Annotated in this window: 53 protein-coding genes and 5 pseudogenes; 24 read left to right on the plus strand and 34 right to left on the minus strand. The window is 64.4% G+C overall.

The window, feature by feature from the left end; translation table 11 throughout:
- Together ACMGEZ_RS26410 and ACMGEZ_RS26415 are read right to left on the minus strand one after the other, a co-directional pair.
- The coding region (locus ACMGEZ_RS26410; protein ID WP_436825245.1) for a beta strand repeat-containing protein at positions 1-2637 on the minus strand (2637 nt) is incomplete at its 3' end.
- A gap of 248 nt (positions 2638-2885) precedes the next feature.
- Positions 2886-3317 (minus strand): hypothetical protein, encoded by a 432-nt coding sequence (locus ACMGEZ_RS26415; RefSeq protein WP_436825246.1) that lies wholly within the window; start codon positions 3315-3317, stop codon positions 2886-2888.
- 509 nt (positions 3318-3826) lie between these two features.
- Here ACMGEZ_RS26415 and ACMGEZ_RS26420 point away from each other — a divergent pair.
- From ACMGEZ_RS26420 to ACMGEZ_RS26435, 4 genes are all read left to right on the plus strand, one after another.
- Positions 3827-3991, plus strand: a complete 165-nt coding sequence (locus ACMGEZ_RS26420; RefSeq protein ID WP_436825247.1) for a hypothetical protein — start codon at positions 3827-3829, stop codon at positions 3989-3991.
- 773 nt (positions 3992-4764) lie between these two features.
- The gene (locus ACMGEZ_RS26425; protein ID WP_436825248.1) at positions 4765-5046 is read left to right on the plus strand and encodes a hypothetical protein; all 282 of its coding nucleotides are present in this window, start codon (positions 4765-4767) and stop codon (positions 5044-5046) included.
- A 57-nt stretch (positions 5047-5103) separates the two neighbouring features.
- Entirely contained in the window at positions 5104-5409 is a 306-nt protein-coding gene (locus tag ACMGEZ_RS26430; protein ID WP_436825249.1) for a hypothetical protein, read from the plus strand.
- A 34-nt stretch (positions 5410-5443) separates the two neighbouring features.
- Positions 5444-5626, plus strand: coding sequence for a hypothetical protein (locus tag ACMGEZ_RS26435; protein ID WP_436825250.1), 183 nt, complete (start codon positions 5444-5446; stop codon positions 5624-5626).
- 169 nt (positions 5627-5795) lie between these two features.
- Here ACMGEZ_RS26435 and ACMGEZ_RS26440 read toward each other — a convergent pair whose 3' ends face one another.
- From ACMGEZ_RS26440 to ACMGEZ_RS26455, 4 genes are all read right to left on the minus strand, one after another.
- Positions 5796-7112 carry a M16 family metallopeptidase gene (locus ACMGEZ_RS26440; protein WP_436825251.1) on the minus strand — a complete coding sequence of 439 codons (1317 nt, stop codon included), beginning with the start codon at positions 7110-7112 and terminating at the stop codon, positions 5796-5798.
- Between the two features lie 3 nt (positions 7113-7115).
- Positions 7116-7373, minus strand: coding sequence for a helix-turn-helix domain-containing protein (locus ACMGEZ_RS26445; RefSeq protein WP_436825252.1), 258 nt, complete (start codon positions 7371-7373; stop codon positions 7116-7118).
- A gap of 461 nt (positions 7374-7834) precedes the next feature.
- Positions 7835-8002 carry an endonuclease/exonuclease/phosphatase family protein gene (locus ACMGEZ_RS26450; protein ID WP_436825253.1) on the minus strand — a complete coding sequence of 56 codons (168 nt, stop codon included), beginning with the start codon at positions 8000-8002 and terminating at the stop codon, positions 7835-7837.
- Positions 8003-8224: 222 nt separating this feature from the next.
- Positions 8225-8713, minus strand: a complete 489-nt coding sequence (locus ACMGEZ_RS26455) for a hypothetical protein (protein WP_436825254.1) — start codon at positions 8711-8713, stop codon at positions 8225-8227.
- A 775-nt stretch (positions 8714-9488) separates the two neighbouring features.
- Between ACMGEZ_RS26455 and ACMGEZ_RS26460 the strand changes: the two are divergent.
- From ACMGEZ_RS26460 to ACMGEZ_RS26475, 4 genes and pseudogenes are all read left to right on the plus strand, one after another.
- Positions 9489-9630: pseudogene (locus ACMGEZ_RS26460) on the plus strand (IS5/IS1182 family transposase); the annotation flags it as partial.
- A gap of 160 nt (positions 9631-9790) precedes the next feature.
- On the plus strand, positions 9791-10036 hold the full coding sequence (locus tag ACMGEZ_RS26465) for an AbrB/MazE/SpoVT family DNA-binding domain-containing protein (RefSeq protein WP_436825255.1): 246 nt from the start codon (positions 9791-9793) through the stop codon (positions 10034-10036).
- Position 10037: 1 nt separating this feature from the next.
- Positions 10038-10472 (plus strand): type II toxin-antitoxin system VapC family toxin, encoded by a 435-nt coding sequence (locus ACMGEZ_RS26470; protein WP_436825256.1) that lies wholly within the window; start codon positions 10038-10040, stop codon positions 10470-10472.
- A 236-nt stretch (positions 10473-10708) separates the two neighbouring features.
- Positions 10709-10921, plus strand: coding sequence for a hypothetical protein (locus tag ACMGEZ_RS26475; protein WP_436825257.1), 213 nt, complete (start codon positions 10709-10711; stop codon positions 10919-10921).
- A gap of 538 nt (positions 10922-11459) precedes the next feature.
- Here the strand turns inward: ACMGEZ_RS26475 and ACMGEZ_RS26480 are convergent.
- The 10 genes from ACMGEZ_RS26480 to ACMGEZ_RS26525 form a co-directional block, all read right to left on the minus strand.
- Positions 11460-12896 (minus strand): patatin-like phospholipase family protein, encoded by a 1437-nt coding sequence (locus ACMGEZ_RS26480; RefSeq protein WP_436825258.1) that lies wholly within the window; start codon positions 12894-12896, stop codon positions 11460-11462.
- A gap of 39 nt (positions 12897-12935) precedes the next feature.
- Entirely contained in the window at positions 12936-13496 is a 561-nt protein-coding gene (locus ACMGEZ_RS26485; protein WP_436825259.1) for a lipid-binding SYLF domain-containing protein, read from the minus strand.
- A 47-nt stretch (positions 13497-13543) separates the two neighbouring features.
- Entirely contained in the window at positions 13544-14356 is an 813-nt protein-coding gene (locus ACMGEZ_RS26490) for a transporter (protein WP_436825260.1), read from the minus strand.
- A 42-nt stretch (positions 14357-14398) separates the two neighbouring features.
- Positions 14399-15577, minus strand: a complete 1179-nt coding sequence (locus ACMGEZ_RS26495; RefSeq protein ID WP_436825261.1) for a hypothetical protein — start codon at positions 15575-15577, stop codon at positions 14399-14401.
- Positions 15578-15633: 56 nt separating this feature from the next.
- A complete protein-coding gene (locus ACMGEZ_RS26500) occupies positions 15634-17958 on the minus strand; it encodes an arylsulfatase (RefSeq protein ID WP_436825262.1) in 2325 nt (774 codons plus the stop codon).
- Between the two features lie 93 nt (positions 17959-18051).
- Complete coding sequence (locus ACMGEZ_RS26505; protein WP_436825263.1) at positions 18052-18420, minus strand: response regulator transcription factor; 369 nt, start codon at positions 18418-18420, stop codon at positions 18052-18054.
- 42 nt (positions 18421-18462) lie between these two features.
- Positions 18463-19113, minus strand: a complete 651-nt coding sequence (locus ACMGEZ_RS26510; protein WP_436825264.1) for a response regulator transcription factor — start codon at positions 19111-19113, stop codon at positions 18463-18465.
- Entirely contained in the window at positions 19110-20909 is a 1800-nt protein-coding gene (locus tag ACMGEZ_RS26515) for a sensor histidine kinase (RefSeq protein ID WP_436825265.1), read from the minus strand. The genes ACMGEZ_RS26510 and ACMGEZ_RS26515 overlap by 4 nt, the downstream gene beginning before the upstream one ends.
- Positions 20910-21253: 344 nt before the next feature.
- Complete coding sequence (locus tag ACMGEZ_RS26520; RefSeq protein ID WP_436825266.1) at positions 21254-22132, minus strand: hypothetical protein; 879 nt, start codon at positions 22130-22132, stop codon at positions 21254-21256.
- A 126-nt stretch (positions 22133-22258) separates the two neighbouring features.
- Positions 22259-22864 (minus strand): hypothetical protein, encoded by a 606-nt coding sequence (locus ACMGEZ_RS26525; RefSeq protein WP_436825267.1) that lies wholly within the window; start codon positions 22862-22864, stop codon positions 22259-22261.
- Between the two features lie 154 nt (positions 22865-23018).
- Here ACMGEZ_RS26525 and ACMGEZ_RS26530 point away from each other — a divergent pair, with 154 nt between their 5' ends.
- The 11 genes from ACMGEZ_RS26530 to ACMGEZ_RS26580 all read left to right on the plus strand — a co-directional run bounded on the left by ACMGEZ_RS26530 (position 23019) and on the right by ACMGEZ_RS26580 (position 34158).
- Positions 23019-23483 (plus strand): glycine zipper family protein, encoded by a 465-nt coding sequence (locus ACMGEZ_RS26530; protein ID WP_436825268.1) that lies wholly within the window; start codon positions 23019-23021, stop codon positions 23481-23483.
- Positions 23480-24397, plus strand: a complete 918-nt coding sequence (locus tag ACMGEZ_RS26535; protein WP_436825269.1) for a hypothetical protein — start codon at positions 23480-23482, stop codon at positions 24395-24397. The genes ACMGEZ_RS26530 and ACMGEZ_RS26535 overlap by 4 nt, the downstream gene beginning before the upstream one ends.
- A gap of 59 nt (positions 24398-24456) precedes the next feature.
- Entirely contained in the window at positions 24457-25641 is a 1185-nt protein-coding gene (locus tag ACMGEZ_RS26540) for a DUF3300 domain-containing protein (protein ID WP_436825270.1), read from the plus strand.
- A gap of 21 nt (positions 25642-25662) precedes the next feature.
- Entirely contained in the window at positions 25663-26598 is a 936-nt protein-coding gene (locus ACMGEZ_RS26545) for a DUF2950 domain-containing protein (protein ID WP_436825271.1), read from the plus strand.
- Between the two features lie 62 nt (positions 26599-26660).
- On the plus strand, positions 26661-27263 hold the full coding sequence (locus tag ACMGEZ_RS26550; RefSeq protein WP_436825272.1) for a hypothetical protein: 603 nt from the start codon (positions 26661-26663) through the stop codon (positions 27261-27263).
- A 12-nt stretch (positions 27264-27275) separates the two neighbouring features.
- A complete protein-coding gene (locus tag ACMGEZ_RS26555; RefSeq protein ID WP_436825273.1) occupies positions 27276-27779 on the plus strand; it encodes a YidH family protein in 504 nt (167 codons plus the stop codon).
- Between the two features lie 7 nt (positions 27780-27786).
- Positions 27787-28524, plus strand: coding sequence for a hypothetical protein (locus tag ACMGEZ_RS26560; protein ID WP_436825274.1), 738 nt, complete (start codon positions 27787-27789; stop codon positions 28522-28524).
- Positions 28525-28548: 24 nt separating this feature from the next.
- Positions 28549-28926 carry a hypothetical protein gene (locus tag ACMGEZ_RS26565; protein ID WP_436825275.1) on the plus strand — a complete coding sequence of 126 codons (378 nt, stop codon included), beginning with the start codon at positions 28549-28551 and terminating at the stop codon, positions 28924-28926.
- A 13-nt stretch (positions 28927-28939) separates the two neighbouring features.
- Positions 28940-30187 (plus strand): anaerobic sulfatase maturase, encoded by a 1248-nt coding sequence (locus ACMGEZ_RS26570; RefSeq protein WP_436825276.1) that lies wholly within the window; start codon positions 28940-28942, stop codon positions 30185-30187.
- A gap of 106 nt (positions 30188-30293) precedes the next feature.
- Entirely contained in the window at positions 30294-32600 is a 2307-nt protein-coding gene (locus tag ACMGEZ_RS26575; RefSeq protein WP_436825277.1) for a sulfatase-like hydrolase/transferase, read from the plus strand.
- A 220-nt stretch (positions 32601-32820) separates the two neighbouring features.
- On the plus strand, positions 32821-34158 hold the full coding sequence (locus ACMGEZ_RS26580; RefSeq protein ID WP_436825278.1) for a DUF1254 domain-containing protein: 1338 nt from the start codon (positions 32821-32823) through the stop codon (positions 34156-34158).
- A gap of 465 nt (positions 34159-34623) precedes the next feature.
- On the opposite strand, the gene dmpG is transcribed toward ACMGEZ_RS26580, so the two are convergent.
- The 7 genes from dmpG to ACMGEZ_RS26615 form a co-directional block, all read right to left on the minus strand.
- The gene (gene dmpG, locus ACMGEZ_RS26585; protein WP_436825279.1) at positions 34624-35676 is read right to left on the minus strand and encodes a 4-hydroxy-2-oxovalerate aldolase; all 1053 of its coding nucleotides are present in this window, start codon (positions 35674-35676) and stop codon (positions 34624-34626) included.
- A complete protein-coding gene (locus ACMGEZ_RS26590; protein WP_436825280.1) occupies positions 35673-36632 on the minus strand; it encodes an acetaldehyde dehydrogenase (acetylating) in 960 nt (319 codons plus the stop codon). Before ACMGEZ_RS26590 ends, dmpG begins: the two co-directional genes overlap by 4 nt.
- On the minus strand, positions 36629-36832 hold the full coding sequence (locus tag ACMGEZ_RS26595; protein ID WP_436825281.1) for a tautomerase family protein: 204 nt from the start codon (positions 36830-36832) through the stop codon (positions 36629-36631). The genes ACMGEZ_RS26590 and ACMGEZ_RS26595 overlap by 4 nt, the downstream gene beginning before the upstream one ends.
- 3 nt (positions 36833-36835) lie before the next feature.
- Positions 36836-37603, minus strand: a complete 768-nt coding sequence (locus ACMGEZ_RS26600; RefSeq protein ID WP_436825282.1) for a 2-keto-4-pentenoate hydratase — start codon at positions 37601-37603, stop codon at positions 36836-36838.
- Entirely contained in the window at positions 37600-38415 is an 816-nt protein-coding gene (mhpD, locus tag ACMGEZ_RS26605) for a 2-keto-4-pentenoate hydratase (RefSeq protein ID WP_436825283.1), read from the minus strand. Before mhpD ends, ACMGEZ_RS26600 begins: the two co-directional genes overlap by 4 nt.
- Before the next feature lie 82 nt (positions 38416-38497).
- Positions 38498-39022: a GlcG/HbpS family heme-binding protein gene (locus ACMGEZ_RS26610; RefSeq protein ID WP_436825284.1), complete on the minus strand. Its 525-nt coding sequence runs from the start codon at positions 39020-39022 to the stop codon at positions 38498-38500.
- Positions 39023-39052: 30 nt separating this feature from the next.
- Positions 39053-40027: a tripartite tricarboxylate transporter substrate binding protein gene (locus tag ACMGEZ_RS26615; RefSeq protein ID WP_436825285.1), complete on the minus strand. Its 975-nt coding sequence runs from the start codon at positions 40025-40027 to the stop codon at positions 39053-39055.
- Positions 40028-40146: 119 nt separating this feature from the next.
- Between ACMGEZ_RS26615 and ACMGEZ_RS26620 the strand changes: the two genes are divergently transcribed.
- A complete protein-coding gene (locus ACMGEZ_RS26620) occupies positions 40147-41079 on the plus strand; it encodes a LysR family transcriptional regulator (RefSeq protein ID WP_436825286.1) in 933 nt (310 codons plus the stop codon).
- Positions 41080-41209: 130 nt separating this feature from the next.
- Here ACMGEZ_RS26620 and ACMGEZ_RS26625 read toward each other — a convergent pair.
- Positions 41210-41947, minus strand: a pseudogene (locus ACMGEZ_RS26625) (porin); the annotation flags it as partial.
- 33 nt (positions 41948-41980) lie between these two features.
- Between ACMGEZ_RS26625 and ACMGEZ_RS26630 the strand changes: the two are divergent.
- Positions 41981-42727, plus strand: a complete 747-nt coding sequence (locus ACMGEZ_RS26630) for a fumarylacetoacetate hydrolase family protein (RefSeq protein ID WP_436825308.1) — start codon at positions 41981-41983, stop codon at positions 42725-42727.
- Positions 42728-42805: 78 nt separating this feature from the next.
- On the opposite strand, the gene ACMGEZ_RS26635 is transcribed toward ACMGEZ_RS26630, so the two are convergent.
- The 3 genes from ACMGEZ_RS26635 to ACMGEZ_RS26645 all read right to left on the minus strand — a co-directional run bounded on the left by ACMGEZ_RS26635 (position 42806) and on the right by ACMGEZ_RS26645 (position 44863).
- A complete protein-coding gene (locus ACMGEZ_RS26635) occupies positions 42806-43861 on the minus strand; it encodes an alpha/beta hydrolase family protein (protein WP_436825287.1) in 1056 nt (351 codons plus the stop codon).
- A gap of 130 nt (positions 43862-43991) precedes the next feature.
- Positions 43992-44462 carry a LysR substrate-binding domain-containing protein gene (locus ACMGEZ_RS26640; protein WP_436825288.1) on the minus strand — a complete coding sequence of 157 codons (471 nt, stop codon included), beginning with the start codon at positions 44460-44462 and terminating at the stop codon, positions 43992-43994.
- 125 nt (positions 44463-44587) lie between these two features.
- Positions 44588-44863 (minus strand): LysR family transcriptional regulator, encoded by a 276-nt coding sequence (locus ACMGEZ_RS26645; protein ID WP_436825289.1) that lies wholly within the window; start codon positions 44861-44863, stop codon positions 44588-44590.
- Here ACMGEZ_RS26645 and ACMGEZ_RS26650 point away from each other — a divergent pair.
- Together ACMGEZ_RS26650 and ACMGEZ_RS26655 are read left to right on the plus strand one after the other, a co-directional pair.
- Positions 44862-45239: an SDR family oxidoreductase gene (locus tag ACMGEZ_RS26650; RefSeq protein WP_436825290.1), complete on the plus strand. Its 378-nt coding sequence runs from the start codon at positions 44862-44864 to the stop codon at positions 45237-45239. The genes ACMGEZ_RS26645 and ACMGEZ_RS26650 overlap by 2 nt on opposite strands.
- Positions 45240-45338: 99 nt before the next feature.
- Positions 45339-46459, plus strand: a pseudogene (locus tag ACMGEZ_RS26655) (IS5 family transposase); the annotation flags it as partial.
- 577 nt (positions 46460-47036) lie between these two features.
- Here ACMGEZ_RS26655 and ACMGEZ_RS26660 read toward each other — a convergent pair.
- From ACMGEZ_RS26660 to ACMGEZ_RS26680, 5 genes and pseudogenes are all read right to left on the minus strand, one after another.
- Positions 47037-47165, minus strand: a pseudogene (locus tag ACMGEZ_RS26660) (OmpA family protein); the annotation flags it as partial.
- Between the two features lie 150 nt (positions 47166-47315).
- Positions 47316-47813 (minus strand): outer membrane protein assembly factor BamE, encoded by a 498-nt coding sequence (locus ACMGEZ_RS26665; protein ID WP_436825291.1) that lies wholly within the window; start codon positions 47811-47813, stop codon positions 47316-47318.
- A gap of 17 nt (positions 47814-47830) precedes the next feature.
- Positions 47831-51079 (minus strand): beta strand repeat-containing protein, encoded by a 3249-nt coding sequence (locus tag ACMGEZ_RS26670; RefSeq protein WP_436825309.1) that lies wholly within the window; start codon positions 51077-51079, stop codon positions 47831-47833.
- Positions 51053-51691: pseudogene (locus ACMGEZ_RS26675) on the minus strand (YadA-like family protein); the annotation flags it as partial. The gene ACMGEZ_RS26670 and the pseudogene ACMGEZ_RS26675, both read right to left, overlap by 27 nt.
- The gene (locus tag ACMGEZ_RS26680; protein ID WP_436825292.1) at positions 51634-53829 is read right to left on the minus strand and encodes an ESPR-type extended signal peptide-containing protein; all 2196 of its coding nucleotides are present in this window, start codon (positions 53827-53829) and stop codon (positions 51634-51636) included. The gene ACMGEZ_RS26680 and the pseudogene ACMGEZ_RS26675, both read right to left, overlap by 58 nt.
- Positions 53830-54700: 871 nt before the next feature.
- On the opposite strand from ACMGEZ_RS26680, the gene ACMGEZ_RS26685 reads away from it, so the two are divergent.
- A complete protein-coding gene (locus ACMGEZ_RS26685) occupies positions 54701-55009 on the plus strand; it encodes a hypothetical protein (RefSeq protein WP_436825293.1) in 309 nt (102 codons plus the stop codon).
- A 425-nt stretch (positions 55010-55434) separates the two neighbouring features.
- Here ACMGEZ_RS26685 and ACMGEZ_RS26690 read toward each other — a convergent pair whose 3' ends face one another.
- Together ACMGEZ_RS26690 and ACMGEZ_RS26695 are read right to left on the minus strand one after the other, a co-directional pair.
- Positions 55435-56052, minus strand: coding sequence for a hypothetical protein (locus ACMGEZ_RS26690; RefSeq protein WP_436825294.1), 618 nt, complete (start codon positions 56050-56052; stop codon positions 55435-55437).
- A 62-nt stretch (positions 56053-56114) separates the two neighbouring features.
- On the minus strand, positions 56115-56366 hold the full coding sequence (locus tag ACMGEZ_RS26695) for a CoA transferase (protein ID WP_436825295.1): 252 nt from the start codon (positions 56364-56366) through the stop codon (positions 56115-56117).
- Positions 56367-56376 lie beyond the last annotated feature (10 nt).

Here is a 56376-nt window from a genome sequence, read left to right on the forward strand (position 1 = left end):
GCTGCCGACGGTGCCGGAGCCTTGCAGGCGGCCGGCACTGAGCACGTTGAGTGTGCCACCGAGGATGCCGTTGACGGCCAGGGTGCCGGCCTCCACCGTGGTGGTGCCGGTGAAGGCGGCGCTGTTGCCGCCGAGGTTCGTCAGGCCGGCGCCGATCTGTCGAATGCTGCCCGAGCCCGAGATGGCGCCGCCGACGTCCATGCGATTCGAGCGATTGAAGACCAGCGTGCCGTTGTTCGCGACGTCACCCACGATGGAACCCGAAGTGCCGGCGTTGCCGATCTGCAGCGTGCTCGCGCCGTCGATGGACGTGCCGCCGCTGTAGGTGTTGGTGCCCGTCAGGCGCTGCGTGCCGCCGGCGACCCGCAGGCCGCCGGTGCCGGAGATCACGCCGCCGAAGTCGCCGCTGGCCGCCGTCAGCGCCAGCGTCTTCGCGCCGAGCGCGACCGCGCCGCTGCCGCTGATGCCCGTCACGCTCGTACCGGCTGCGCTCAGCCCGGAGATGTCGAAGGTGCCTTCGACCGCGACGCCGCCGGAGGCAGCGATCGACCCCGCGCCGGTCAGCGCCAGCGTGCCGGCCTGGATGTTCGTGCTGCCGGTATAGGTATTGGCGCCGCTCAGAGCCAGGGTGCCACTGCCCGTCTTTGTCAGCGCGCCTGCGCCCGCCACAGCACTGGTGAGGCCCAGATCTGCATCGGTGCGGAAGGATCCGCCGGCGCTGTTGAGCGTGACTGCGCGCGCCGAGCTGAAGGACGTGGTGTTCTGCAACGCGCCGCCGTCGAAGGTGAGCGCGCCGGAAGCCGCGCCCAGATTGCCGTCGCTCGACACCGCCACGGTGCCACCTGCGATGGTCGTGCCGCCGGCATAGGTGTTGGCGCCGCTGAGCACCAGTGTACCCGCGCCGGTCTTGGTCAATGCGCCTGCGCCGTCAACGACGCCCGCCAGGCTCAGGTCGGCATCGGTCTGAAAGGTGCCGCCGCCGCTGTTGAGGGTGACCGCGCGTGCGGAGCCGAAGGCGGCGGTGCTCTGCAATGTGCCGCCATCAAGCGTGAGCGCGCCTGCAGCATTGCCTAAGCTGCCGTCGCTCGAGACCGACAAGGTGCCGCCGAGGATCTGCCATGGGGTGAGTGCCGTGGTCGCGCCCGTGAGGGTCCAGGTGCTGGTGCCGTTCTTCTGGAAGATGTTGAAGTCGCGGTACTGGGCGGTATTGCCGATGGCCGATGCATCGAAGCTGGCGTTGGCGGCGCCGCCGAGCCGCAGGGTGTCGTTGACGCCGATGGCGCTCGCCAGCACATTGCCTTCGATCACGGATCCCGCATGCAGCTCCAGCACGCTGATGGCGCCTGCTGCCGTGAAGAACTCAATGGCATTGGCCTGGCTGGCGCCAGCCCGGATGGTGCCGCTGTTCACAATGGACAGGTTGCCGATGCCGGAAAAGGAAAATGTTCCGACGCCTTTCCCTCCGTTCCCGCCCTCGATCGTGCCGCTGTTGATGATCGTGGTGTTTGGGGCATTTACTTGGACACCGTTGCGGGTGTTATTTCCCCCAGTGGCGGGTGCACCGCCCGAGCCCGCTCGAATCGTGCCAGTGTTGGTCAGTGTGGCCGTGGTGGCACCGCTGATCACGACGCCGCTCCCACCGATCGTGGAGCTGCCGGTGCTCGCACCTCCTTCGATCAGCCCATTGTTGACCAACGAAGCATTGCTAAGCGACAAGCCAGTTCCGCCGGAGGACGCACCGGTGGAGCCGAGACCTCCACTGCCGCCCCGGATCGTGCCATGGTTGACGTGACTACCGCCTGTGACCTGGGCGCCGGCCCCGCCGCTGCCTGCAGTCACATTAGCCAGGTTCGTCCCCCCTCTTCCGCCCGTGATTGTTCCATTGTTCGTCAGGGAGCTGTTGACGAGCGCCAGCCCAAACCCCCCGGCGCCGGTGCTGACGGCCGGTTCTGCATCGCCGCCGGTGAGCGCCCCCGAGTTGGTGAACGTCACGCCGTTGAATCCTCCAACAAGGCCTCCAACCGTGCCGTTGGGAACGCCGGTCGCCGGGCGATCCAAGCCCGAGATCGCGTGCCCGTTGGTATTGATCGTCAGCGCCTTGGTGGCGGTTGGAAAATTGAACACGCTCATCTGCGTGATGTCGCCGATCAGCGTAATCGTCGAGCTCGGGTCGCCATCGGCGTTCGCGGTCGTGATGGCGTTGCGGAGTTCGGTTTCAGTGGAGGCCGTGTAGTTCGCGGCACGCGCTTGCTGCGGCATTGCGGCTACAAGGGCGACCGCCAGTGCGATGGCCGAAAGAGGGAGCGCGTGCCCCTGGTTCGTCGAGCCGGAACTTTGCCGACCCACTTTACGCTGGTGTTGAGCATGCGCTGCATTGCACTGAGTACCGCCAAGGCCTGAATTCATCGTGAGAGTCTCCGACTGACAAGTTGTTACTCCACGATGATGCACCGCAGTCGCAAAGCCATACGACGCATTCAGAGGCCTAAGGTTTTCAGATTGCCATGTCGCAGTGCTCGCATGTTGCGTCGCAACGACGTATACCCGCTCCTTACGCTGCTCAAGTGTGAGCGGGCTGCTCTCGATTCCCGAAGAAGTACTCACGCATCCTGCTTCTGCACGCACCTTCAGGTGCATTTTCGAGCGCCGAAATAACGATCCATTTAACCGGGTCCTGATGAAGAGCCTCGGCCAGCGCTCCAGCGACAACTGGCGAGAGCCGACCTCGGTGGCGGGACGTGTGCAGTGCCTCTGCCGATTCCGCCCTTACAGTTCAAAGCTTCGATTGAACTGCTCAGGTCACACGACCACATGCTCCTGGCTCATTCCCAGTCGCTTGACGACCATTGCGGCATTCAAGGCGCCTCGCAGCTTGAGAGACGCATTCAAGACGCTCCAAGTCTCTTCGGAGAGCACCAGTTGCGCTTTCCGGTGGCTGCGAACGCTCGTGAGGCATGGAAAGCCAGTTCTGCAACGCCTGCGCAGTAAATCGTCGTGAGCTCCAGATCCGAAGGCTGCAGTTGCGCTGCACCTACGCCCTGCCCCGCCATTGCAGTAGCCAGACAGTCGAGCAGCTGTCGATTGGTTCTCATCGCCCGCGAGCCCACATGCGCTCGATGCAACTTGCAGCGCGGCAGCCCATTGTCAATCCCGCCAGCCGAGACGGGCTGGTCGCGGCGAGCAACCACGAGCACTGGGCAGCTTGGGGACAATTGCAGCTCGCCTGCGGACGTCATGATTGCCGGAAAGCGGTCGTTGGCTGCGCGATCAACCGCGAGATCAGGTCGTGCAGCCTGGCAACTAGGAATGGAGTTCATGGTGAAAAGCCTGTCCGAACGTTCAGGGCGTGGTGAACGGCACGTTGCAGGGTTGCGTGGGGCTCTGCGCCCAGCCCCGTGATGTGCAATCTGCCGGCGCAACCACCAGGTGTTCGGAAGTCACAAGAGGAAAAGAATGGAACGCCGGGTCAAGCATCTCCTACTGTCAAACTTCATCCTGGCCTAGGATTTTCGGCAGCTCAAACTCCGCTGGACAGGTGTGCTTCGCTGAGTGCAGGCAGGCGCGCTCGCCCAAGGACAAGGTGCGAGTTGGTCACGTCGGCTTGTCTCCTGCCGGAACAGCCGGCTTCGGCCCCGCCGGCGCGGACACTCAGCCCACCTCAGGGTCCGCGTCCCTGCAATGGCCGTTGAGGAGCGGTGCAGCGCTGCCGCCTTTGTTGGGTGGAAAACCCACTGCTTCGCTTGCGCCGCGGCGCATTCCTACACGGTCCATTAGCCGCCGGAGCCTAGGCTGCTTTCCCGATTGATTTCTCTTCAAGGAATTCGCCATGAATCCATCCACGCCGCCGAAAGCCACCGAAGCCGAGGCAGATGCCCTGCTGGAGCAGGCGCGCCACGAAGCACAGGCCCGTGTGGCCGAGGTGCACGTCGAAGAAGGCACTGTCAAATCCGAGGACGCTCAAAACTCTCCTCATCCGGACGACCACGACTGAAAGGCCTGTCTGTCCGACCTGCGCCGGGGTTGGCGTCAAAGCGTCCGGCCTCGCCCTACGCAGCTTCCGGGCAACAAGCCTGCGCTGTAGATCCGCCTAGTGCCTGTCCCAAACAAGTCACGCAGATCCCTCACAATCGGCCGTTCAGCTACCCATGGGTTCCTCCACCGAGTCGCGGAGGCAACTATCCGAGTTGTGAGGGTCATCTGGGCGCCGCTCGAGTCAACCCAGGGCAGGGTGAAGCTGGTGGCGAAGGTCGGGCTTTCCGCCAACGCCGGCGAGGACGCCGTCTTCACCGAACCCGTCTCCGTGCTTCAACCACGTAGTTGCAAGCTGCAGCCGTGTTCGTTGCAAGGACCAGGGCAACGGGCGCCGCTACATAGGGGGCCACGAGCGGGGGCATTCACCGGCACCGCGTAGTTGTAGACGCCTGTGTCGCCGTCCGCAGCTCGGTTGGCCACGACGATGGTCGGGCCATCGGAAAGCCTGCAGAGCACGCAGCTGGGCAACGCCGCGGGCGCGCCCTCACGACACGGCAGCGAGGCTCAGGTAGGCTCGAACACTTCACGAGCTAAAAGGACTTCCATGAAGAAGCTGTTCGCAGTACTCCTCGCAACGGCCGTACTCGGCGGGTGCGTTGTCTACCCTGACGGGCCAGGGAAGTCTGGCGGTGGGTACGGAAAGCAATGCCCACCCGGACAGGCGAAGAAGGGAAACTGCTAGTCCTCCTCCAGAGCACAGCCACCCATCCGAGGAACTCGGCGCGGACTTACATGGGAAGGCTCGCCAAAGCGATCAGTATTGGCTCGGCCTCACCAGAAATCGTCACCACCCACCCGGCTCCAGCCAAGTCTGGTTCACCCGAAAACGGCAGTTCCCTCCACGCGTCCCGTGCGCACGGCGAGCAAGATCCGCGCGTCGTGGATCTCGAAGCCTTCAGGGGCAAGACGAAGGAGATGGTTTGGATCGTCCACCTCTACGGCCCTCTTGCAGCGCTCGAGCGACGCCGCGGGTTTCGTCAGCCGGGCACCGACAAGAGCGTCGATCGTTTCTGACTTGAAATCTTGCAGGCAGGCACTATTCTTTCGCGCGCCAAGTTCAGAGGAGGTGTCATGTCCGTTGAATTCCTGAGACAGATCGCAAGCTCCCCCCTGCCGAGGTCGTTTACGGCGCCGGACGACATTGACGCGATCAGGGTCCTGCGCCAGGCCGGCCTGGTCCTCGCGCTGATCGACGAGCCGCCCGAGCGCGTCGCCAGGGTCGTTGCGATCACGCAGAAGGGGAACGACGAGCTGCTTCGAATTCACTACCCGGAGGGTCGTCAGAAGCGAGGCTGCGCCAAGGGCAGCTGGTTGCATATCGCTGCGCAGCGCGCACGCGAAGCGATCAAGCCGTCCCGCCGACCCGATGGCACATGAGCTTCTTCAGCCAACTGCCCAAAAGGAGTGGATCATGTCTTTCGGATCTGGCTCTGCCGTGTCGGGCTACGCGCAACGACGTGCCCGGGCGCCGAGGGCCCTTCGGGTGATGAGCGAGAAGGAGATCGAGGCGTACCTCGTCGCACGAGACGCCGTACGCCGGATCAGGCGCGCCGCCCCGCTCTTCGCCGCATTCGAGCGGCCCAGGACGCGCTGAGATTGTTCCAAGCCACCTCGGCATCGCAGCGATAGTTCAACCGGGCTGAAGGGGCCGTCGTGAGTCCCCTCGCGGCCGCGCGACGGACACCATCGCCCCGAGCCCAGGCCCAGCGGGCCGAGCGCGTTGCGGGCCAGCTGAAGCATTCGGCTCGGCCGTGCCCGCGCAGTCAGGCAGAAAGGCGCGCTGCCAGGTGCCGCGCGGTTCGTGCGCTGGCGCTCTTGCCCGTAATCGCCAGCGCCGGGCGGCTGGCCAGCATCCGCTCGAAGACGACCAGCACTTCGTCCGCTTCGATGTCGTCGATCATCGCGACGGCTTCGGCCACCGGCGTCACGGTCCCGCTGGCGAAGAGCTCTTCGACGGCATGTTCCATCGTCGCGTAGCTGCGCTCCCCTGCGCGCACGCGGGACACGATCAGCTGGTTCTTCGCGCGCTCCAGGTGCACCGGATCGATAGTGGCCGCTTGCGCACGCAGCAGGCCGCCCGTCGTCGCCACCAGCGCATCCAGCTTGTCCGGCGTGGTGACTGCACGCACCACGAAGTTGGCCCATACGTCCCCGGTGTCCAGCGTGGAATCGGCCGTGTAGGCCAGGCCGAGCTGCTCCCGGACTGTGTCCACCAGGGGCGCCGACATACCACCTCCGAACAAGTTCGCTGCCAGCGACGCCGCGACGCGCCAGCGCTGCTGCGAAATCTCCTCCAGCTGCGCGGGAGCCAGCGGGTAGGCCAGGTTCAGGAACACCTGCGACACCTGGGTGAAGCGCCGGCCCAGCGCATGGCCGACGTACTTCGCGGGCGCCGGATGTGGCGACACGGGCGGGTCGGCCGATGTTGGCATCGCTGCAAAGAGTTCCCCGGCGAGCGCCATCCAGGCTTCGACGTCGAAGTTTCCAGCTGCAGCGACGACCGTCTTTTGCGCGGCGTAGTGGGCCTGCACGTGGCGGACCAGGTCGTGCCGGGTAAAGCCTTGGATGTTGTCGGCGGTGCCGATCACAGGCATGCCCATCGGGTCGGCGCCCCAGATGGCGCGGTCAAGCAGATCGCTGGAGCTGTCCTGCGGATCCTCCTCGTACTCGATCGCCTCCTGGCGGATCACTTCCAGTTCGCGCTGCAGTTCACTGTCGGGAAATGTGCTGTTCAAGACGATGTCAGCGGTCATGCGCAGCAGCTGCTGCGCGTGCCGGCCGAGTCCTGTCATGAAGTAGCCGGTGGTGTCCTTGCCGGTGAACGCGTTGACGTCTGCTCCCAGCCGCTCCGCATCCAGGTTGATGGCCTGAACGCAGCGGGTGGTGGTCCCCTTGAACGCCATGTGCTCCAGCACATGGCCGATGCCATTGGTGGCCGGCGTCTCGTCGCGGGAGCCCACACGCAGGAACACGCCGACGCTGACGCTCTGCACATGCGGCATGGGAATGGCGAGCAGCCTCACCCCGTTAGAAAGCGTGTGCAGGACCGTGGTGGTGCGCTCCCTCTGCAACCGGACCATGGCTCAGCGGCCCTCCGGCGGCTGCGCCCGCACGCCAATGCCATAAAGCGAGAGCAGGCCAAGCACGTGCCCAATGGCGACACCCGGCTCGCCCGCTTCGATACGGCCGATGGTTTGGACATGGACGCCGAGGCGCACGGCCGCGGCGGTCTGGCCGTCCCCGGCCGCCAATCGTGCCATCCTTGCAGCTGCTCCCAATTCACGGATTGCATGCAAGGCGTCGTCGCTGATGTCTGCCGAGATGCGCTTGCCTTGGGTCATGGGTGCATTGTCGCTGCGCCCGAGGGCCTCGTTGGTACCGTGACCAGGGCGACGACTGCGCATCTGGCCTTTCCTGGCGCTTGCATTCCTGAGGCGCCAGGGCAGTTCAGGCCTCTGTCGGTCCCCTCGATGGTGCCGGCTTGAGGATGCTCCCGGCCGACACGAAGTCCTGCTCACGCCTTGCACCCAGGAGATGTTCGAACTCCTGCGAAAGCACCGGGGGCCACCACCTGTAGCTGGAGGGCGTGCTCAGCCCGGACCTCCAACAAAAGCCCGTTCAAGCCGATCGACGGCGGGAACAGATGTGCCGTTGCATTCATGAGACGCTGAAGTTTCGCGTCTCGAATTGGCCAGGCGAATGGGTCGCAAAGAATCCCGGGCCGCGCGTGCAGCCGAGCTATTGGGCCGGCCTCATGAAGATACTGATGCTCAAAATGTCGTCGGATGGCCCGCGCTGCCGGTCAGACGACGTGGTAGCCCGCGGCTTCCAGCGCTTCGTGCGGAAAAGTCGCGTCGCCCGTCTTGATCTCCTGCAGACAGGCAATGTCCGGTTCGGCCTCCCGGAGCCAGTCGAGAAGACGTGGCATCCGCCCCTTGATGCCATTGACGTTGAATGTCGCGACTTTCATGTCTATCCTGGAAAAGCGCAGGCGCGCTTTCAGCAGCCGCGTCGTTCGCCATTCTCCGGTATTCGATCGAGCGGCTCGTCCCTTCGCGACCAGCTTGCACCATAGCATTCCGGCGCAACTCCCCTCTGGGCCCGACGATCCGGATGCGAAATCCTGCAGGTCAGGTCAGGTCAGGTCAGGTCAGGTCAGGTCAGGTCAGGTCAGGTCAGGTCTGGATGAAGACTACGCGCTCGAATCGTTCACGCCGTTCGCGAGCTCCATGATGCGAAGGTCAACCAGCGAGCGCCAGCCCTTGAGGCCGGATCGCTGGCCGTATCTCGCCTCCACGTCTCTTTCTGCCTGCGCGCCGAATTGAAGCTTCGTCCAGGCCGGCAGGCGAGGAATCCGGGCACGCGCCGCTATCTCGCCGGACTGCGGGCCCGCCAGGGATGTGCGTGAGGGCAACACGTGTTGCGCTTCGATCTCGGCGATCAGCCGGGCCGGATCCTGCGCGAGCAACCGGCACTCCCTCTCGTTAAGCCGACGCACAGGAGGCGTCGCGTACAGCGGCCGTACTGGAGCTTCGCTGCCCTGCATCTTGCGAAAGCAGCCGGCGCCGAGAACGACGATCTCTCCGCTGCGAACCACCAGGTACAGCTGCCGAAACGTGCTTCGACCACAGCCGGGCGCCTGACAGGCAAAGCGCCTGGCCTGTGCGATCTCCACGATCACGAGGAGCTTTCCAGTTTCCATTCGTGGCCGAAACAGTTGAGTTGGAGTGGAAAGTATCTTTGGCACGAGGGCTCTTGTCCGCTGCACTTTCGGTGTAGGTCCGCGGACTACTCAAGCCATGCAGGCGCTGCGATCCACCCATCGAATGTTCCGTTTGGAGAATCGCTGATGAACTGCGATGGTCGGGCGCGGCCAACCTTGAGGCAGCGCGTCCGCCGGGCCGCCGGTACGCACAGCAAAGGATCGGACCTGAGCCGCGCCTGGACCTTGGAGGCGAGTGAACCAAGATCCAGCGCAGTACCCCGTGGCGGTGCATGCACAATGCGGCCCAAGAGCGGAGGTCTTGGTCAACCTTGCAGCGAGGCCTGACGGCTTAGTATTCTTGAACGATGCGTGACCTTGCGACACCAAGCAGCACAGGCTCAGACCTGACCTCGATGCTGTTAGCAGCCGGCTATTCCGACTCGCGAACTCTTGGCCGCGAGGTCTGCGGCATCAGGCAATTCAACTTCACGACAGCCTTGGTTGTTGGCCTCGATGCCTGCGGCTACTAACGCCGATATTGCTACGAGTACGATGCAGACGCCAGCGTTGCCCTGCTCATGTGGAATGGCGAAGGTCACCCAGGTGGCCCCTGGATAAAGTGCAAGGTGCAGGAATCGACCTTTTGAATCCAGCGTGGCGCTAGGGTGGCCAACTGCATCCGGCCGAGCCTGTGTGGAATCTCCATTGATGGTCCCCTATATTGAGCCAACCCGTCTGAGCGAGGTGGCCCATGAAGCGATTCATAAGGCCAGGACCGTCAGCAGGTCACTCTGCTTCCAGAGTGCCTTGACGACTACATCGGCGAGGATAACCCGGTGCGAGTCGTCGGTGCCTTCGTCGAGGAGTTGGATCTCTATGCGTTGGGCCTCGAAGACTCATGCGCCAATGTGCGGCGACCGATCTCACGGCTGCGGCCGGGGCCGTGCTTTTGGCCCACAGTGCGGCGCGAGAACGTTTCGGACGTTCAGGCCCGCCCCGCTTGACATCTTGCGGTCAGAGAGTAGCATGTATATCCATAAAGGGATATACATCATGGACCTGCAAGTGGCAAAATGGGGCAACAGCCTAGCCCTTCGGATTCCGTCCGAAGTCGTGCGCCGGCTCGGCCTGCACGAAGGCGCAACCGTCGACGCGCAGATCACCGTGGATGGCGCCCTGTCGATCCGGCCGGCGCAGTGGGATCGCAAGGCGTTCGCTCTCGAGTTGACCGAGGCGCGCAAAGCCATGCCGATGAGCGCCCCCGTGATGGAGGAAGTACGCCGCGATGCCAGGTACTGACATGGTCTACGTCGACACCAGCGTGCTCGTGCCTCTGTTTGTGAATGAGGCCCACAGCGCGGCCGCCGCCGCTTGGTACTCGAGCGAGAAGGCGGACCTCGTCGCCGCGGCCTGGTGCATTCCGGAGTTCGCCAGCGCGCTTGGCATCAAGCAGCGCACCGGCGCGATCGACGTGCAGCACGCTCAAGGCGCCTGGTCGCGCTTTGAACGCATGGTGGCTGCAGACCTGCGGCTGTTACCGGTTGAGCCGGCGCATTTTCATCGAGCGGCCGAGCTGGTACTGGATGCCGCGAGTGCGCTGCGTGCCGGCGACGCGCTCCACCTAGCGTGTGCCGAAGCCGCAGGCGCGAAGCGCATGGCGACGCTCGATGACGTCCTTGGCCGCAACGCCCAACGGCTGAAGATCAAGCCCATCGCGCTGCGCGGTTTGACCTGATGGATGTCGGCCTTCAGCGTGCAGCGAAATCCTCCGCCGCGGCCCTGCGATCGGGGTGCGCACGTGGCACGCGTTGGGCGGCCGCCCTCGGGCCAGGACCGGTCGTTCGCCGCCATCGCTCAATCTGCTCGATAGCCGACCTTCGCTGTGGGCGCACAACAAGCCGCCGGCAAGACATTCGCTGGTAGCCAGCTGTCACCCGCTGAGCACGGCTGTTGAGCAAGGAATGCCGACGCTTGGGTCGACTGCGCTGGCATGCACAGGCAATTGATGAAGGGAAAGTTGCCCGGGCGACTTTCTTCTTCATAACGAAGCCCGACGAAGCGATGGAGGCTAACTGGCTGCCCGCATCGAAAGGTCCCTTCGTAAAGTACATGCACCTCTACTCACCGAAGGAGGAGGCGCTGGAAGCAACGTGGATCGCACCTCCGCCGAAACTGGAAGCTTGAGCCGCGTATCCGGTCTGCATAATTTCGACCGCCGCTTTCCCGGAGCAGGCGGTCTTTTGGGTTTGGTTCGACTGCTCGATCCAACTCGATAGACACACTCGCACTACTTGCCCGTGCTGGCGCTGCACCGCGCCGCCTTCCGCGGCCGTCTACTTCGGGGAGCGCCGCCCTGACGAGCGCCGACGCCCGGCGCCGGCCTGGGCTGGGCCGTCGCTTCAACTTGAGGGCGGGAAGACGACCTTCCAGTCTTGCTGCCGTGCGCGAAGTCCAGACATTGAGATCTGCTTCGTCGTGCCTCTTGGTGAGAGTACCGTGGGGCCTCGTCATAGCCCATTGACGCCGTTCCCGACCTGGAGCATGACGCCGTCGTCGGAGACGGCGATGCGCTATGGGGCGAAGTTCTGCAAGCCGACCGTGCTGACCGCGAGACGAAGCCCAAGGGTTGCATGATTGCTTCTCCCCTCCCTTCAATGAGGGCAGCGCATCTGTCCCCTCCATGATTGTTGCGCCTTTGTCAATATTTCAAGACCCCGTGCTCTCACGGTTGCTCTGTGACCAGCTTGCCTCCCACATCCTTCAGCAGACGCTTGAACTCCGGCGACTCCGCAATGATCGTTGCGGCCGCGGCACGCAGGCGATCCACAGCCTCGGCAGGAAGTACGAACGAAGTGGGCTGTTGATTCAGATAGTCCAGTTCGGCCCTGTCTTTCAGTGCGGGGAACGACACGTCGATGGCATAGATCTCGGCGTCCGGAACCCGCATCGCGGCCGCAATCTCCGGGTCCTTGTTGTTCTCCATCGCACCCGAGCTTCGGATCCGGCGCATGGTCTGCCACCGCGTCGCCGTATCCTTCAGAAGCTCGACTGCTTCATAGGAATAGTGATCGATGGGAACGCCGCTCGCCTTCAACAGGATCTCCACGCTGCCCGGCGGAGACTCGGACTCGTCCCACTTCGTCGGAGGCAAGGACAACGAGTTCACGATGAAGAGAATGATCCGGCGCACGCGATCGAGCGGTGTCGGCACCCCTGCTTCGCGCAAGGACTCGAGGACTTCCAGCGCATCAAGCACGCCGCGCATGCCCACATTGTCCGATACGCCGCCGTCAACCAAGTGGATGTACGGTCGGCTGACGCCATCTCCGAAGGCCTGCATCGACTTGAGCGTGCGTATGGCTCGCGCAGCCGGCCGCGGCAGCTTGTCAGCGTCGGTGAACATCTTCAACCAGGCAGGGAGGGTGTTATTGCAGGTGCCGCCGTAGTTGTTGAGCGTGATCGGAGAGAGCACCACGGGCACCGCCGAAGAAGCTGCGGCGGCGCGCGAGAGAGGCACAGCATTCAGGTCTGAGCACAGGACATCGAAAACGCCCTGATGGAAGACCAACCGGGATCCGGTGGAGATATCGGTCGCCGACGCCAGGATCAGCGGCCCCTTTCCACGGTTCAGATCACCAAAGGTGGCGCCATTGAACAAGATTTCGTCGTACAGCTCGGCAGCCAGCTCAGAGCGGCCCCAGCCCGTGAACCACAGCTTTCCCCAACTGGCTGGGCTCAGAGTGCGAGCGATGATCTCGCCCTGCACATCGCGCTTGAGGAAGCGCTGTTCGTAGTCGTCGAACAACTTGTCGCCGTAAAGTCCGTAGGCAAGCGCAGTGAAACTGCCGCCGGACACGCCGGTAACGACGTCGACCTCGTCGAGCAGGCGCCCCCTGTTGCCCTTCGGCCCGACGACCTCGGTACGCCGGAGGAACTCGAGGACACCATACGAGAATGCGGCAGCACGTGTCCCACCGCCCGAAAAGGCAAGAATGACCAGGTTTTCCTTGTCCCTGACCTGCGCCTGGCGCGTCTCGAAACGGTAGCCGGCGCTACCGTCGGCATGGGTGATCGGTGGATTGATTGGGCGGATGGCACAGCCGCCGAGCAGCAGCAAACATGCTGCCAGCCACGAGGGTGAGATCTTCCGGCGCGGCATGATTTCTCTCTGTGAATCGGGTCAATTGCCGCACCCTGATCAATCGTTCAGTGGTGCGATCTTGTTGCCGGTCAGGCCCACACCGGCCATGAGGCCTGTCTGGCCGAAGACGAAGGCATAGATGTCGTTGCTCATCGTCGTGGTGCTCATCGATTTGCTCATGCTTTGGTCCACGACCACGATGCTGGGGCCCACGCCAACCTCGAATCCCCTGTCCTCGTTCAAGGCGTTCAGTGCCTTCTCGTTCATCAGGAACATGGCATAGCCATACTGCTGCGCGCCGGCTTGAAGCCCGTACGATGCACCCGTGTTCTTGTAGTAGCCCGCCGGTTTGCCGCTCCTCAGCAGTACTCCTTCGCCGTACTGGCCGCCGACGACGAGACCGGCCTTCGTGATCTTCGGAAACACAAGCACGCCAACTGCTTCCTTGGAAAGGGCCTTCGCGGCCGGGGCTGACGCGATGAGCTTCTGATAGGCGTTGCGTGCGTCTCGTTCGAGCGCCACACGGTCGGCCGCGATGGCAGCAGCCGGCCCCAGCAGCGTCGCGGCCGCGGCAACAGCAAGCAGGCGGGATAGCGGAGCGTGGAAGGTCGTGTGCATGGATGTCTCCTGTGAAAGATTGCAATGGACCAGTGACGCGCAGCGCCTCATCTCGGAAACAAGAAGGTCACCGAGAGGCGCAACCCCATGTCATGCGGGCCACCATCCGAGGTCTCTGCCCAGTAGCGCAGTCCGGCGCCGAGGCTCACCGGCTGATTGCCGAACTTCACGAGCTTGCTCACCGTGAGATTGATTGGAACGGACCATTGCTTGGCTTTCCAGTCGTAGCTCGATTCGGTGTTGATCCCGAAGGTCCAGGCGTCGCGGGTCGTGTAGGAAAGGAATGGCTGTATGAAGGTGCTGCTGACGTTCGGGCGAGCGCTGTCGCCGCCCGCCCCCCATATATGGTTGGCCACTGCGCCATAGGTCCAAGGCCCTTGCTGCTTGAGGACCACCACTGTCGGGCCGAGCCCCCACTTGCGCGTGCTGAGCTGGTCGTCGCTGCCGGTGGGCAGCAGAAATACCGGCCCAGCTCCCCAGATCAGGCCGCCTGCCGTCGGCTCCTTGGGTGAGAAGAAGAGGCTTTGCGTGATGTCGCCGACGCCGGATTGGCTGCTGCCGGGCTGCACGTTGTGCTGGGCGACGATCGGAAGGATGGTGCGGCTGATGACGTTCCACTGCGCATTCAGCGAGAACGGAACCACCGGCTGGACATTGAGGTAGGACCTGTGGCCGTTCTTGTCCGCCCCGTAGTGACGGTCGTAGTTGTATTGCAGCGGCACGCTGACGAGAGCGGCGATGGGGTTGGAGAGCTTCTTGGCCAGGTCTTCGGCCTCCTGAGCATGGGTCACTAGCGGCAGCATCGCGGCGACGTACACACCCCAGCAGCGAGACGTATTCGGAAGCGCGGACGCGGTCATGCGTTGTCCTTCAAGCGTCGAATGCAGCCTTGACCGGCATCATCAGATGACGACCTTCAGCAAACGATCCAGCAGTTCCTGCAGCGAGAACATGGTGAGCGTCAGCGGCAATACGGGCAGCAGCGTGGTCACTGCCAGCTGCAGCACGGTGTGCCAGGTGAACGGCGCCCAGCGCATGCTCTTCACCACTTCGAAGCTGTTGCCCAGGTCGGCGAGCGACTGGATGTCGGCGCTGCCAAGGAGGGGCTCGTCTGCCTGCGCGCCTCCGCGTAGCCACTTCTGATCGAACTCCCGCGCGTAGCGCTGCGCCAGCGTGCCGTACTCCCGCATGCCCGTGCGCTCGGCCGCTTCAAGTTGACGGCTGAATACCAGCAGCGGCCCGAGGATCACGAACACCATCACGCCCACCATGCCAGCGAGCTCGACCTTGAATTCAGGTAACTCGGCGCCGGCAAAGAAGATGCGCTCGGCGATCATCCCGGCCAGCATCGCGCCCTGCGCCAGCAACAAGGGCGCGAAGGCGAGGCGCACCAGGCCGAGAAAGCCCAACCCGCCGCAGCCATCCGGATGCATGGGAAGCAGCCGCAATTCGATACGCGAGACCTGCCACAGGAAGCGCGCCCAGATGAACAGCCTGAAGTACCAGCGCGCCAGCAGGAACTGGAACAACGGCAAGCTCACCAGGCCGAGCCACCAACCTGCCACAGACGGTCGAAAGCTGCCATCCACCGCCACGCCATACCAGCTGTCCACGTCGAGCGCCACCTGGGTGCGCCAGACAAACAGCACGCCGACGCCATAGACCAGGGCGACCAGCAGCGCCTCCGCTGCGACCGAGTTGCGCAGGCGCATCGCAGAGGCGATGGCCGCGTCGAACTGCGATCGTGCCGCATCCGGGATCAGACCGCGCTCGAGGAAGTGCCGCACCACCGATCGCATGCGCCGATGGACCACCACCTCGCCTACGATCAACAGCGGCAGCGCAAGCAACAGGCGCACATGCATCTCCACGTCGAGGACGAAGGGCAACGTGACCTTGTCGCCCCAGGCGCTCCCCTCGGCGATCGACAGCAGCAGCAGGGGCACCCAGGCCAACAACGTCGTCGCAATAACGCGACGGTGCAGTAACCCCAGCGCGTCCGTGGTCAGGCGCGTGCGCCGACAGAGCTCGAACAGAGGCCCACCGACGATCAGAGAGAAGTCGGCAGGTTCCTGCTGCATGCGCAGGGCGCCGCTGGTGGGGCTGAGTGCACTCATCGAAAACCGCCGGTGTTTTCCTACTTCGCCGTCACATACCGTACGTGCACCCGCTGGATGCCGCCGTTGAACTTGAAGGGCGTCTTCTCGCAGTAGTCCAGGGACACCGGCGAGCCGAGCGCGATGCCGATGTCGAGGCAATCGTTGGCGGTGAACAGCAGGGGCGCGCTGATCGGCACCGTGCCCTCGGCGATTGACTTGCCGTTCACCTTCATGGTCACCTTCAGCGGGCCGCCGGGTTTGGGCACGACATACGCTGTCTCTATCTCGATCTTCACCTTGCCGGTGGGCAGCTCGTCCTTTCCGCGGATCTTGGTGCGCTGGATGATGAACAGGTTGTACTCATAGCAGAGGATCCCGTCTTCGACGAAGCAGGTCAGGCCGCCCGAGTTCGCGCCCAGCTTGTAGAGCACCCCGTTGGCGTTGGCCGGAATCTCGGCGTCGATGGTGACGACATTGGGCTTGTTGCCCAACGCAGGTGCGCAGAACTCCGGCATGCGGACGGTATCCCCTGCAAAGGTCCACTCCGTGTAGGGCGGTGCAATGCGCAACTCGGGGTGAAGCGCGAGGACCCAGAGGCCACCGCCGATGGGAAGGACCTTGTTCTTCGTCGCCTCGATGAGAAAGATCTGCTTCATCTGCGCCAGCTTCTCAGGCATCGTGGCGGCGAGATCATTGGCCTGGGCCCAATCCTCCGCTAGGTTGTAGAGCTCCCAGACGTCCTGGTCCGGCGTCCACTCGTGAATACCGGGCGGCGTGCCGGGCACCCACGGCAGGCGCGGACCGAGGGCGCTAGCCATCCAGCCGTCGTGATAGATGGAGCGGCTGCCCATGATCTCGAAGTACTGGGTGAGCAGCCGGCCCTTCGCCTTCGGATCTTCGAAGGAATAGGCGAAGCTCACGCCGTCAATCGGATCCTGCGGGACTCCGTTTACCTCCCGCGGCGGGGTGATGCCGAGGATTTCGTAGATGGTCGGGACAAGATCGTTGCAGTGATGGAACTGCTCACGCGGTGTCGCATCCGGCTTGATCCTTGCCGGCCAGCGCACCGCCATCGGATTGCGCGTGCCGCCGAAGTGCGAGGCCAGCAGCTTGGTGCCCTTGTAGGGTGTGCTGCCGGCCCAGGCCCAGCCGGCGTGGTACTGGTTGTCGGTCTTGGGTGAGCCGAGCGCGTCCAGGCCGCCGAACTCTTCGAGCGCCTGGATGTGCTGCCTGACGGTGGTCGGGATGCCGTTCTGTGCCAGCAGTTCGCTGATGGTGCCGTTCTGTCCCTCCGCCGACGAACCGTTGTCGCCCCAGACGTAGAAGATCACCGTGTTGTCGCCGTAGCCGAGTCGCTCGACCTCGTCGACCAGCCGACCGACCTGCACGTCCACGTGCTCGGCATAGCCGGCAGCGACCTCCATCAAGCGCCGCTGGAAGGGCTTCTCGTCCTCGGGAATGCTGTCCCAGGAAGCCATCGTCGCGTGACGCGGTGTGAGCTGGGCATTGGCCGGGATCCAGCCCTTTTCCTTGGCGCGCTTGAAGACGCGCTCGCGGTACGCGTCCCAGCCGTCGTCGAACCTCCCCGTGTATTTGTCGGCCCACTCTTTCATGACGTGGTGCGGTCCGTGGATCGCGCCGCTCGCCCAGTACATGTAGAACGGCTTGTCGGGCTGGAAGGCCCTGTGATTGCGCAGCCAGCCGATGGCGTCGTCGGCGAGATCCTCGCTCAGGTGATAGCCCTGCTCTGGCGTCTTCGGTGGCAGCACGACCGTGGTGTTGCGCACCAGATTCGGCTCATACTGCGAGGCCTCGCCCGCGAGGAACCCGTAGAAGTACTCGAAGCCCAGGCCGGTGGGCCAGCTCTCGAAAGGACCGGCGGCGGTGGTCTCCTCAGCCGGCGTGTTGTGCCACTTGCCCCAGGCTCCGGTGCTGTAGCCGTAGTCCTTCAGCACCTCCGCCGCAAGCGCGCTGCTCTTGGGAATGTGTCCGGAGTAGCCGTCCCAGTCGTTCGCCAGCTCCGCGATCTGCCCGTTGCCGACGCGGTGATGATTGCGCCCGGTTAGCAGCGACGCCCGCGTGGGCGAGCACATGGCCGTGGTGTGGAAACGGTTGTACGCAATCCCTTCCTTGACGATACGGTCCAGCGTCGGGGTATGTACTTCACCGCCGAATGTGGTGGGCAGGCCCGGGCCGGCGTCGTCGATCAGCACGATGAGGATGTTCGGCGCATCGTCCGGCAGGCGCCTCGGCGACGGCTTGGGGCTGTAGAGCGACTCCTGCATCGTGCGTCCGGCAATACTGCCAGACGGTGCGGGCGGAAACGGAAGGGAATCCTGATGAACCAGCTTGTCGTTGCTCAAGGTTTTCTCCTGGATCGGTGGGTGGACGGCCGGCCGATCCGGGCGACCGGCGGTGAAACGAGAGAGCGCAGTGACGATTTCATGGCATGCGAATCAGATCGCCAGACGGCGAATGGCCTCCAGCACCTCGGCGCCGGAATCCGTCTTGCGGAAGTAAGCCGCGCATCCCGCGCCGATTGCTTCGGCACGGGTTTCGGGGTCGTCATATGCGGTAATGAAGACGATGGGTGGGTGATTGCCTTCGGCGGCGAGACGCTGTCCCAGTTCGATGCCGGACATGCCGCCGAGCTGGACATCGAAAACGAGGCAATCGAAGCGGGGTTGCTTCGTATCCGCAAGGAACGCCTCCGCAGAGGCATAGGTGACCGGCTGCATGCCGGCCGCACGCAGCAGCCGGCCGAACGAACGGCAGAGGCTTTGATCGTCGTCGACAACCGCGACGTAGATGGGAGGAGTGCTCATCGGAAGATCGATAAGCACTGTGTGCGCTCGGAGTTCTGCCGTCTACTGCCCGTAAGGGAAGGTCTGCAAGGGCTCGTCGTTCAATATGCCCGCCTCTTGAGCCAGCCGCGTAAGCGCGGCAACTGAGCGCACGCCCAACTTGATCATCAGCGCCGTCCGGTGCAGCTTGACCGTGCGCTCGTTAATTCCAAGGTCGCCGGCCATCTGCTTGTTCAGCCTTCCCCGCAACACGTGTGCGAGCACTTCATGTTCCCGTGCGGTCAGTGTGTCGAAGGCCGCACGCAACCCGCTCCTGCGGACGCGCGCCTGGCGCTCGTGGGCGCCCCGCTCCAGGGCGCGGCGAACCGCGTCGAGCAGTTCTTCCTTCGGCGCACGCTTCTCCAGGAAGTCTTCGGCGCCCTCGCGCATCGCGCGCACGGTAGAGGCGATGTCGCCATGACCGGTGAGAAAGAGAAGCGGCAGCGGATTGGGTGTGTGTGCGAGCGCCAATTGCAGGTCGAGCCCGGTCAATTCGGGCATTTCCAGGTCGGTCACCACACAGCCAGGCGTGTCGTTGTCGAAATGCACCAGGAAGTCGCTCGCAGAAGCGTGCGTCCTGACCATGAACCCGCTGGCAGACAGCAGGCGAGCCATGGACTTGAGAAAAGACGCATCGTCATCGACGATGTACACGATCGGTGAGGTCGTAGTCATGGCGATCCTTCTCCAGCAGCTGGCACCGTGAAAAGAAACCTGGCCCCACCCCCGATGTGGTTCTCGGCCCAGAGCCAGCCACCGTGCGCCTCGATGATCGTGCGCGAGATCGACAGGCCCATGCCCATCCCTTTCGGCTTTGTCGTGAAGAAGGGATCGAAGACGCGTCCGAGCTTTTCAGCCGGGATGCCGCCGCCGCTGTCGCTGACGGCGATCTCCACGGACTGTGCGCCGTCGCGCTTTGCGCTGAGTACGACGCGCCGACTGTTTCGGTTGGACTCGTCGATCGCATCCATGCCGTTGGACACGAGGTTGAGCAGCACCTGCTGAAGATGCACGCGGTCACCGGCCACGGACGGCACATCCCTCGGGACATCCAGGTCCAGTTTGACGTGCCGTGCGGCGGCGTCCGGCTTGAGCAACGCCGCGACGTCACTGAAGAGCTCGCCGACATCCAGCGGTCGCATCTCGATATCCTGCCGCCGCAGGAATGCGCGCATCCGGTCGATGACCGCGCCTGCACGTTGGTCGTCCTTGTGAATGTCGTCCAGGATCGCGCGAACTTCGTCGAGATCAGGCGATGGATCCTCCAAGTAGAGCGCCGCGGCTTCCGTATTGCGCAGGATCGCGCCGAGCGGCTGATTGATCTCGTGGGCCAGTGCGGTCGCGAGTTGCCCCATGACCGAGACGCGGCCCACGTGCGCGATCTCTTGGTGCAGGAGCCGCATCTCCTGTTCGGCCTTCTTGCGCGCTGTGCAATCCATGGCGGCGCCGCGGGTGCGGATCGCGCGGCCCCGCGAGTCGAATTCCGCCCTGCCCTGTGCCGCGATCCAGCGCGTTGCCCCATCCGGCAGAACCACGCGGAATTCGATGTGGTATCTGCCAGGGCCGGTCACCGCCTGCCCGAGGAGCCGCCTCACCGTATCGCGATCGTCGGAATGAACCCTTTGCAACAGGCCCTCCAGGTTCAGCGGCTCCGATGGCGCAAATCCGAACAGCTCGCGCCACCTGCCGCTCACCCACGTTTCATTGCTCGCCACATCCCGCGTCCAGACTCCCAGATTCGCCGCATCGGCGGCCAGGCTCATGTGCTGTTCGCTTTCACCCAACTTGACGATGAGCTCTTGCGCGCGCCACACGTCGCGGCTCAGCTCGTAAGCCATTACCGCGATGATGCCGAGGTAGAACAGGCTCAGGGTGAGCGGCGCTTCGATGCCTTGCCAGAACACCAGCACGGCCTGGGCCGCACCGGCAAGTACAAGGAACACGATGCTGCCGCCGAACCCCGCCGCCTTTCGGCGGTCGCCGCGTCGCCATGCGGCAACACTTGCGTCCACGACGAAGATCACGAACAACCATAGGCTGAGTTGGCCAAGCAGCATCCAGGGGTTCGGCACGCCCACTGCGACAGATACCTGCTCACCGAGAAACTGAACGCGCTGCACTGCGGTGGTCTCGAGCAGGTTCAGATTCGAGCCAGTGGTGAAGTTGGCCAGCAATGCCATGGTGCGCATGCCGATCGCGCACCATGCCAACCACCAACGTCCGGCTTCCAGGTACGCACGCACGAACCCGATGAGCGAGAGCATGACCAGCCATACCGGCACATGGGTCCACCGCACGGCGGTGGCGTACTTTTCAGGGGTCTGCGCCCGCAACATCCACAACTCGCAGAACACAAGGGCTGTGATCGCGATGGCAGTCAGCGAAAAGTACAGGCTGGCCCGCGCCGCCCGATTCTTGCACCAGATCGGGAAGTGCACCGCGGCGAGTGTGAGGCACGCTGCGGCGATCATCGACCAGATGGCGGTAACCCAACTCACGACCAAACGAGCTTGGACGGCCGGCCCGGTTGGCGGAGATCTGGCGTCAGCCGGCCGGTGCCAGTGCAAAGGGCGGAGACAGGCGGCTGGTCGCCGCCTTGCGTTGCCAGGCACCTGCCTGATCTCATCGGCATCGACGTTCTCCTCGGTGCGCCGTCTTTTGGGTGCACGATGGACGTGAAACCATGAAGCGACGCTCGATCCGCCTCATCTGTGCTTTTTGTTGTGGGCGGAACTGACGGACATTGCACCAATTGGCCCCGCGTTGTCAATATCGCTTAAGTTCCGTGGGTGGCCCCGCAAGGCCGCGCGCCTACCTAGAAGCTCACCGCCAGTCCGACCGAGAAGCCAGAGACGTTCTTGCCGAACATGTAGCGAAGCATCAGGCGCGTGCGGGTGATGAAGATGTCGTGCGCACTCGAGTCGAGTTCAAGCCCGATTCCGACAGAATTCAAGTGAGAGAACCCAAGCACACCGGCTTGATCACCGAGGTAGCGCGTATGCGCGTACTCGAGCACATAGCGCACCGGGCGGTCCAGCGCAGTCAGTCCGGTCGGCGCGCGATAACGGCTCCACAGGCTGACGGTGACGGCATCTGCATGACCTTCTACCGCCGGCGAAGTGGTGCCGTAGCTCTGCAGCCTGATGTTGGTGTAGCGCAGCTCGATGTCTATCTCGCTGTCAGGCCTGTAGCGCTCATAGTCCAGCATGAGCGACCCCCCGAGGCCGTAGGCGTCGAGATGGCCTCTGTCGAGAAACTCGAACTCGCGCCCGGAGATCCCTTGAAGGTAGGTCCTTGCGATCGCCAGATCGCTCGCGACACGGCCGATCGCGACGTTGACCATGGGCCTGAACTTGAGATCGGCTGTCAACGGAAAGTCCCACCCGATTCCTCCGGTCAGCGCGACGTTGTTCCACTTCAGAGGGACCGCGCGCTCCTCCCGGCCGTTCGTTGCATAGAACGTCGGGTCATAGCGGCTGGCGGCAATGCCGCCCTCCAGGTAGAGCGGCATCGACCGGCTGATGGTGAACCCGCCGGCGAGCTGCGACATTGCAATCGCCGGGTTGCCGGTTCGTGGGCTGTCGATCGACAGCGAACTCGAAGCAAGATCGGGCACGACCGAATAGCTCATCAGCGCAAGCACGCCGTTGGCACGCTGCTGAAGCTTGGCGTCGGCCAGGATGAACTCGCTCAACGACTGCGCCTTGGCGCAGGACGCAAGAACCGCAATGCCGAGTGCGATACCCAGCGCGCCCAACCTCGTGCTCGGGTAGCGGCAGATATCCCTTGAGCCCATGATCAGCCGGCCGATCGGGTGATCTCAGGGACTTTCTTGCGATCGGCGTAGACCGGTCAGCAGCAGGGTCAAGCCGAGGGCGAGCGCGTAGGCGCCGACGAGCAAGCGCCGATCCTCGCTGCCGGGAAGTCCGACGATCAGCCCGATGCCGAACAGCAATGCACATGCACTTGCGATGAAGGCAGGCCATGCGCCGCCACGGGAAACATTCGAGCCAGGGTCACGTCCCAGTCGTCCCACCGCAACGAACAGCATTCCCAAGCTGCCGAGCGCAATGAAGGCAATGACGATGGTCACCGAGAACAGCGCGCCGAGCAGGACCGACGCATTCAAGCTCGGATTCGCGAGAATCATCGCTCCCAGCGCAAGGCGCACCAGCGCGTCGACGACGGCCAGCACAAACAACCATTGGCCTCGGGGATCACGAAAGAGCGCAGCTGCAAGGGCGAGAGCGAGTACCCCATCGCCCAAGGCGTAGTAGCCAGCCCGGGTGAGTCCGTGCAGTTCCCTGCTCAGAGGCGCGACCAGAAAGTAGAGCGCGAACAGCACGCTGCATGCGCCCCTGAGCAGTAGCACGTATCGCAAGGTCGTGCCTGGCGGCGCATCGGCTTGAAGAGTTTCTTCGGTCATGGGAAGTAAGCAGCGCATGCGCAACGCAGGGCGCTCGTCCTTGGCGCCAAGGCTATCGCTAAATGCCCCAGCGCAGACCTTCCCCTTCGGGCAGTAGACGCCGAAGACCTTGACGCCCACAGTGCGTATTCATTCATGAGTCGAGGAAAACGCGATGACTCAACGGACCCTGTGTTTGCTGGCGTTGGGCGCCATGCTCTTGTCTGAGGTGGGCGCGCAGCAGTACGTGTACCCGTCCAAGGGGCAGACGCCGCAACAACAAAAGGGCGACGAGGCTGCCTGTCATTCGTGGGCCGTCCAGCAGAGCGGCTTCGATCCGGCCAAGCCGTCCACGCCCCCACCCGCTGCGAAGCCACCGACGACGGCGACGGGGACGACCCCTGGCGCAGGCGCCCGCGGTGCAGTGCGGGGGGCGGTTGTCGGTGAGGTCGTCGGCGGCGACGCTGGCGCGGGTGCGGCGGCCGGTGCGGTGGCTGCGCGCGGGCAAAGTCGCAGGCAGAACGCCGCCGCCGCCAGGTCGGCAGAGCAACAGCACGCGTCGGCCGCACAGCAGCAGCAGGCCGGCTTTGCCAGGGCCCGCGCCGCCTGCCTCGAGGGCCGCGGCTACACCATCAGATGACGCGCCGGATCGGAGCGCGCGGGCTCGACGCGCTCCATCCCTTCTTCATCCCGAGCCATTCGACTTCACCCATGACTCTTCAGCTTCGCCTCCGCCGCATGCTCGCCGCACTCGCGGCAGTGATGTGCCCGCTGGTGCCAACCTTGACCGCGGCGCAAAGCTCGCACCTCGATGCGGGGGGCAGGAGCTGGCACTACGGTGCCTCCATCTACGGCTATCTCCCGAGCATGAGCGGCTCGACGAGTGCACCGACAAGCGGCGGCGGGATCCCCATCAACGTGGACGTCGACAAGATCCTGGACAGCCTGCAATTCACGCTCATGGGCACGTTCGACGCCCACAACGGACGCTGGGGCGTTTTCACGGACCTCATCTACCTGAACCTCGGTGCCAGCAAGCAAAACAGCCGCAACTTCGGAATCGGCGACTTCGGGCTACCGGCGGGTACCGCGGCCAACCTCGACCTGGACCTCAAGGGAGCGATCTGGACGGTGGCCGGCCAGTACAGGGTGGTGTCCGATCCCGCGCTGAAGGTAGACCTGCTTGCCGGTGCACGCATGTTCCGACTCAAGCAGGGCCTCAACTGGATCATCGTGGGCGATCTTGGGCCCGTGCCGCCGGCCGCCCGTTTCGGCGATTCGCGCCACAGCGAAACCCTGTGGGACGGTGTCATAGGCGTCAAGGGCCGGTACGCCTTCGGACCGGGCTCGCGGTGGTCGGCGCCGTTCTACGTCGACGTCGGCACCGGGGATTCCAAGCTCACATGGCAGGTTGCCGCAGGCGTCAGCTACGCGTACTCATGGGGGGAGCTCTCTCTCATGTGGCGCTATCTCTCCTATGAGATGAAGTCGGGAAGAAGCATCCAGGATCTGGATTTCAACGGACCCATGCTTGGCGCGACTTTTCGATGGTGAAAACGCCCCGGCGCGTTGGCAGCTGGATGCCACGGCCCCGTAACCATGATGGAGTACTCGTGACGACGCCTTTCCCTGCTCTGGGCCACACCCGCCGCGATGTCCGCTGGCCGAGGCTCGTCCTCGTCACTGCGGTGGCTGCAGCCTGCTCGATGTCGGGCGTGCGTGCGCAGGCTCCGTCCGCCAGCGCGGTGGCGGTAGCGGCGATCCCTGCCGAGACTCTCGAAAAGCTCGTCGGCCGGATTGCGCTGTATCCGGACGACCTGGTTGCCATCATCCTGCCCGCAGCGACAAACCCGCTGCAGGTCGTGCAAGCCGATCGCTTTCTCGAGAAGCGCAAGGCCAATCCGAAGGCGCCGGTCGACGAAAAGTCGGACGACGCGATCAAGTCGCTTCTGAACTACCCCGAGGTCGTCAAGGCCATGAGCGGCGATCTCGACTGGACCGCGGCACTCGGGGAGGCCGTCGTGGCCGACCAGGGCGGCGTACTCGAAGCAGTGCAGGCCTTTCGCCGCAAGACGCAGTCGGCCGGCAACCTGAAGACCGACGCCAAGCAGGTCGTCGTGGTCGAGAAAGAGGTCATCAAGATCGTCCCTGCTGATCCGCAGGTGATCTACGTGCCTCAATACAACCCGACAACGGTGGTTGTCACCGGCGGCTACTCGGCGTGGGGCTACTACCCTTCGCCGTATCCGGTGTACTACTACCCGTACCCACCCGGCGCAGCGTTCGCCACCGGTCTGGTCTGGGGCGCGGCCATCAGTTCGGCATGGAACGGAAACCACTACGCCGCCCACTACGGCAGCAACGCCAGTATCAATGTCAATCGCAACGTGAACGTCAACACCGGCAACATCAACACCGGCAACGTGAACGTCAATCGGTCCGCCGCAGTTGCAGGCGGATCCACTCAATGGAAGTCCGGCAAGCAGCCGGGCCAGGTCAGCGGCACGGTCGGCACGACCCGCCCGGCACGTGCCGGTGACGCCCGTACGGCAGGTGCTGCCGCCGGGTCCACGGTTGCGGCGCGACCCTCCACCCAGGTTGCCGCCGCAGGTACTGGTGGCGGCGCGTCGCGGTACCAGCCAAGCAACATCAGCACCGGCAGTGGCGCCTTCGAAGGTTACGGTTCGGGTCGCCAGGCGCAGATGGACAGCTCGCGCGGTGCCGCAAGCCGCAGCGCATCGATGCCCGACCGCGGCACGCGCCAGGGGCGCGCCGGTGTAGGGCGAGGCGGTCGATAGGAGCGCGAAGTGACGACACACATGAACTTCTTCTCCTCACTGGCGGCCAAGGCGCGCCGTCCCGCACTCCTGCTGGCCTTGCTGCTGGTCCTGCCGCTGGCCTCCGCCGCTGCGGAACAGCAGACCTTTGCCACACCCGAATCCGCTGTGGATGCGCTGGTCGCGGCGCTGAAGTCGAACAACGAACCGGCCCTGGTGGCCATCGTCGGCGAAAAACACAAGAGCCTGGTCAGCACTGGCGACCCTGCGAGCGACGCCGTCTGGCGTGCGCAAGCCGTCACGCAGCTGGAGACGTTTCGCGTTCTGGATGACAACGTTCCCGATCGCCGCGTGCTGCTGATGGGTACCCAGGCGTGGCCGTTGCCAATTCCGCTGCTGCGGCAAGGAAGCAACTGGCGTTTCGCCACCGAGCAGGGATTCGAGGAGATTCTTAACCGGCGCATCGGCGGCAACGAGCGCAGTGCCATCGCCGTGCTGCACGCATACCTCGACGCGCAAAGAGAGTACGCATCGCTCGACCGCGATGGCGACGGAGTGCTTCAGTATGCGCAGAAGATCCGCAGCACGCCGGGCAAGTACGACGGCTTGTACTGGCCTTCAGATGCAGCGAACGGGGCGGAAGACAGTCCCTTCGGCCCGCTCATCGCGGACAGCGCGGCATACCTTGCCGGCCACAAGAAGGGCGACCCTTTCCGCGGGTATCACTTCCGAATCCTCACCCGCCAAGGCAAGAGCGCGCCGGGCGGCGCATACAGCTATGTGATCAACGGACGCATGCTCGCGGGCTTTGCGATGGTCGCATACCCGAACGCCTACGGTGAGAGCGGCGTGATGACCTTCCTTGTCAACCACAACGGCAGGGTCTACGAGAAGAACCTCGGCAAGAACACAAGCCGCATTGCCCCAAGCCTGACCGCTTTCGATCCGGGCGCCGGATGGAAAGAAACGCCCCCGTGAGGGGTCGTCTGCCGAGCTTCGCAACCCCAACCACAAACCCCACTCTCATTGGAGAAACCAACATGAAGCACCAACCGCTCCTGATCGCTGCCGCGCTGCTTGCTGCGCTTTCAACTCCCGTCATCGCGCAGCCGAAAGACACCTCGGAAACGGTGACCCAAACGTCGCCCGGCAAGGGGACGATGACCCGCACACGAACTGTCGTCGCCACCGTGACCGAGGTTGACGCACCGAAGCGCCACGTGACGCTCAAAGGTCCTCAAGGCAACCTGTTCCCGCTGAGGGTCGGGCCGGACGTTCGCAACCTGGAGCAGGTCAAGGTCGGCGATCGGGTCGCCGTCCGCTACGAAGAAGCCTTGTCGCTCACGCTGAAGAAGGGCGGCAAGGAGCTGCGCAGTGCGCGTGAGACCACCGGCGGCGCGCGCGCAGCGGCAGGCGAACGCCCCGGGGGCGTGATCGCGGACCAGGTCGAGGTGACTGCCGATGTGGTCGCCGTCAATCCGAAGAGGCAGACCGTCACGTTGCGCGGGCCGGAACAAACGGTCGATCTGTGGGTGCAGGATCCCAAGCAGCTCAAGCTGGTCAAGGTCGGTGATCAGGTAGAGGCGGTGTACACGCAGGCGTTGGCACTCTCCGTCGAGGCCGCGCCTTCGGCCCAGAAGTAGCCTGAGCTTGCAGTGACGACCGAAAAGGCGACACCGGTCATCGCGCCCGCGGCGGGAGCCCGCGCCACGGTTCGCGATTGGTGGGAGGGTCTCCACCATCCCTCGAGCTCCGAGGTGAAGAGCATCGACGAGATGTCGTCGAACGAGTTGGCGGAGATGCGGACCGAGCTCGCAACGCAGCGGACCGTGATGGCGGCCGACCGCTCGCTGATGGCGTGGGTACGCACGGCGTTGTCCATGATCAGCTTCGGCTTCACGATCTACAAACTCCTTCAGGGCTTTGAGCAAAAAGGGGTAGACCTCGGCGATGCCAGCAGCCCGCGCGTCATGGGCCTTTTCCTGACCGGGCTGGGCACCGTGGCCATGGTGATGGGTTTGCTGGAGTACTGGCACAGGATCAAGAGCCTGCACGGAACTCGCCGGGTCCGCGTCCTGCAGCCCTCGTTCGTCATGGCATTGATCATGTCGGTGACGGGTCTGTTCCTGTTCATCGGCATCATCTCGAAGCTGCTCTGAGCACACCATGGAAGCCAGCCAAGCCGTCGAAACAGGAGCCGCGGCGTTCCTGTTCGCGGCCGTTTTCCTGGCGGGCGGACGTGTGCATCCGTTTCGCTCGATCGTGCGGGACCGTCGCAGCGTCATCTCGTTCAGCGCCGGCATGGCCATGGCGTACGTGTTCGTGCATGTCATGCCCGAGCTGGCAGCAGCGCGCCGCAGCTTCAAGGCGTCGGTGAACATGCATCTGCGATACGAAGGCATGGCGATCTACTTCTTCGCGCTGGTGGGTTTTCTGGTGTTCTACGGTCTGGACCACCTGCGAAAACGCCTGCCCGAGCCCGCCGAGGCGGCCAACGGGGCAAAGGGCTTCAGACTCCACCTGGCCGGTTTTGCGGCCTATGCCTGGCTGGTGGCGTATCTGCTGGTGCACAACCTCGAAGAGACCGCCGTTTCGACCGCGTTGTACGCGGTGGCCATCGCGTTTCATTTCCTCGCCGTCGACCATGCACTGCGCCACGAGCACGGTGCCGTCTACGAACGCGTGGGCCGCTTCGTGCTGGCCGGCATGTGCGTGCTCGGATGGGTCGCGGGCCAGCTCTTTGCGCTGCCGCACCACGTGGTGGCGCCATTGGTGGCTTTTCTTTCCGGGGCCATCATCATGAACAGCACCATCATGGAACTGCCTTCCGAATCGGACGGGCGATTCCTCCCGTTCGTAACCGGCGGACTCGTCTACGGATTGATCCTGTTGCCCTTGGGGTGACCCCACAAACGGAGGTAGCTCGAAATGGACGAAATCTGGATGCGTGTCATGGAGAACATGTCGGACCGCGTCTCCGGACCGATGAAGTTCAGGTTTGTTCTGCAGCCGGCGATGGCGGTGATCTTCGCCACCATCGCCGGCTTGAAGGACGCCAAGGCGGGCAATCCACCGTACTTCTGGGGCCTGCTAACCCATCCGGCAACCCGCGGCGACATGCTCAAGGACGGCTGGAAGAGCGTCGGCAAGGTGTTCATGCTCGCCATCGCGCTCGATGTGATCTACCAGATCATGGTGCTTCGCACTGTGTACCCAGGAGAAACGATCGTCGTCGCATTTCTTCTGGCGATCGTCCCCTACCTCATCTTGCGTGGGCTGGTCACTCGCCTCGCTTCCAGGCAGTGATCGGAGATCCAAAATGGAAACAACATCTGCGCTCAACTATCACCTGTTGGCCAAGCCCGCAGGCGCGGCCTGCAACCTTGGCTGCAAGTACTGCTTCTTCCTGTCCAAGGAAAACCTCTATCCGGCCCGCGAGAGCCCGCTGATGAACGAGGGCACGCTGGACGCCTACCTCCGGCAGCTGATGGAATCGTCCGCCGGCCCGCAGGTCGATGTTGCCTGGCAGGGCGGCGAGCCGATGCTGCGCGGGCTGGACTTCTACAAGCGCTCGGTGCAGTTGGCCGAGCGGTACCGAAAGCCGCACCAGCGCATCCTGCACACGATGCAAACCAATGGCACGCTGGTCGACGACGAGTGGGCCGCCTTCTTCAAGGCGAACAACTTTCTGGTGGGCTTGAGCGTGGACGGGCCGCGTGCGCTGCACGACGCCTACCGGATCAACAAGAAGGGTGAAGGCAGCTTCGATGATGTGATCCGCGGCTGGAACTGCCTGCGCAAGCACGAAGTCGACGTCAACATCCTGTGCACGATCCATGCGGCCAACGCCGATCACCCACTCGAGGTCTACCGGTTCTTTCGCGACGAATTGCAGGCGCAGTACATCCAGCTGATCCCAATCGTCGAGCGCGCGACTGCCCACACGATCGCGTTCGCGAACCGCGGCTGGGGTGGGCACAAAGGCACCGACCGGCCGCTGTACAAGCAGGAAGGTAACCTGGCAACCGACCGCACGGTCAAAGCCGAACAGTTCGGGAAGTTCCTCACCAGCATCTTCGACGAATGGGTGCAGCGCGACGTGGGCAAGGTGTATGTGACGACCTTCGACGTCGCCCTGGGCAGCTGGATGGGGCAGCACAATTCCTGCGTCGTCTCGCCGACCTGCGGCGGTTCGTTGACCATGGAGCACAACGGCGACGTCTACTCGTGCGACCACTACGTCGAGCCCGATCACCTGATCGGCAACATCAACACCGCGCCGCTCAAGACGCTCGTCTCTTCCGAGAAGCAGCGCCGCTTCGGCCAGAACAAGTACGACACGCTGCCGGCCTACTGCAAGGAATGTCCGGTGCTCTTCGCATGCTATGGCGAATGCCCGCGCAACCGCTTCATCAAGACGCCCGACGGCGAGGACGGGTTGAACTACCTGTGCGCCGGGTACAGGGCCTTCTTCATGCACATCGACAAGCCGATGAAGGCCATGGCGAACCTGATTCGACAGGGCCACTATGCCGACGAGATCATGACGCAGCAGAACGCTGCATGAGGCAACCAAATCACCGATCCCACATTCCACTGGAGAGAACATCATGGCTGAACAGGACACGATTCAACGCTCGATACTTCCTATCCCGGATCAACTTCGAGTGGGCTTGACTACCTACGACGCGAAGGATCCGGACACCAGGTTCCTTCCGATCCGGGATGTGCGGCCTCCGAAGGGCGCACCCAACGTGCTGGTCATCCTCATCGACGACGTGGGCTATGGCGCTGCCAGTGTCTTCGGTGGGCCGTGCCACACTCCCAATTTCGAGAAGCTCGCCGCAGGCGGGTTGAAGTACACGCGCTTCCATACCACCGCGCTGTGCTCGCCCACGCGGCAAGCGCTCCTGACCGGCCGAAACCATCACTCGGTCGGCATGGGCGGCATCACCGAGATCGCGACCGGCGCTCCCGGCTACAGCTCCGTACTCCCGAACAACAAGGCCCCGCTGGCGATGACGCTCAAGCTCAACGGCTATTCAACGGCGCAGTTCGGCAAATGCCACGAGGTGCCGGTCTGGCAGACCAGTCCGGCGGGACCATTCAATGCGTGGCCCACCGGCGGTGGTGGCTTCGAGTATTTCTATGGCTTCATCGGCGGCGAGAACAACCAATGGGATCCGGCCCTGTATGAAGGCACGACCGCGATCGAGCCCCCCAAGACACCGGCCGAGGGTTACCACCTCACTGAAGACCTGACCGACAAGGCGATCAACTGGGCGCGCCAGCAGAAGGCCCTGATGGCCGACAAGCCGTTCTTCATGTACTTCGCGCCCGGCGCCACGCACGCGCCCCACCACGTACCGAAGGAGTGGATCGACAAGTACAAGGGCAAGTTCGCCCACGGCTGGGACAAGCAGCGCGAGATCACGTTCAGGAAGCAGAAGGAACTGGGCGTCATTGCCGCCAATGCCGTGCTCACTCCGCGCCACAAGGAAATTCCCGCCTGGGAGGAGATGGATCCCAAGCTCAAGCCCGCGCTGGAGCGCGAGATGGAGGTGTACGCCGCCTTCATGGAGCACACCGACTATCACGTCGGACGGCTGATCGATGCGCTTGGCCCCGTCATCGACGACACGCTCATCTATCTCATCGTCGGCGACAACGGTGCTTCCGCAGAAGGCACGATCCAGGGCGCCTTCAACGAGATGGCCAACTTCAATGGCATGGCCGCGCTGGAGACGCCCGAGTTCATGATGTCCAAGCTGGACGAATTCGGCGGCGAACACTCCTACGGGCACTACGCCGTGGGCTGGGCGTGGGCGATGAATTCGCCTTACCAATGGACCAAGCAGGTGGCTTCCCACTGGGGCGGCACCCGCAATGGCATCGTCGTGCACTGGCCCAACGGGATCAAGGAAAAAGGTGGCACGCGCAACCAGTTCAGCCATGTCATCGACCTCGCGCCGACAGTGCTGGAGGCCGCAGGCATCCCCCAACCCACGGTGGTCAACGGCGTGATGCAAAGCCCGTACGAGGGCACCAGCATGCTCTACAGCTTCAACGACGCGCAGGCTGCCGAGCGCCACGAGACACAGTACTTCGAGATGTTCTGCAACAGGGGCATCTACCACAAGGGCTGGAGCGCGGTGACGAAGCACCGGACGCCGTGGGTCATGCTCGGTCAGAAGACGGCGGCCTTCGATGACGACGTCTGGGAGCTCTATGACGGCAGCAAGGACTGGACGCAGGCAAAGGATCTCTCGAAAGACAATGCGGACAAGCTGCACGAGTTGCAGCGCCTGTGGTTGATCGAAGCGGTGAAGTACAACGTGCTTCCGCTGGATGACCGAGGCGTCGAGCGCTTCGACGCAGCACTTTCCGGTCGGCCCACGTTGGTCAGGGGCAATTCGCAAATGCTGTTCTCCGGCATGGGACGTCTTTCGGAGAACAGCGTGGTCAACATCAAGAACAAGTCCTTCTCAGTCACCGCTGACCTGGAGGTGGCAGCCGGGGGCGCCGAGGGAGTGATCATCGCCCAGGGTGGCCGCTTCGGCGGCTGGAGCCTGTACGCCAGAGGCGGCAAGGCCAAGTTTGTCTACAACGTGCTGGGCATCAAGGCGTTCGACATCGAAGCCACCAAGCCCATTCCGGCTGGGAAGACGCAGGTGCGAATGGAGTTCGCTTATGACGGCGGCGGCATGGCCAAGGGCGGCACTGTCACGCTCTACTGCGACGGCAAGGAAGTCGGCAACGGCCGCGTCGAGCAGACGCAGCCGTTGATCTTCTCGGCGGACGAGACGACCGACATCGGCTACGAGTCGGGTACGTCCGTCAGCCCCGATTACACGGCCCACGGCAGCAGGTTCAACGGCAAGATCAACTGGGTGCAGATCGACCTGGGCAAGGATGCCGCGGACGCGGACCACTTCATCGACCATGAGGAGCGCGTGCGCGTGGTCATGGCGCGGCAATAGCAGCGTACTGTCGGCACCGGGTGCTGGCGGTCTACTGCCCTAAAGGGAAGGTGCGCAAGGTCCGCTTCGGCAGTAGCCTTCGCGATGCAGACAAACGCCTCGCATTCTGCTGGCGCGAGATGCCGCCTCCAAGCAACACCGAGTCGGAAGCGTCCATGAGTGCAACTCGGACGAGTTGCCTGTCCGCTGATCCGATTCATCACTGAGGAGTTACGCAACCATGAAGACCCCCACACTGACCGAGCAGGACGCCTACGAGATCGGGATCGAGGCGTACACCTACCTTTACCCACTGGTCCTGATGGACGCAACGCGGCGACAGGCCACAAACGTTGAAGCAGGCAAGGCGTTCGGGCGCGGACCGATGAACCTGTTCACGCACGTCCCCACATTTCCCCCCGCCGAGTTTCGCGATGTCGTGCGGCCGAACTTCGACACCTTGTACTCGGTCGCCTGGCTGGACCTCACCAAGGAACCGATGGTGGTCGCAACCCCGGACACGCAGGGGCGCTTCTACATGTTGCCGATGCTCGATATGTGGACGGACATATTTGCCTGTCCCGGCAAGCGCACGACCGGCACCAGCGAGGGTCGCTTCGCGCTCGTGCCGCCCGGCTGGCAGGGCAAGCTTCCCGAGGGGGTCCAGCGCATCGATGCACCGACGTCGTACGTCTGGATCATCGGGCGCACCCAGACCAACGGACCCAGGGACTACGACGCCGTTCATCAAGTGCAGCAAGGCTACACGATCACACCCCTTTCACAGCTGGGCAAGCCTGCGCAGCCGGTCGCGGCCAAGGTCGATTCGACGGTGGACATGAAGACACCCCCGATGACGCAGGTCGACACCATGCCCGTGGACAGATACTTCTCCTATGCAGCGGAACTGATGAAGGCGAACCCGCCGCACATCACAGACCAACCGATCGTCGCGCGGATGCGGCAGATCGGAATCGAGCCGGGAAAGTCGTTTGCCTTCTCGGAGGCCGATCCGGTTGTCCAGCAGGCCTTGAAGCGCGCAGCTCCAGATGCTTTGAAAGCCATGCGGGCGAAGCTCCCGACGCTTGCTCGCGTCGTGAACGGCTGGCAGATGAACACCGACACGGTGGGCGTGTATGGGAACTACTACCTCAAGCGAGCCGTTGTCGCGTTGGTCGGTCTCGGCGCCAATCTGCCGGAAGACGCCGTCTACCCGCTGAACATCAGCGATGCCGATGGCAAGCCGCTGACGGGTGCGAACAAGTACGTCCAGCACTTCACCAAGGACGAGATTCCCCCTGCGAAGGCATTCTGGTCGGTGACGCTGTATGACAAGGATGGGTTCCCATCGGCCAACGAGCTGAAGCGAAACGCCATCGGCGATCGCGATGCCCTCAAGTACAACGCGGATGGATCGCTGGATCTCTACATTCAGCACGCGTCGCCTGGGGCTGACAAGGAATCGAACTGGCTGCCGGCACCGGCAGGAGACTTCAACCTGACCATGCGCGTGTATTCACCCAAGAGCCAGGTTCTCGACGGACAGTGGGCGCCGCCGGCGGTGAATCGACTTGCGTAGCTCGGCGAGTGCGCCTCGGTCGGGCCACAAGGTCAGCCGGATGCTCGACAACGATTGACTTTCTCCCTCTTAGGGGCGCGCAATCCGAAGACGCCGGCGTGCATCCTTCGTGCCGCGCGCTTGGCGCTCAATGGAATCGGCGTGCCGCATCCGCGATCGGATCCCGAACACAACCTCAACGCCGGGGCACCGAGGACCGCACCAACCTACTGGTGACGCATCAGCGCGTCGACACCTGCTGCAGTAGCCAAGCCGCGGGTCGGCGGGTCGATCACGCCTGCTCGCTTACAAGCTCATCCACGACAACTGCGTGCTCGCCGACAGCATCTGGATCTCGGGACGGCCGCGCCGATCCAAAAGCGGTTCAACAAGAAGCTCAGCATCTACGAGGTGCGGAGCCTGCTTGCGAGCTACGTGCGCAAGTGAGCTGCGCCATGCAGGGCTGACGTGGCCCGGTCATGCTGCTTAGCTCCGCGCGAGTCCGGAATGCACGCGGTCCTGCTCGGACCGGCGAAGCAGATCGAGTGCCACGTCGACGATCATGTCCTCCTGGCCGCCCACCATCTTGCGTGCGCCCAGTTCAACAAGGATGTCCACGGTCTTGAGGCCGTACTTCTGCGCGGCCGCCTCGGCATGACGCAGGAAGCTCGAATAGACGCCTGCGTAGCCGAGCGCCAGCGTCTCGCGATCGACGCGCACCGGCCGGTCCTGCAGCGGGCGCACCAGGTCGTCGGCCGCATCCATCAGCTTGTAAAGATCGGTGCCGTGGCGCCAGCCTTGGCGCTCGGCCGCCGCGATGAACACCTCGAGCGGCGCATTGCCGGCCCCGGCGCCCATGCCGGCCAGGCTGGCATCGACGCGGTCGCAGCCCTCTTCCACGGCCACGATCGAGTTCGCCACGCCGAGGCTCAGGTTGTGGTGCGCGTGGATGCCGGTCTGCGTGTCGGCGCTCAGCACCTCCTTGAACGCGCGGAAACGGTGCCGCACGTCGTCCATGCCGAGCGCGCCGCCGGAGTCGACGACGTAGACGCAGCTCGCGCCGTAGCTTTCCATCAACAGCGCCTGCTCGGCCAGCTTTCTCGGCGTGGTCATGTGGCTCATCATCAGGAAGCCCACCGGCTCCATGCCGAGCTCGCGCGCGTATTCCAGGTGCTGGCGGGACACGTCGGCCTCGGTGCAGTGGGTGGCGACGCGCACAACGCGCGCGCCTGCGTCGTAGGCATTGCGCAGGTCATGCGTGGTGCCGATGCCGGGCAGCAGCAGGGTGGCGACCTTCGCGCTCCTGACCGTCTCGGCCACTGCGGCGATCCACTCGACATCGGTGTGCGCGCCGAAGCCGTAGTTGAAGCTGGAGCCTTCGAGCCCGTCGCCGTGCGCGACCTCGATGCTGTCGACACCTGCGGCATCGAGCGCCGCGGCGATCGCCTTGACCTGCGCGATGCCGTACTGGTGACGAACGGCATGGCTGCCGTCACGCAGGGTCACGTCGCTGATGTAGAGCTCTTGGGCCGGTTTCATGCAAGCTCCTTCAGCCCGCGGGCGATTCCGCCGGCGATGCGCCGTTGCGCCATCAGTTCCGCGCAGGCGAGCGCGGCCGAGGTCATGATGTCTAGGTTGCCGGCAAAAGCGGGCAGGTAGTGCGCGGCGCCTTCGACCTCGAGGTACACCGAGGTCTTGAGGCCGTGCCGCAAGCCGAGCCCGGGGATGTTGAGCGGCCGGTCGGCCGGAATCGGGTCGAACTGCACGCGCTGCTTCAGGCGATAGCCCGGTACATAAGCCTGCACGCTCGCGACCATGCGGGCGATGCTGGCTTCCACCGCCGCCTGCTCGGCCGCTTCGGACAGGACGAAAACCGTGTCGCGCATGATCAGCGGCGGCTCGGCCGGGTTCAGCACGATGATCGCCTTGCCCCGCTCTGCCCCGCCGAGCTTCTCGATCGCGGCCCGGGTCGTTTCGGTGAACTCGTCGATGTTGGCGCGCGTGCCGGGGCCGGCGCTTCGGCTGGAGATCGAGGCCACGATCTCGGCGTAGTGCACCTTGGCGACGCGCGACACGGCCGCCACCATCGGGATGGTCGCCTGCCCGCCGCAGGTCACCATGTTAATGTTGCCGGCGTCCTCCGCATCGAGGTTGATCGCCGGGATCACGTAGGGGCCGATCGCAGCAGGCGTCAGGTCGATGACCTGCACGCCATGGGCCTGCAGCACCTCGTCGTGATGCTTGTGGGCAGCCGCCGAGGTGGCATCGAACACGATGTCGATGTCGCGGAAAACGCCGAGCTTCACCAGCCCTTCGATGCCTTCCGACGTGGTGGCGATGCCGAAGCGCTCGGCGCGCGCCAGGCCGTCGGAGCTCGGGTCCACGCCCACCATCGCACCCATCTCCAGGTGCTTGCCGTTGCGCATGACCTTGATCATCAGGTCGGTGCCGATGTTGCCCGGGCCGATGATCGCGACCTTCAGTTTGTTCGTCACTTTGCTTCCTTCTCTCGAATGTCCGAGACGACCTGCCCTCCGCGTCCCCAATGGCCTGCGGGGTACTCGTGGAGCAGGACCCGCACTGCGTCGACCGGCAATTCGAGGCTGTCCGCCATGGCACGCGAAACACTCTCTATCAGCCGGCGCTTCTTGTCGGGGCTGCGCCCCTCGATGATCTTGATCAGGGCAATGGGCATGGGTCACTCCTCGACGTGGAAGGCTGCGGTTCCGAGGCGCTCCATCTCGATCGAGACGTACTGGCCCGGCCTGATCCATTCGGCCGGCGTGGCACCGCCGGCCATCACCACCCAGCCGGCCTGCAGCGGCTCCCCGGCCGCAGCCGACAAGCGCGCCGCGGCGACCAGCGAGCGCAGCGGATGGCCTAGGATGGCGGCGGTGGAGCCGACCTGCACCATGCGGCCGTCAATGCTCATCGCGAGGCCCAGGTTGCCGAAATCCTGCTGCGGGTCGCTCCATGCGCCGATCACGAAGCCGCTCGACGAGGCGTTGTCGGCGATCACGTCCGGCAGGCTGAACTTGAAGTCCTGGTAGCGCGAGTCGATGATCTCGAGCGCCGGTGCCACAGCCTCGACGGCGGCGAGCGCCTCGACCAGCGTGGCGTCGCCCACCAAAGGTTTCTTCAGCACGAAGGCCAGTTCCGGCTCGACGCGCGGATGCACGAAGCGCGCGAACTTCAAGGACGCGCCCTCCTCCACCTGCATGCCGCTCGACAGGCGTCCCCAGATGACGTCGTCGATGCCCATCTGGACCATCTTGGCGCGGCTGGTGAAGCCCATCTTCACGCCGACGCGGCGCTCGCCGCGCTCCAGGCGCCGCTGGATCGACGCCGACTGGATCGCGTAGGCATCGGCCAGCGAGAGCTCGCCATGGGGGTCGATCTGCGGCACTGCCTTGGCGTGGCGGGCCGCGTCGTCGAGCAGGTGTGCGAATTCGTGGGCCTGGCTCATTGCGATTCCTTTGCGGCCGCAGCGGCTTCGAACACGGCCTTGACGTTCCCGAGGCCGTTGATGCGGGTTTCGAACACGTCGCCGGGCGCGACGGGCACCATCGGGCCGAGTGCGCCGGACAGCACCAGGTCGCCCGCCCGCAGGGGCTGACCGAGCGCCGCCATGGTGCGGGCCAGCCACACCACCGCATTGACCGGGTGGCCCAGGCATGCCGCGCCCGCACCGACCGACACCGGCTCGCCGCGGCGGCCCATGACCATGCCGCACAGCCGAAGGTCCACGTCCCTGAGAAGCCGGGGGCTTCCACCCAGGACGAAGGCACCGGACGATGCGTTGTCCGCCACCGTGTCGACGAAGCGGATGTCCCAGCCCGCGATGCGGCTGCCCACGACCTCGATCGCGGGAAGGACGTGGTCCACGGCCTTGATCACGTCCGCGTGTCCGGGGTTGGCCATGTCGAGGTCACGGCCGAGAACGAACGCGATCTCCGCCTCGACCTTCGGCTGATCGAGTTGCTGCATGGGGATCGGCTCCGCGTCGCCGAAGCTCATGTCGTCGAAGAGGACGCCGAAATCCGGCTGATCGACGCCGAGCTGCGCCTGCACGGCGCGCGCCGTCAAGCCGATCTTGCGTCCGACCACGCGGCGGCCGCCGGCAAGCCTGCGTTCGGTGTTCATTCGTTGGATGGCGTAGGCATCCGCAGCATCCAGGCCGGGATAGCTCGCTCTCAAGGGCTGCATGTAGCGGCCGGTCCTGGCAGCGTCCCACAGGGCGGCGGCGGCTTCAGCCAGGATGGCTGTTTCGGAAGGCATGGGTTCTCCTTGCCCGCGCGCGGCGGGCAGATTGAAAAATTCGATGATGGGGTGCCGGCAGACGCGTCCGCCGGCAACGGTGCTAGAGGGCGCGGTCCTTCAGGCCGACCTTGCCGTAGATCTCGTTCACGTGCTTCTTCACGCTCTCGGGCGTCGTATCGTCGACCGGCATGTGCGCCCAGCCGACCTTCGCGCGCGCGTACTTGCCGATTTCTTCGTCCTGGTCGCCCGTCGCTCCGCTGATGCCGTAGGCGCCGACCATGTCGTTGCCCTTGAACACCGGCGCGCAGCCACCGGAGGCCACCACCTGGCCATTGGTGAAGACCGACGCGTTCGCGAGCATTTGCGGGTTGCGCTCCTTGAACCATTGCTGAATGACCAGGCCGTCGCTGAAACGCGGGCTCATCGAACGAAAGGCGGCGACGGTGAAGGCCTTTGCACGCGCCGTGTCCGGCGTGATGAAGCCCGCGTCATCCATGCGCTCGAGCGCGATCAGGTGGCCTTCGGGCCCGACGATCGCCACGGTGATCGGCACCCCCATCTCGGCAGCCTTCTCGGTCACGGCAGCAATGAACTCGCGGCACTCGGTAGCGCGCAGTTTGGACATTTCGGTATTCCTTTCTGAAAACTGTTTCACTCACTCGGGCTTGATGCCCGTGGTCTGAACGAACTTCGACCAGCGCGCCGTCTCGCTGCGCAGGAAGCGGGACATCTCCTCGTCGCTGGTCTTGAGAACGTCGATGGCCTGGGCCTTGTAGATCGCCTGGATCTCGGCCGAATCGAGCGCCGCGTGGGCGGCCGTGCGCAGCTTGGCCGCTACGCCAGGCGGCGTCTGGGCGGGAGCCACCAGGCCCATCCACACCGAGGTGTCGAAGCCCTTCAGCCCCAGCTCGTCGAGCGTGTGCAGGTCCGGCGCACTCGAGGTCCTGCGCGGGCTGGTAACGGCCAGCGCCACCAGCTTTTTCGCGCGCACGTGCGGCAGCACGGTCGAAGCCGGCGCGAACATGAGCTGCACCTGGCCGCCGAGCAGGTCCGTGACCGCGGGCGTGCTCCCCTTGTACGGGACGTGAACCATCTTGACATCGGCCATCTGCGCGAACCGCTCGCCCGAGAGGTGGGGCGAAGTCCCGATGCCGGACGACGCATAGGCCAGCGAGCCCGGCCTGGCCTTGGCGAGCTCGATGAGTTCGGCCACGGTCATGACCCTCAGCGAGGGATGAACCACCAGGACGTTGGGCACGTTGCCGATTAGCGTGATGGGCTTGAACTCCTTCAGCGGATCGACCGCATTGGCGCCCGGGAATGCAGCGTTGATGACGTTGGCGATCGTGATCGCGAAGACGGTGTAGCCATCGGGCTGCGCCGTGGCCACGGCCTTGGCGGCGATGTTGCTGCCGGCGCCGGGCTTGTTGTCCACGATGAAGGGCTGGCCCAGGCGCCTGGCCATCTGCTCCGAGACGGCGCGCACCGCCACGTCTGTCGCGGTGCCGGGCGGGAAGCCGACCAGCACCTTGACGGGCGAGGCCGGATAAGCAGGCTGCGCCGAGGTCCATGACGGCAAGGCGGCGGCAGCAAGTGCGGGCACGGCGGCGAGGAGTTCACGGCGTTTCATGTCTCGGGTCTTTCTGTGAAGGTGCAGGCTGGGTCTCCATCGGCCTGCATGCGGCAATTAGAAGATGCAAGAGGCTATGTTTCAATCGAGACTTTCCAATCGAATGAGTGGCTGCGCTCATGAATGTGACTCTCCGCCAGCTTCGGGCCTTCGTGCTGGTCGCACGGCTCGGCAACTTCACCCGTGCCGCACAGGCCATGCATGTCACGCAGTCGGCCCTCAGCCTGCTCGTGCGCGAACTCGAGGGTGCCATCGACAGCCGGCTGTTCGACCGCACCACGCGCGCCGTCGCCCTGACGGCTGCAGGCAGCGACTTCTTTCCGCGCGCGGAACGGGTGCTGGCCGAGCTCGAGTCCGCGCTCGCGGGCGTCGACAAGCTGGTGGCAAGGGAAGGCGGACGCGTGGTGGTGGCTGCGCCGCTGGTCCTGTCGAGCACCTACCTCCCGCCGATCCTGGCGGCCTTCGGCGCGAAGTACCCCGGCATCGAGGTCGTGCTGCAGGACACGCTGCCCAACCAGGTGTTGCCGCTGGTGCGCGGCGGGGCGGCCGACGTCGGTATCGGCACCTTCGCCTCGGACGAAGCCGACATCCAGCGCACGCTGCTGTTCTCGGAAGCGATGGCGGCCGCCTTTCCGGCCGGGCATGCGTTCGCGCGCCTGAAGCAGCTGACCTGGGCGGATGTCGCGCAGGAGCCGGTGCTTGCATTGAGCCGCGGGAGCGTGTTTCGCGACCTCACCGAAGCAGGCTTTGCGGCGGCCGGGCTGATGCTGAAGCCCGCGAGAGAGGCCAACTATGCGGGCTCGCTCATCGGGATGGTGGACGCCGGGCTTGGCGTCGCGATCCTTCCCGGCTATGCAGTGAAGCTGGCGGACCCGGCGCGGATCGCATGGCGCCGCGTGGAAAACCCGCTGATCGACCGCGAGGTCGCGCTGGTGCAGCGAGCAGGCGTTTCGCTCTCCCACGCTGCACAAGGCTTCGTCGACTTCATCATCGCGCCACGGGCAGCGCAGCAAGCAGCGCCGGCGAGGCGGGTACGAAGCAAGGTGCTTTAGGATGCGGAGCGTCGAGCCTTGATAGTGCGGGGTTCGCAGGCCCGGTGCCGTGGAAACGTCCGGTGCCCCAGCGCTGGGTTTCTCCCCATCGGCCTCTTCAAGCGCTGGCGCCAGCCACTAGGACTGCTACCTAAAACGCATGCCGGATGCCGAGGTCGTACCCACTCGAGGCTTTCGGCGTGAACACACTCGTGTTGATGAACGCCGGCCCGCCCACCGTCAGCGCCGCCCCATTCCTGTTGCTGACGCGAGCCACGGTTGCATAGAGTGCCGTGCGCTTGCTGAGGTTGTGCACGTAGCCGAGGCTCACCTTGCTGCCCTTCGGCTCGGGCACCTGGCCCAAGGCCGCCGCATCCATGTCGTACTTGACGCGCGAATAGGCGGCTCGAATAAGGCCCGCTCCCACCAGGACCGTCGCGCCGATCAAATAGCCTTTGAGATCGGTGTCGGGCAGTGCGATCAGCCGTGAGACCGTGTAGTCGCGCGTCCTGCTGACGCGGGACAGTTCACCGAAAAGCTTCATGAAGCCGAAGTCATACGATGCACCCAGATTGGCCGTCTTGACATCGTCGGTGGTGCCGGCGAAGTAGTCGTCAGCCGCCGTGCTGCTGCCGTAGGCGAGCGCAACGTCGAGGGGGCCGTTGGAATAGCCCAGCCGGCCGCCCACAAAGCGGCCAGCGCGCGTTCTTGCGACCGCACCGCTGTTGAGCTGCCCTGTGAGCGGGTTCACCCCCTGCGGCGTCGCGGTGCCCGGGTCGTAGCTGTCGTTCTCGTGCAGTGCATACATGAACTGGCCATAGAAGCCGCTCAGCCCGGCTGGCAGGAAGTAGCCGATCGAGTTGCTGACGCGCAGGTAGTTGGCGTTGCCAGGTACGCGTTCGACGACTGCATCCACTATGGAATCGTCGAGAACGAGACGTCGATCGCTCGACTGGAGGGCTCGCCGCTCGACGGCCTGAAGCGCAGCGGCGCCATCGACGCGCTGGCGGCCGTGCGCCTTCTCGCACCCATCGAGCTGCCCCGCGTGTTCGGACTCGGCTACAACTACGTCGCGCATTCCAAGGAGGTCGGGAAGGCGGTCCCGCAGTTGCCGGTGCTTTTCATGAAGCCGAGCACGACCGTCATCGGCCCGGACGAATCCATCGTCTACCCCGACGACGGACAGAACATCCATTTCGAGGGCGAGCTCACGGTCGTCATCGGCAAGCGGGCGCGCCACGTGTCCGAGGCGAACGCGCTGGACCATGTGTTCGGCTACACCTGCGGCAACGACGTGAGCGATCGGGTGCTGCAGCGCCGCGAAAGCGAGTTCGGCTGCCTGCTGGCGGGCAAGGGCTACGACACCTTCGCGCCGATGGGGCCGGTGATCGCCACCGGGCTGAACCCTTCCAGGCTCGGGATCGTCACGCGAGTCAACGGCGCCGTGCGCCAGAACGGCACGACCGCGGACCTTCTCTTCTCCGTGCCGGCCATCATTTCCTACCTCAGCCGGTACATGACCCTGCTGCCGGGCGACATGATCATGACCGGCACACCCGCGGGCGTCGGCCCGATCCAGGTGGGCCACACCATCGAAGTCGAGATCGAGGGCATCGGCATCCTGCGCAACGATGTCGTGGCGGAGGACCGCGGCAGCGCGCCGCGCTGATCGCGAGCGGCCGGTCCCGCGGCCGGCCGAAAAGCGCTTCGGCTCCGTCATCGCCATCACCCCGCGGCGGTGGATGACTCAGCGCACCTGGTCCGCGATCCAGCGCAGGATGAAGTCGGCCACTTCCAGGTTGTTCCTGTCCTGCATCATCATGTGAGAGTTGCCCTTGAGGCCGACATCGGGCAGCCGCACCAGGGTCGCGCTGCCCCCTTCGAGCCTGTTGATCCGCTGGACCACGGCCTTGCGCGCCTCGTAGCGGGGCTGGCCCGTGAACACGGGAGCGTCGAGATGGTCCCCGAACAGTTCCAGCACGGGGACACCTCGATAGGCCGCGATTTGCGCTTCCGTGGGCGAGACCGACTGCGCGCCCTCGATGTTGACGACGGCCTTTACCAGTGCCGGGCGCAAGCCGACCAGGGCATCGGCAAAAGGCCCCGCGAGCGAGTGCACGACCACGATCGCGGGCCCGATATCGTCCAGCAGCGCCGCGAGCGCCTGCGGGGCCGTGGCCATGCCGCCTCCCTCGAGCATGGCCTCGGCGAAGGGCACTCCCTGCGAAGCGAATCGCGGAAATGCTTCGACAGGAAACTGGGTATCGGGGTACGCGGTCCCGTGCGACGGCCCGAAGCGAAAGAGAGGCCAGGCAAGCTCGGCCGTCACCATCAACACGCTGGCGGGCAATCCGGCGACGCTCTCCCCGGCCTTGGCTGCGTTGATGCCTGTCGCGTCGAAGCCGGAGCGCCCGCGCCCCGGCGTGTCGACCACGTAGACGGCATGCCCCTTGCGCGCGAGGTAGGTGGCCCAGCCCTCTCGTCCATCGGGCGTGGTCTCGTAGCTCATGCCGGTCAACCCGCCGCCATGCACCAGCACGATGGGGAGGGCGCTCGTCCTGTTGGCGGGAATGCGGTAGTGCACGTACATCTGATTGACCGTCACCGTTCCCGGCTTGACCGGGCCTGCCGGCGACACGCCCGGATGCTTCGAAGTGGAAGGCTTCCCGCTGACGAAGAACATGCCCTCGTCTGTGAGGTTCAAGGGCCCGCCGATCGAGGCGGCAGCGGCGGCCCCGATGCACCCGCAACCGAGCACGATCGCGCAGGCCGCGGCGGCGATCTTTCCGTTCATGTGAAGCATGAAGCGTCTCCGTTGTGATCTGGTGATGCACGCATTAGAGGTCCTCGAGTGGGGGCGCGTCCAACGAGGAAAGCGAATGGACTCATTGGCTCCGCTCATTGACGAGCCGTGCACGCCGGGCGGGGTTTGGTCAACGATCGCCCTCGGCTGCGCCGCAGACCTCCGCGACGAGCGAGCGGAACCATTGATGCGCAGGGTGAGCATGCAGCCGCTCATGCCAGACCAACTTGTACAGGAGCTTTTCCACCTCGAACGACAGGTCGCGTGTCACAAGCTTGTTCTTGACAATGAGCTTGCGAGCGTGGCCGTGGAGAAGGTCGCTGGGAACACAGACCAGCAGGTCGCTGTCGGCCACGATCCGCAGTGCGTCGGCGAAGCGATTGACGACTGCAACCACGCTGCGGCTGCGGCCATGCAGGCTGAGCCAGCTGTCGACGATGCCCATGTCCTGACCCGACGGCGAGACTAGCACATGCCGCGCTTCGGCAAACGCATCCAGGGACATCGCGCGGCCGAGCTCGTGCCCTCGCCTCATGACGCAGACGTAGCGGTCCGCGCGAAGACTCTGCACCTGGACGCTGTGGGGCAGCGCCGGAAACATCCCGACCGCGCAGTCCAGCGTGCCGCGTTCGATCGCCTTGAGGGAGCTGGCATTCGTGTGGTGGGCGAACGCGACACGCCGAAAGGAGAGGCTTCGCTCAGCTTCAGGGTGATGCCGGAGACCGCCTAGGATGCAAGGCTGTCGGTGACCGCGATGCGAAAGGTGGTGGCGTCCGCACGGGGATCGAAGTGCTGCGGCGCGATCGAGGCGCGCAGAACGGCCAGCGACCGATGGATCTCAGGCCACATCGCCATCATCCGAGCCGTCGGCCGAACGCCGTTGGCCACCTTGATGAACAAATCGTCGTTGGGCAGTTGGCGGGCGCGACGAAGCGCGTTGCTGACGGCGGGCTGGGTCATCGCGAGGCTGGCCGCCGCGCGTGTCACGTTGCGTTCGAGCATGACGGCTTACAGGATGGCAACCAGATTGAGATCGAGCCGCATGCACCTGCCGGGCGGCGCGGCCGACGCGGCCTTGATGCTGGTGTCCGCGGGTCTGGCCAATGCATGGGGCGGCCACGGGATTCGCGTCAACGCCATCAATCCGGGCGCGACCTACACCGACGGCGTGAAGAACTCGCTCGAAACGGAGTCGCGCCTGACCGGCAAGACCGAGGAGGAACTGCTAAAGGCCAACGAATCACGAATCCCGATGGGTCGCTACGCGCATCCCCTCGAAATCGCCAACACGGCCCTCTTCCTCGCATCGAACTGTGCCAGCTACGTGACAGGGGCGCAGATTGCGATGGACGGCGCGCTGACGCCGATGGTGGTCTAGCCGGGATCTGAGCCTCCAGTTGACAGTCAAGGAACCTCGGGTCGGACAAGCCGGAACTGCCGATGCCGACGGCGCGGGTACTTGTCGGGACTTGAATGCATGCGCCGCATCCGGGTGATGGTCAATGAGGCGCTGGCCAAGATGGACGAGTTGTTCTCTCGGATGTACGGGGCCGACGTCAAGGGCAGACGCCCGAGCATCGCGCCGGAGAGCTGCTGCGCGCGATGCTGCTGCAGATCCTGTTCAGCATCCGCTCGGAGCGCCAGCTCATGGAACAGACCCAATACAACATGCTGTTTCGCTGGTTCATCGGCCTGGCGATGGACGATGCGGTGTGGGTGCCGACGGTGTTCAGCAAGAACCGCCAGCGCCTGATCGAGCACGACGCGGTGGTCGCCTTCTTCAATGAAGTGCTGGAGACGGCCGAGAACAAGGATTGGTTGTCGGGTGAGCATTTCAGCGTCGATGGCACGCTGCTCCAGGCCTGGGCCGGACACAAGAGTTTCGTTCGCAAGGACGGTGACGACGACGCCGACAGTGGCGGGGACTTCAAGGGGCAGCGACGCAGCAACGACACGCACGAGTCGAAGACGGATCCCGATTCGAGGCTGTACCGCAAGGGCAAGACGGCCAGCGAGTTGCGCTACATGGGGCACACGCTCACCGACAACCGCCACGGCCTGGTCGTCAACGCCATGGTCACGCAGGCCGACGGCTTTGCCGAACGTGAAGCGGCCAAGGCCATGATCTGGGATGCACGTCAAGCCACCGAGAGCGCGGATACCGAGGTCACGCTGGGCGCCGACAAGGGCTACGACGCGGCCGAGTTCATCGAGGCGCTGCATCGCATGAAGGTCACGCCGCATGTGGCGCAGAACAAGGCGGGGCGTCGCTCGGCGGTGGCCGACGAAATCGCGCAGAGCAAGGGCTATGCGATCTCGCAGCGCAAGCGAAAGCTCATCGAGCAAGGCTTCGGCTGGGCAAAGTTCGTCGGCCCTATCCGGCAGGTGATGGTGCGCGGCATCAAGAAAGTCGACCAGTTGTTCGTGCTGACGATGGCTGCCTACAACTTGGTGCGCATGCGGACCTTGGCAGAAGACCACGACGCTGCCTTAGTAGCCTCGTCTCCTATGCCCGCGGCATGGCAGCCACTTTGGCTCGTGACTGGACTGCGCCCAATTTGGAGCCAGGACAGTGAAGAGGAATTTAGGCCTTACTGACCTTTTGATGCGGCGATCACAAGGAGTTTTGGCTGCGCTCAGAGGGAGCAGGGTGGGACGCATCCGCAGGCTCTGGAGAACTGAGCTCTCGGATCGCTGCTGTCTCAAGATGCTCGCGCGCCCACGTGGTCATGGACTTGCCGGCTACCTCAGCTGCCTGGGCAAATAGCGACTTTTCTCGACCGCTCACCCTGACCTGCAGCATCGCGAAGTTTCGCTTCTCGGTATTCGTGTTCTTCATTCGAGAAAGCATCAAGGCTGGACAGGTGTTGGGCCGTAGGAATACATCGTCGACATGAAGAGGAAATCTTCGATGGAGCAACTCGGTCCCGCATCGACAAATGCCTGTATGTCACCCCTGCGCAACGCGCCTACCTGCTGGCCTGGCGATTTGAAAACCTTCCACTTATGAACACATCGTTTGGCTTTGCTGTTGCCATGAGTTCAACAATGTCCAAGCTTTGGGGGTCGGTCCATCCGTTGGTGCACACCATCAAGCGGGTGCGCACTCCATCAGAGCAGATACTGCCGGGCAGCAAGGCCAGCCGCATGACGGTACTCGTCGGACTTATTACCCTTAAGCTCGGCCTCGCCCTTGCCCACCCACTCGGATCAGGCTCGCGATGCCATTTCGGATGAAGACGTCGCGAACCGTGCTGGCGCGTGCCACCGACAGCGCCTGGTTGTAGCTGCCGGTGCCGAGCCGGTCGGTATGGCCCGGTCACTACGACGGAATCCAGCGACCGACCGTCGCGCTTGATTTCGCTCGCGAATGCCTCGAGCTTGCCGTACCCTTGCGGAATCAAGTCCGCCAGGGATCCGCTATCGAAGCGGAAGAGGCCCTCCGCGGCAAGCGTCACCTTGCGCTGGGGCCCGTGATGGCAGCAACGGGCGTGGGCTTGACGGCAGGCGGATCCACCCGCTGCGCGCATTCCGGCTTACTCCAATACATTCCACTGGTCAGCACGTCGTCGTTGAAACGAACCATGTACTGGCAGGTGATGTACTCGGGGCCGCTGCCCGTATTGAAGTGGAAGATGTAGTTCCATGTGCGAACGCCCGCCAGGCCCTCGCTGAAATGAGGCCAGCTCAGCAGCTGCCGTACCTGATCCTTGCCCATTCCGGTCCGCATGGCGCGCAATGCTTCCAGGCTGGGGAATGCGCCCTCCTTCCATTGGGCTGACCCGACCGCGGGAAAGTCCTCGGCCGCCGGAGGCAATGGCTGGGTAGAAGCCGCGCGCTTCTGTGCGTCAGGATCGATGGAGCGGCCAGGGCCTGCGCAGCCCATGAGTGCCATCGTGGCACCAGCTGCCAGCACGGCGCTTGCCCGCAGAATGAACGATTTGCTATTCATGTGTCCTCTTCTCGATCTCAGTTGAATACCCACTCGGCACCGACGGTTGCCGCGGGGCCGGCGCGGCTCATACCGACGCCGCCGGTCACGCTCCACCCGTTGTTCTCTGCAGTGCGGCGGAAGCTCACGCCGACCGCGCTCTCGCCTTTGAAGATGCCGTAGCCGAGGCGCATCACGGTCTTGCCTGGTACGTAGCTGCCGGGCATTTGCACAGCCATGGCGGCAGCAACGCCGGCATAGGCATTGCGGGCGACGCCATGCAGCTCGTTGCCGAGCGCATTGACGCGCGCGTCGGTGTAAGCGGTGGAAGCGGCCGAGGCGCTGCGCAGCTGATTCACATTGACCGCGTCGTTGCCGGCCACGCCGTCTGCGACGTTGTGCAGGCTCACGGGGGCGTTCGCGTTGCTGCCGCCCAACGTCACGCTGTTGTAGTTGGTCGAACCGTCGGCGTTGGTCTCGTACTTCACCGCGGACTGGTCGACGCTGGCCACCGTGTTCTGCACGGCCCTCAGTTGCGACACGTTGACCGCATCGCTGTCCAGTGAGCCGGCTGCCACGCCGTTGATCTGGCGGAACTGGCCGTTGGCTGCATCGCCCACCGACACCGCCGACAGGGTGCTGGTCGTGGCCTGGACAGCCGCGATCTGCGAAGTCGACGCACCCGTGGGCACGTAACCGGCCGCGCCGGCCGCGGTGGAGGCGACCGAGCCTGCGCCCAGAGCCACGCCGCCCGCCTGCGTCACGCTGGTGCCTGTGCCGATCGCCACGCCTTGGATCGCTGCGGCGGACGACTGCGTGCCGAGCGCGATGGAGTCGGCGCGGTGCGAGGTCGCACGCTGGCCGATGGCCACGCCGCCGGGCGCGGTCTGCTGCACCACCGCACCGTTGCCGATGCCCACCCCGTTGTCGCCGTTGACCACCGTGCGAGGGCCGATGGCCACCGATTCGGCGCCGATGGCCAGCGAGTCCATCGCGGTCGAGTTGGCATGGAAGTACTGGATCGGCGTGACGGCGAAGGATTGCAGCGCGCCGCTGAGCTGGCGCACCGTCACTGCATCCTGCGCCTGGGTGCCGTCCGCCACGTTGGTGATCTGCCGGAAGCTCGTCGCACTGCCGACGGAGACGGCGCCCAGCAGGATCCGGTCGGTCGTGTTGTATGGGATCAGCGAGCTGCCCGCGGGAATATCGCCGGTGGTTCCCGCAACGAAGCGGTCGGAGACCGAGCCTGAACCGAGTGCAATGGAACCATCGACGGTTGCGCTGGCGCCCAGTCCCTGCGCAATGCTGCCGATCCCGTTGGCGACCGCATTCGGACCGACCGCGATCGCGTCCGTTCCCAGCGCCTGCGAGTCGGGCAGCGTCGAATTCGCGTGGAAGTACTTGATGCCTCCGCCGCCGTTGATGGCGCCGATCGTGTTGTTGAGGTTGGTGATGTCGGCCGTGTTGGTCGCGATGTTGGTCGTGTTCGTGCTCACCTGCTGGTTCGTCGCGTAGAGCTGACTGCCGTTGATTGCATCGGTGCTGGTTCCCGAGAGCCGGCCCGCGGCCACATTCGTGATGGTGCGCTCCGCGCCGACCGAGCCGATGCTGACCGTGCTCAGCGGATTCGTGCCGGCGAAGTTGTAGGTGGTGGTGCCGATCACGGTGCTGGCCGTGCCGACCGCCGACGCCGTCGTGGAGCCGGCGCCCAACGCGATGTCGCCTGCATTGTTGGCAACGGCATTCGGTCCGATGGCGACCGAATTCGTGCCCACGGCCTGCGAGTCGGGCAATGTGGAGTTGGCGTGGAAGTACTTGATGCCCGCGCCGGTGTTGATGTCACCGATCGTGTTGCTCAGCTTGGTGATCTGGGTCGTGTTCGCCGTCACCTGCTGGTTCGTGGCGAACAGCTGCGAGCCGTTGACCGCATCGGTCGAAGCGCCATTGAGCCGGCCCGCCGCCACGTTCGTGATGGTGCGCTCCGCCCCCGGCGCGCCGACGCTGACCGTGCTCCCCGGCGTGGTGCCGGCGAAGTTGTAGGGGGTGGTGCCGATCACGGTGCTGGCCGTGCCGACTGCCGCCGCCGTCGTGGAGCCGGAGCCCAGCGCGACGGCGTTTGCGTTGTTCGCCACCGCGTTCGGGCCGATGGCGACGGAATCCGTCCCCAGCGCCTGCGAATCGGGCAGGGTCGAGGTGGCGTGGAAGTACTTGATGCCCGCGCCGTTATTGATGCCACCGACCGTGTTGTTGAGATTGTTGATGCTCGTCGTGTTCGCCGTCACCTGCTGGTTCGTGCCGAACAGCTGCGAGCCGTTGATGGCGTCGGTCGAGTCAATGGCGATTCGCCCGGCCGCCACGTTGGTGATGGTGCGCTCGGCACCCAGAGCGCCGACGCTGACCGTGCTCGTCGGCGTGGTGCCGGCGAAGTTGTAGGGGACGCCACCGATCACTGTGCCTGGCGTGGCGACCGCTGCTGCCGTCGTCGAGCCGGAGCCCAGCGCCACGTCGCGCGCGTTGTTCGCCACCGCCGTGTCGCCAAAGGCGACCGCGCCCGCAGCCAGCGCCTTGCTGGTGCTGCCGATGGCGACGCTGCCCTGGCCGACCACCGTGTTCTGGTAGCCGATGCCGACCGCGCCCTGTGCCGCCGTGCCGGCCACGCTCACCCCCTGGCCGCCACCGCCCACCATGTTGGTGTTGCCCATTGCCACGGAACCGTTGCCGGTGGCGGTGTTGTCCAGCCCGCTCGCGATCGCGCCGTCGCCGGTGGCGGTGTTGGGGTCGCCGATCGCCACGGCGCCGTTGCCGCTGGCGACGTTGCCCGAACCGATCGAGACCGCACGGCCGCCGGTGGCGGTGGCGTTGGTGCCGATCGCCACCGCTTCGGCCGAATCGGCCCGCGCATTGCTGCCGATCGCGATTGCATTCACGGCCGAGGCATTGGCTTGATAGCCGATTGCAGTCGCCTGCTCGGCGGCCGAACTCGCTTCGCGGCCCATCGCCACGGCGCGAGTCCCGGTTGCGCTCGCCAATCGACCCAAGGCGGTCGAGCTCTCGCCAGTAGCGACGGACTGCGCGCCGACTGCGGTTCCGGCGAGATCGGCTGAGCTGTCGGCGCCAATGGCGAGCGCTTCAAACCCGTGCGTTTCAGCGCCACGGCCAATCGATATGGTGCTGTTGCCGTCTGTGACGCTGTTCAGGCCGAGGGCGAGGCCTGCGTAGTTCGTGGCATTGGCGTTCGTGCCAATGGCAACAACGCTATTGCCGTCGGCGTTGGTGGCCGATCCGATAGCTACGGACTGAAAATTGAGCGCACTGGCGTTGCTGCCCAACGCGAGCGTCTGCTGACCGTTCGCAACGGCCAGGTTGCCGACCGCGATGGCGGCATCATTGGTCGCGGCAGTGCTGGCACCTAACGCCAAAGCATTTATGCCGTTCGCATTGGCGCTGTCCCCGATGGCAACGCTACTGACGCCGCCTGCGACAGCACCAACGCCATAGGCCGACCCGCCCTTCTGGCTGGCGATGGCGTTGTAGCCACTAGCTGTTGAAGAAAGTCCGAAGGCACGGCTGCCAGCACCAACCGCAACCGACATGTCGCCGGTCACGTTCGACGCGTTGCCGAGTGCAACCGAGTTTGCGCTGGTCACAGTGGATTGGTAGCCGATTGCGAGCGATGCACCCGCCCCGGTCACCCTCGAGTTCAAGCCGATTGCAATGGAATTTTGGGCGGCCGAGCTCGCGTTGGGGCCAATCGCCACGCCAAGCGCCCCAGCGGACGAGGCATCGACACCGAAGGCGAGCGAATTTACGCCGGTCGCGCCGTCATTGTTGTAGTTGCCTTCTATCGTGCCGCCGTCATTGATGCTGAGGTATGCGGCGCTGCACCGGTAACCGCCGATTGCAGGGAGTTCTGCACGGCAGAGAGCTGCGAGCCGTTGATCGCGTCGGTCGACGTGCTGCTGATCTGGCCTGCGGCGACGTTCTTGATCTGCCGCTCCGCACCCGGAGCACCGACCGAGACGACGCTCGTCGGGCTGGCGCCGGCGAAGTTGTAGGTCGTACCGCGGATCACGGTGCTCGCCGTCGGAACAGCCGCCGAAGTCACCGAGCCCGAACCCAGTGCTACGCCACCTGCATTGTTTGCTGTAGCTCCATTGCCCAAGGCGAGTGCGTTAGTGCCGGCTGCATTGGCGAGAACGCCTATCGATGTCGCTCTGGCTCCGGCTGCATCAGCGCCCGCGCCGAATGCATTCGCCTGCAAGCCCGTGGCCGACGCGCTGGTGCCAATAGCAATGGAATCGGCCGCAGAGGCAACCGATCCCCCATTCCAAGCATCGCCGATAGCAATGGAGCCAGCATTGGTGGCCTGAGCCCCGGACCCGATCGCCACCGCCATAGTGCCGCGCGCGTTGCCGCCCGTGGCGATCGCCCCGGAACCGATCGCAACGTCATACGCCTTGCTGGCAACCGCTGAGTCGCCGAATGCAAGCGACCCCGCGCCTAATGCTTTGCTAGTGCTGCCGATGGCGACGCTGCCCTGGCCGACCACCGTGTTCTGGTAGCCGATGCCGACCGCGCCCTGTGCCGCCGTGCCGGCCACGCTCACCCCCTGGCCGCCACCGCCCACCATGTTGGTGTTACCCATCGCCACGGAACCGTTCCCGGTAGCCGTGTTGTCCATGCCACTCGCGATCGCGCCGTCGCCGGTAGCGGTGTTGGGGTCTCCGATCGCCACCGCGCCGTTGCCGCTGGCGACGTTGCCGAAGCCGATGGAGACTGCCTTGCCCCCGGTCGCTCTCGCGCCGGTGCCGATCGCTACGGCGTCTGCGGCATCGGCCAAGGCGCCGTTGCCCATGGCAATCGCTGACGCAGCATTGCTCACCTTGGCCGCCCAACCGATCGCTATAGCATTGGTCGAGGCTGCATCGATGGCATTGAGGTTGTTGGTACTGATGGCGATACTGCCGTCAGCCGCTGCAGTGACCTGGTTGCCGATCGCGGTGGCGTTGACCCCGGCGGCCGTCGTTGCATAACCGAGCGCCGTGCTCTCGAGGCCGGTCGCTTTCGCGCCCGAGCCCAACGCAACAGCTTGTCCGCCGGACGCAACTGTGGAGACACCGTGGGCGACTGCACTGTTTCCGCTGGCGATAGCGGCCGTGCCCATCGCAATGGCATTGGGGTTGCTGGCGGTGGCGCCCCATCCGACGGCGACGGATTGGTTACCGCTCGCATCGTTATCCCGGCCCAAGGCGATGGAGTTGGTGCCGCTTGCCCTGGCTTGAAGTCCGAGCGCAAGCGCCCCCTCCGCCGTCGCCGCGGACTGACTACCCAGCGCAGTCGAGCCCAAAAACGTGGCCTGAGTAGACGTGCCGATGGCGACAGATTGCAGGCCTGAGGCGGTGCCCGAGACGCCGATGGCGACGGCTTGCGCGCCTGAGGCGGTGCCGGAAATGCCGAGGGCAAGGGAGCTATGGCCGGTCGCGCGACTGCTCGTGCCGAGGGCTGTGGACCAGACCCCCGTCGCCAGAACCCCCGTGCCGATGCCTACGCTGCCTTGCCCCGTGGCGGTCGCGTTGTTCCCCAGCGCAATGGAAACGAAGGCGGTGGCGCCGCTCGGGAGCGCCGTCCCCCCGGCGCCGGTCGCGTTGGCATTCGCGCCAATAGCGATGGGAGAGCCGGTACCCGAGGTAACGACCGCCTTCGAATTCGCTCCCAGCGCTAGACCCGCGCCGCCAGCTGTAGTCGCCTCACTGCCCGCGCCAATCGAGACAGCTTGTGCGCCTGACGCCGTCCCACCGCCAGCGGAATAGTTTTGAGCGCTCGCGACCTGCGGTATGGAAGCGGCGCCCGTCGCGACCAGCACCGAAAAAAGACCTGCATAGAGGTTCGAATTTCCCCCGAAGTGCGAAGCCTCAGCACTCGGGCTGCTCGCCAGCACACGCGAAGACGCTTTCTTGCCTCGCCCGGATGCGATCTCCGACGCCGCGACCCAGGCGCCCAATGCCTCGTTCCAAATGCTTCGGTATGACTTATTCATAAAACTCTTTGATAAATTGCGATTTGCGCCGCTGCACTTGACGTATGCAGCGACGGTTTAGGAGTCGCGCCCCATGCGCCGAGGACTCTAGTCCAAAATGTGAAATAGCTTTGGCTCGTCGTTTCCTGTGAGACAAATTAGCTAAGTTGTGTCAGAAGCAACGATTCACTTCGTTGAATGTTAGAAGGAATAAAGGCCTCGCAGCAAACGCTGAATGCATCTTTGTCAATATTTAACATTTGCCGTGCTGAACTTGCTCATGGAATATCGGCGCTACGCATCTAAGTGCGAACTTTGGTAGCTTCACTAGTAATTACCATCTACAGCAAATCTTATTACTTGTAATAGAAACGGCTTATTAATTCTACGAAGCTGCTCGAAGGTGTATGTGCTTTATTTCCCACATGGACCAAACGCGGTTTCTGTCATAACGGCCAAAGCAAAAGCTTCTGCAGGAAGCGGGCAGCCACCGGGCGACCGTGGACGGGTCGCCCCATGAGCGATCCTCCTCGCTCATTCAACGGATCCTGGCAACTGCTGCGACGCGTACAAGATCGCGACGAACGCGTTTGATCCGTAGTACTTAGGGGCGCTATTCCTCTGCCACGTCGTGCGCTCGGACCCTGCCCCGGCGGGCTAACGGGGCGGTGTCGACGCCGCTGCCAAGTCTGGCGCGGCGCTGCTCTCGCGCGTGAGCCCTGTTTCGCCGACCTGACACGACGGCATTTGCGGCATCCCTCAGGATGCAATTCGACAAGGAACGAGGCGGTGACGTCGAACGCCGGTGCGCCGCACCATGCGCTGGCTGTGCGCGCAGAGATCGTCAGCGTACGCTGAGAGGATTTGTCGCGGGCCGAGTAGGCCGAGAAAGATGAACCCTGGCGAGCGGGCTCGACGTTCCACGGCCGCGCAAAGCGGCGTGGAGAGCGATGTGCCGGTGCCGCAGGAGTTGGTCGACGAGCTCGGCGGCGAGCTCGCCCGCGTGAGAATGCTCGTCGGGGTCACGGTGCGGCAGATCGAAGAGCTCCAATCGCACAAGTGCTTCGAAAGCGGCGTTGTTGAAGGTGCACGCGATTCGGTCAAACAGCTTCTCGACGGCCGGAGTGTGGAGCCGCGCGAGGTGGATGCACTGATCGAAGGATTTGAGCGACGGGCTCAACCGCAAGAATTGAGTGTCTAGCAATTCATTCAAATCGATCACGCGTCCGATTCGCTGTGAATCAGGTGCGAGCGACAGCTTTCGGCGCGCGAGATCGTCCGGCTGCGGAGGGCGGGAGCGGCGCCGAGCGGCCGCTATTGGGATTGCCCTCGCCCGATAGGCGATGGCCGGAAATGGCTGTAGGCTGATTGTTGGCCGACCGCCAGTTCATGCGCACGCGCTTTCGTCGGCTTCTCTGCCGATAAATCGCTTCGATGCGACCCGCTCTCGGCCGCTGCAGATTGAATCGTGTCTGATGCGCGCCAAGGTCAGCTTCCCTCGATCGCGATCAAACCAGGGCCGCAGAGCTCTCCTGAATCAGTTCGCCCATCAGATTCGCGTCACCGCGCTGCTTCCGGAAAGATGCGGTGCCACTTGCCCTGTGCAGCGGCTGCCAGATCGCTTCCTCAGGTCTTCGCCGTCTTCTTCGGCGCTCTACTTGCGGCCTGCAGGGCCGCCGCCTGCGCGGCGTGCTTTTCGGCACGCGAGGGCCTATGAGCCTTGGTAGCCTTGGCCTCCTTGGGCTCCTTTTTCTCCTTGGGCTTCTCCTTGGTCTGCGGGTGGTGCGTGCGCACCAGCTTGTCGATTGCCTTCGCCCTCGGCTGCTGCGCTCGCGCTTGACGCTTCGCACGCTCCTCCTTGAGCAGGCGGCGCTCCTCGGCCAGCGCCTGTTCGGCTTCGGACGGCTCATGGTCCGCCCCCAGCGAATGGATGCGGTCCATCATCGCCTTGTGAAGCATCGCGCCGTTCTTCGCGATGCGGCGGGTCATCGATGCGATGCGAATGGGCATGTTGCGATCCTCATGGTGGGTGAAAGACCAATGTAGGCCGCCCTCTGCATCCTGCCAATCGATTTCTGTGCCTCGCCCCTGCGGCGGTGAACCTTCGCTGTAGGAGAAGCAACGGTTGCCGATACCGCTTCTCGTAGCGACAACCGGCTGGCTGCGCATCGTTGACCGGCTGGCGGCAGCCCGCACGCGCTGCGATGCGATCGAGGCGTTGCCATTGCCGTACCCTGCCCGCATTTTTCTGCTGAAGGTCCAGACGGCTGCGTTCAGGCATGGCGGAGAGTCGATTTCTCATCGAATCAACAACTTGCGCGGCCGTCGTCGAAATCTGGCCCAAGTTTGACGGAATTCCGACCTGACTTTGAACGACTCATCACGAATGAGGTCTTCAAGGCTACGCGCTCGTCATAGCCTCCTCGGGCGAAATCGCCAGAACCCGGTCGTTCGATCTTGATGACGCGTGCGCCGAGGTCAGCGAGTTGGCGCGTGGCGAAAGGCGCTGCGATCGCGTGCTCCAGCGCAACGACGGTGAGGCCTTCGAGTGGCCGCATGTCTTGCTCT

This window comes from Variovorax stachyos (genome assembly GCF_051400855.1).
Taxonomy (GTDB): domain Bacteria; phylum Pseudomonadota; class Gammaproteobacteria; order Burkholderiales; family Burkholderiaceae_C; genus Variovorax.

Excerpts from the sequence above, each read along its gene's own strand:
- ACMGEZ_RS26415 (WP_436825246.1), bottom strand. The coding sequence starts at position 3,317 with ATGAACTCCATTCCTAGTTGCCAGGCTGCACGACCTGATCTCGCGGTT.
- ACMGEZ_RS26420 (WP_436825247.1), top strand. The coding sequence starts at position 3,827 with ATGAATCCATCCACGCCGCCGAAAGCCACCGAAGCCGAGGCAGATGCC.
- ACMGEZ_RS26425 (WP_436825248.1), top strand. The coding sequence starts at position 4,765 with ATGGGAAGGCTCGCCAAAGCGATCAGTATTGGCTCGGCCTCACCAGAA.
- ACMGEZ_RS26430 (WP_436825249.1), top strand. The coding sequence starts at position 5,104 with ATGTCCGTTGAATTCCTGAGACAGATCGCAAGCTCCCCCCTGCCGAGG.
- ACMGEZ_RS26435 (WP_436825250.1), top strand. The coding sequence starts at position 5,444 with ATGTCTTTCGGATCTGGCTCTGCCGTGTCGGGCTACGCGCAACGACGT.
- ACMGEZ_RS26440 (WP_436825251.1), bottom strand. The coding sequence starts at position 7,112 with ATGGTCCGGTTGCAGAGGGAGCGCACCACCACGGTCCTGCACACGCTT.
- ACMGEZ_RS26445 (WP_436825252.1), bottom strand. The coding sequence starts at position 7,373 with ATGACCCAAGGCAAGCGCATCTCGGCAGACATCAGCGACGACGCCTTG.
- ACMGEZ_RS26450 (WP_436825253.1), bottom strand. The coding sequence starts at position 8,002 with ATGAAAGTCGCGACATTCAACGTCAATGGCATCAAGGGGCGGATGCCA.
- ACMGEZ_RS26465 (WP_436825255.1), top strand. The coding sequence starts at position 9,791 with ATGGACCTGCAAGTGGCAAAATGGGGCAACAGCCTAGCCCTTCGGATT.
- ACMGEZ_RS26470 (WP_436825256.1), top strand. The coding sequence starts at position 10,038 with ATGGTCTACGTCGACACCAGCGTGCTCGTGCCTCTGTTTGTGAATGAG.
- ACMGEZ_RS26480 (WP_436825258.1), bottom strand. The coding sequence starts at position 12,896 with ATGCCGCGCCGGAAGATCTCACCCTCGTGGCTGGCAGCATGTTTGCTG.
- ACMGEZ_RS26485 (WP_436825259.1), bottom strand. The coding sequence starts at position 13,496 with ATGCACACGACCTTCCACGCTCCGCTATCCCGCCTGCTTGCTGTTGCC.
- ACMGEZ_RS26490 (WP_436825260.1), bottom strand. The coding sequence starts at position 14,356 with ATGACCGCGTCCGCGCTTCCGAATACGTCTCGCTGCTGGGGTGTGTAC.
- ACMGEZ_RS26495 (WP_436825261.1), bottom strand. The coding sequence starts at position 15,577 with ATGCAGCAGGAACCTGCCGACTTCTCTCTGATCGTCGGTGGGCCTCTG.
- ACMGEZ_RS26505 (WP_436825263.1), bottom strand. The coding sequence starts at position 18,420 with ATGAGCACTCCTCCCATCTACGTCGCGGTTGTCGACGACGATCAAAGC.
- ACMGEZ_RS26510 (WP_436825264.1), bottom strand. The coding sequence starts at position 19,113 with ATGACTACGACCTCACCGATCGTGTACATCGTCGATGACGATGCGTCT.
- ACMGEZ_RS26515 (WP_436825265.1), bottom strand. The coding sequence starts at position 20,909 with ATGATCGCCGCAGCGTGCCTCACACTCGCCGCGGTGCACTTCCCGATC.
- ACMGEZ_RS26525 (WP_436825267.1), bottom strand. The coding sequence starts at position 22,864 with ATGACCGAAGAAACTCTTCAAGCCGATGCGCCGCCAGGCACGACCTTG.
- ACMGEZ_RS26530 (WP_436825268.1), top strand. The coding sequence starts at position 23,019 with ATGACTCAACGGACCCTGTGTTTGCTGGCGTTGGGCGCCATGCTCTTG.
- ACMGEZ_RS26535 (WP_436825269.1), top strand. The coding sequence starts at position 23,480 with ATGACGCGCCGGATCGGAGCGCGCGGGCTCGACGCGCTCCATCCCTTC.
- ACMGEZ_RS26545 (WP_436825271.1), top strand. The coding sequence starts at position 25,663 with ATGAACTTCTTCTCCTCACTGGCGGCCAAGGCGCGCCGTCCCGCACTC.
- ACMGEZ_RS26550 (WP_436825272.1), top strand. The coding sequence starts at position 26,661 with ATGAAGCACCAACCGCTCCTGATCGCTGCCGCGCTGCTTGCTGCGCTT.
- ACMGEZ_RS26560 (WP_436825274.1), top strand. The coding sequence starts at position 27,787 with ATGGAAGCCAGCCAAGCCGTCGAAACAGGAGCCGCGGCGTTCCTGTTC.
- ACMGEZ_RS26565 (WP_436825275.1), top strand. The coding sequence starts at position 28,549 with ATGGACGAAATCTGGATGCGTGTCATGGAGAACATGTCGGACCGCGTC.
- ACMGEZ_RS26570 (WP_436825276.1), top strand. The coding sequence starts at position 28,940 with ATGGAAACAACATCTGCGCTCAACTATCACCTGTTGGCCAAGCCCGCA.
- ACMGEZ_RS26580 (WP_436825278.1), top strand. The coding sequence starts at position 32,821 with ATGAAGACCCCCACACTGACCGAGCAGGACGCCTACGAGATCGGGATC.
- dmpG (WP_436825279.1), bottom strand. The coding sequence starts at position 35,676 with ATGAAACCGGCCCAAGAGCTCTACATCAGCGACGTGACCCTGCGTGAC.
- ACMGEZ_RS26595 (WP_436825281.1), bottom strand. The coding sequence starts at position 36,832 with ATGCCCATTGCCCTGATCAAGATCATCGAGGGGCGCAGCCCCGACAAG.
- ACMGEZ_RS26600 (WP_436825282.1), bottom strand. The coding sequence starts at position 37,603 with ATGAGCCAGGCCCACGAATTCGCACACCTGCTCGACGACGCGGCCCGC.
- mhpD (WP_436825283.1), bottom strand. The coding sequence starts at position 38,415 with ATGCCTTCCGAAACAGCCATCCTGGCTGAAGCCGCCGCCGCCCTGTGG.
- ACMGEZ_RS26610 (WP_436825284.1), bottom strand. The coding sequence starts at position 39,022 with ATGTCCAAACTGCGCGCTACCGAGTGCCGCGAGTTCATTGCTGCCGTG.
- ACMGEZ_RS26615 (WP_436825285.1), bottom strand. The coding sequence starts at position 40,027 with ATGAAACGCCGTGAACTCCTCGCCGCCGTGCCCGCACTTGCTGCCGCC.
- ACMGEZ_RS26620 (WP_436825286.1), top strand. The coding sequence starts at position 40,147 with ATGAATGTGACTCTCCGCCAGCTTCGGGCCTTCGTGCTGGTCGCACGG.
- ACMGEZ_RS26635 (WP_436825287.1), bottom strand. The coding sequence starts at position 43,861 with ATGCTTCACATGAACGGAAAGATCGCCGCCGCGGCCTGCGCGATCGTG.
- ACMGEZ_RS26640 (WP_436825288.1), bottom strand. The coding sequence starts at position 44,462 with ATGTTTCCGGCGCTGCCCCACAGCGTCCAGGTGCAGAGTCTTCGCGCG.
- ACMGEZ_RS26650 (WP_436825290.1), top strand. The coding sequence starts at position 44,862 with ATGACGGCTTACAGGATGGCAACCAGATTGAGATCGAGCCGCATGCAC.
- ACMGEZ_RS26645 (WP_436825289.1), bottom strand. The coding sequence starts at position 44,863 with ATGCTCGAACGCAACGTGACACGCGCGGCGGCCAGCCTCGCGATGACC.
- ACMGEZ_RS26665 (WP_436825291.1), bottom strand. The coding sequence starts at position 47,813 with ATGAATAGCAAATCGTTCATTCTGCGGGCAAGCGCCGTGCTGGCAGCT.
- ACMGEZ_RS26680 (WP_436825292.1), bottom strand. The coding sequence starts at position 53,829 with ATGAATAAGTCATACCGAAGCATTTGGAACGAGGCATTGGGCGCCTGG.
- ACMGEZ_RS26685 (WP_436825293.1), top strand. The coding sequence starts at position 54,701 with ATGAACCCTGGCGAGCGGGCTCGACGTTCCACGGCCGCGCAAAGCGGC.
- ACMGEZ_RS26690 (WP_436825294.1), bottom strand. The coding sequence starts at position 56,052 with ATGCGGGCAGGGTACGGCAATGGCAACGCCTCGATCGCATCGCAGCGC.
- ACMGEZ_RS26695 (WP_436825295.1), bottom strand. The coding sequence starts at position 56,366 with ATGCGGCCACTCGAAGGCCTCACCGTCGTTGCGCTGGAGCACGCGATC.